The following is a 57671-nucleotide window of genomic DNA, read 5'->3' on the forward strand; positions in this document are numbered from 1 at the left end:
ACCACTCGACTGACACCAGATTCCTTCACTAAATTGGCACAAGGAGGTGTCTTACCATAATGTGAACAAGGCTCTAACGTTACATATAACGTAGCACCCAGTGCATGCTCTCCAGCCATTCGAAAAGCATGCACTTCAGCATGTGGTTCCCCTGCTTTTCTGTGTAAACCTGTACCTACAATCACACCGTTCTTCACGATTACAGCCCCAACAAGTGGATTAGGGTTCGTATTTCCTTTAGCACTAGCTGCTAAATCCAAAGCCAGTTGCATATACTTTTCATCTACATTCATCATCGCAACCTCCACCTATTGCTTTTCACGTATATGTCCAGATTTTTCAACTTTCGTTTCTAAATAAAAACGATTCGTCTCTGTCAAACCGCCCCATAAAGGAACATGCCCTTCCGCAGCCATGCCACGAGCCTGTAATGCAGCCAATTTCTTCGGATTATTTGTAATAAGTGTTACTGGTTTGGTACGCAGTGTAGCTAATACCGCAAGTGCTTCGTCATAAGAACGTGTATCATCTGGGAAGCCAAGTGCATGGTTTGCTTCAACTGTATCGAGCCCTTCCTCTTGCAATAAATAAGCAAGAGATTTAGAGAATAGTCCAATACCACGACCTTCATGATCAGCTAAATAAAATATAGCACCACAGCCATGCTCAACTATCATTTTCATAGACTCATGCAACTGGTATCCACAATCACAACGCTGGCTGCCAAATATGTCGCCTGTGTGACAAATACTATGCATTCGGATTAAAGCATCTTCTGAATGGGTAAAATCACCATATACAAGCACAGAGGATTGTTGTAAAAATGCTAAATTAGCAGCGGCTAATCCATCAATGATTTCTTCTTTAGTTAAATTCGCATCAATTTTAAGCCAGTTATACCATTGAAACGTTGCAGAAAAATCGCCTTGTTTTACAGGTAATTTCACTGGTCCAACTAGGCAAATATTCTCTGTATTTGTATGCTTTACTAACGTCATTTTATCTTTTACTAAGTCCATCACTTTAGTTGTAATTGTCATATTAATCTCCAACCTTCTATAGAAACAGTTGGCTAAATTCACCAACTGAGCACATGTATTTTCACATCACTTACATAACGTAACTTAGTTTATAATAATAACTAAAAAGTGTCAATCGACAGCTATTACTCTTTAATTATAATTATTAGGGATGATAATTTTATTATTACTTTTTCATCATATACTACTAGCTTATGGAGATGCTATTTTTTCTGTGCAGGCTAGTCTATAATAAGCTGTGGTACTGTAATGACGAAAGGAAGTTTAACATGAACTTAGAAAAAAATGTTCAACTAAAGCAACCAAAATATCAACAAATAGCCATTGATCTCGCCTCCAAGATTGTTGAAAGAAAATACAGCATTGGCGATAAAATATATGCAAGATCCTCTCTTGCTAGTCAATATAATGTTTCTGCTGAGACGGCAAGAAGAGCTATTGCCGTTTTGCAAGACTTAGAAATTGTTGAAGCTTCAAAAGGTAGTGGCGTAATTATAAAATCGTATGAAAAAGCGGCTCAATTCGTCAGACAGTTTCATGATGTACAATCGATTCATGAAATACAAAATGAGCTTTTGACAAGTATTCAAAAGCAACATCATGAATTGATTAATTTACAAGACAAGGCAAAGCAACTAATTAGCCGCACCGAGCATTACCGGTCAGTCAATCCGTTCATCCCCTATCAATTAGAAATGACAGCTGATAGTCCATGCATTCATCAAACTGTACAAGCTTTAAATTTTTGGCAAAATACTTCTAGTACTATCGTTGGTATTCGACGTGGCAATGAATTATTACTATCCCCTGGTCCTTATGTCTCATTTGAAGAAGGGGACATTATTTATTTTGTTGGAAATGATGAAAGTTTCGCTAGAGTTCAAAGCTTTTTATACCCAAATTAAAATCCGTTTAAGCGCTGATATAACAGCGTTTAAGCGGGTTTTTTCTTATTTGTCGATTTGACAAAAGTAACAACCCTTTGCTACAGTAAGGTTGTTACTTGTTTATTTTTGGGTATCATTATCCTCACATAGTAATAATCTACGAAAGGAGTGCTTCTATGGAAAAAATTAAAATAGAACACGTATCGAAAGTGTTTGGCAAACATATTCCCCAAGCACTAGAACTCGTTAAGCAACAAAAAAGTAAGACTGATATCTTAAAAGAAACAGGTGCAACTGTTGGAGTATACGATGCAAGCTTTACTGTCAACGAAGGAGAAATCTTTGTTATTATGGGATTGTCAGGAAGTGGCAAATCCACGCTTATACGGCTTTTAAACCGCCTAATTGAACCAACGAGCGGAAATATATATATCGATGGAGAAAATATTTCTACCATGGGAAAAGAAAGTCTACGGTCTGTACGAAGAAACAAAATGAGCATGGTTTTCCAAAACTTCGGTTTATTCCCCCATCGTACATTACTTCAAAATACCGAATATGGCCTTGAAATTCGAGGTATTTCAAAAGAAGAACGGCAAGCAAAAGCTGAACAGGCTTTAGAAAATGCTGGATTACTCGCTTATAAAGACCAGTATCCAAATCAGTTATCAGGTGGTATGCAGCAGCGTGTTGGTTTAGCACGAGCCCTTGCTAATGATCCTGAAATATTACTAATGGATGAAGCATTTTCAGCACTTGATCCATTGATTCGCAAGGAAATGCAAGATGAGCTACTCGATCTACAACAAACATTGAAAAAAACAATTTTATTTATCACACATGATTTAAATGAAGCATTACGCATTGGGGATCGCATTGCCATTATGAAGGATGGCTCTATCATTCAGATTGGTACGGGTGAAGAAATATTAACCAACCCAGCAAATGATTATGTCAAAACATTCGTGGAAGATGTGGATCGATCTAAAGTATTGACAGCTGAAAATGTCATGGTACGACCAGTTTATGTCAATACAGACCTAGATGGCCCTAAAGTGGCACTAAAGCGTATGCGTCAAGAGGCTGTAAGTTTATTAATGGCTGTTGATAAAAATAGACATTTAAAAGGCTATATCACTGCAGACGATGCACTAGCTGCAGCGAAGAAACAAGAGCAAACCGTCCATTCTATTGTGCAATCAGAAGTATTAACTGTTCCACCAGATATGCTACTACAGGATATTTTAGGGATGATTTATAATTCTCCTACTCCTATTGCCGTTGTGAAAGATGGTCGCTTGCTTGGTGTACTAATTAGGGGCGTTGTCATCCAAGCACTGTCAACTAGCGATGAGGAGGCCGAATCACATGAATAACTTTTTAGATAATATTCCAACATTACCACTAGCTCCGTGGGTAGAATCAGCTATGGACTGGTTGACGAGTAATTTTTCAGCGTTCTTTAACTCTATTCAGCAATTCGGAAAACTACTCATGAATCAGGTCACTGATTTATTAATTAGTATCCCAGCCATTATTCTTATACTTCTTGTCGTGATATTTGCCTTCTTCGTTTCAGGCAAAAAGTTAGGGCTTGCTGCATTCTCATTAATTGGCTTGTTGTTTATCTATAACCAAGGATTATGGACTCATCTTATGGAAACAACCACGCTTGTGATCTTTTCCAGTATTATATCCATCATCATCGGTATTCCACTAGGTATCTTAATGTCAAAATCAACGGTAGCTGAAAACATTATTAAACCAATACTAGATTTCATGCAAACAATGCCTGGCTTTGTCTATTTAATTCCAGCCGTTGCCTTTTTTGGTATTGGTATTGTACCTGGTGTCTTTGCATCCGTTATCTTTGCTTTACCCCCAACTGTACGTATGACAAACCTCGGTATTCGTCAAGTACCAAAAGAATTAGTGGAAGCTGCAGACTCCTATGGTAGTACAGCTAGCCAAAAATTATTTAAAGTAGAAATCCCCCTTGCTAAATCAACCATTATGGCTGGGATTAACCAAACCGTTATGCTGTCACTTTCTATGGTAGTTATTGCCTCTATGATTGGGGCTCCTGGTCTAGGACGTGAAGTATTAACAGCCCTTCAACGTACTCAAGTTGGGAATGGCTTCGTTGCAGGATTAGGCTTAGTTATTTTCGCGATCATTATTGACCGTTTAACACAAAGCCTCAATAAAAAGAAAGCATTATAGAAATGTCATCTTTCTTGCTACCATCCATCCTCCAGTGGATGTCGGCAGTTTGGATACAAAATGATGAAGAGAAAGGGAGATTCGATGAAACTGAAAACACTATCAAAGTTAGGAATGGCTCTAGGTCTAGGCTTCATGCTTGCTGCATGTAGTGGAGGCGACTCAGGCTCAAGTTCTGGAAAAAACAGTGATTCTAAGGAGGTAAACCTAGCCTATGTTGAGTGGGATACGGAAATTGCCTCAACGAATGTTGTTGGGCAGGTACTCGAAGATTTAGGTTATGATGTAACATTAACTCCTCTGGATAATGCGATCATGTGGGAGGCTGTCTCGAAAGGAGAGGCTGATGGAATGGTTGCTGCTTGGCTACCACATACACATGCTTCACAATATGAAAAATATAAAGCTGATTTAGATGAGCTAGGTGAAAACCTTGCTGGTGCAAAAATTGGTTTAGTTGTACCAAGCTATATGGATGTCAATTCTATTGAAGATTTATCTAATGAAGCAGATCATACAATCACTGGTATTGAGCCAGGTGCGGGCATTACTGCTGCTACAGAAAAAGCATTAGAAGAATATGATAATTTAGCAGATTGGAACTTTATTACTTCTTCTTCTGGTGCGATGACAACTGCATTATCAAAAGCACTGAAAGATAAGGAAGAGATAATTGTCACAGGCTGGTCACCACACTGGAAATTTGCGAAATATGATCTTAAATACTTAGAAGATCCAAAGGGTGTATATGGTGGAGAAGAAACGATTAATACATTCGTACGTAAAGGCTTAAAAGAAGATTTACCAGATGTATATTCAGTACTCGATAACTTCCACTGGACAGCAGAAGATTTAGAAAGTGTTATGTTAGAAGTAATGGATGGTAAAGATCCAAAAGATGCTGCGAAAGAATGGGTTGATGCTAATCCAGATAAAGTGGCTGAATGGACAAAAGACGTAAAAAAATAATATAAAAACAGGCACTCCTGCATAAGAGGAGTGCCTGATTAATTATGATAGCAATTTCAACATGATTGCTGCTCCTAATACAAGGACAATACAAACGATGCGTCGCCAGTCCTTAGATTCATTAAAAAACAGCATACCTAGCAGCGCTCCTCCAGCTGCACCAATCCCTGTCCAGATCGCATAGGCAGTACCCATTGGTAATGTTTCCATCGCATAGGCAAGGCCTGCAAAACTTAAGGTGAATGCACCAATCAACAGTCCTAAATTTTTCATACTCTTTGTCTTATTATATTTACTAATCATATATACGCCCAACATTTCACATAACCCTGCAACAACTAATGCCATCCATGCCATTATTCACTCACCTCTTGTTCCTTAGGCTCTCCTGTTACTAGCTTTAAGCCTACAACTCCTGCAAGTAACACAACAATACATATGATTTTTGCTAATTTCCACGGCTCTCCAAATAGCAAGCTATCCGCACATACAGTACCAGCTGTTCCTAATCCAACAAAGATTGCATAAACGGTCCCAACTGGTAGATGCTCACCTGCTTTAATGAGCAAATAAAAACTAATAAAAATGGCAATTGCTGTACCAATCCATTCTAGTACACTTGTTGCATGCTTTAACCCAATGACCCAGCCAACTTCAAAGCAAGCCGCTATAATGACGCTGATCCATTGTTTATTCATCATAAATCCCTCCATTTTATAAGACACGGCCGAATAATTGGATGATCCAACTACTTTTTCAGCATTCGCCAAATGACTTGATTTTAGCCAAACAAAAAAAGCCTGAAGAAACTGTCTTTAAACAGTATCTCCCAGGCTTTTATCCTTCCGTGTCACAAAATCAATTTGTGGTTTTCTCTCGGACCAGACTAGCAAGCGCTACGGAACCCTAGAAAACTTTTATTCGATTATTACTCTTAGTATAGCAAACTATTCAATGATTTTCCACTGGTACATAGCCAACCTTTTCTACCATTGCCTGCCCTTCCTCAGAAAGTATCCAATCAATCAGTTTCTGTACATTTTGATTTTCCGTTCCTGCTGTGATGGCATAAAATTCAGACACTAAAGGATATGTACCATTTTGAATATTTTCTTTTGTTGGTGCTACTCCGTCAATGGATAGTAATTTGATCTTTTTGTTACCAACCATCTCTGTAGAATAATATCTAAACGTAAAGCCCAAGGCATTTTTATAATTTCGATATTGCGACACTTCACGAATGATTCCGCCCATTCCTGATGCAACATCTTCAGTGGGTGCCTCCATGATTGGCGTATTGCCCATCAGCTTTTCTAGTGTCGTTTGGCTTCCACTATCTGCTGGGCGTTGGAAAGCACGAATGGCCTCATCCTCCCCACCCACTTCACGCCAATTAGTTATTTCTCCAGCATATATTTTTTTGACCTGCTCAAGTGTTAAATTATCGATTTTATTTTTACGATGCACAAAAAAGACAAATGCCTCTCGACCAATTGGCGTCATATCAAATGTAAGTCCTTCCTTTTCTGCCTGCCATTCTTGTGAGGTGGACGGGGCTGCCACAAAGATCAAATCAACATCTCCAGCTATTAAATTTTGATAGGCCTCTGGTGTACGACTTACTTGAACTCTACTATTATATGGAGGATATTCCCCTTTGGGATACGTAGCCTCCACAAAAGCCGCATATAAAGGGTACATGGCTGTTGCACCATCTAGTCGGGGTAATGACTCTGTCAATTGTAAGGTAGCTTTATTTTTCACTATTTCATTGCCAGGGACAAATGGCTGATAGACTGTTACATCAATTTCCGCATCAACAGTGGGAATACTCATTTTATAATAATGTTGAATCGGTTTAATGGCTGCAATCAACAGGGCGATTCCCATGACACCAAATAGCAAGCCCCTTCGTTTTTTTGTGTTGGTCCATTTAAACATACTACAAACAATCCAGACAAATAAACAAACGGGTATAGTAAAGACCAAATTAATTAAATGCAGCCCACCACTTAATGTGATCATGAATGCAACCATTAATGTCACAACGGATAAACCAATTAGTATCGATACTATTTGTATAAACTTAAGCATACAAAGACCTCCCTAGTGTAATTTTACACTCCTTACACCAATGGTACCCGAAAGATAAAGCATTCACAACTATATATTCTGAAAATTATGGTAAAATTAATTTTGTCTGGATTTAATGAATGCTTTTTGTATGAAGGTGGTATATCAACTATAGAAAAGGGATCTTTTCGAAAATCTCAAAAAATCTCGACAACCTATGCTAGGGCATAATTGATACAAGTAGGAGGGTGTACATATGGCAATTGAAAAAGTACGTCGCCATTTAGCACAATGGCATGTAGAACACAAAATACAAGAATTAGAAGAAAGCTCCGCAACAGTTGAGTTAGCAGCACAGGCGCTTGGCTGTGAGCCAGAGCGCATAGCAAAATCTTTATCTTTTCTTGTAAATGATGGAGCGATCTTAATTGTGGCTGCTGGTGACGCAAAAATCGATAATGCAAAATATAAAGCCGTATTTGGTACGAAGGCAAAGATGTTATCCAAAGATGATGTGGAGACGATGATCGGCCATGATGTCGGAGGTGTATGCCCTTTTGGTGTGAATGAGGGCGTAGCCATTTATTTAGATGAATCTTTAAAACGTTTTACTACAGTATTTCCAGCGTGCGGTAGTAGTAATTCAGCCATTGAGGTAACCATTTCAGAACTTGAAACATATGCTCCCTATAAAGAATGGATTGATGTCTGTAAAGGCTGGAATGAATAAGGACCAATCGATTGGCGATACTTTTAAAAGTCTCGCCAATTCATGTTATTGAAAAAAGATAATATCGCTAGGAGAAATAATACCTTTTGGCAAGGTAAGGGTTGATTTCCGTTCCGCCAGCGTCCTTTCCAGGGGGCGTCCAATGAGCCGCTTCTCTCACTTACGTTCGCTCCAGGGTCTCATCAGTGACGCTAAATCCCCTAGGAGTGACGCTGGCTCCTCTCCAATCAACCATTCTGCAAAGTGTCTTTACTTTTTTTATAGTAGCATAGTAATAAAATCGCCCATTATCTGTATTCATAGAGGGGATAAGCTCTTATTTTCAATGTGGAGAAGTGATGAGTGACAAGAAGTGAACACCTTCACTTTATTTGAAAACCTTTGCTAAAAAGATAACACTTCTGTAGGTTGGAGTGGAAGGCTACTTGACTCCCGTGGGATAGCGAGTCAGGCGAAACCTACGGAGCGAAGGAAGGGGTTCGGCGCTCGCCCACAGGAAAGTAAGTAGCCTGCAACGGCAATCCATTTTCACCTTCTAAAAAAATTTTATGGGTGGTTTTGTTTTTCAGCACTATAGATTTGTTACTCCTTGTAACCAACGGCTAACCAATGTGAATCCCATTCTGTAATTTGATTGCCTACCCGACAGCTTAAACCACATGCACAATTATCAGCAACAAATGAGCCAATTAGCCACTTCTTAGCACGATATCCTTCTTTTAACTGCACTGTTATACTAGGCATCTCCACATACTGTTGGTAAATAAACAAATTATCATCATAGTGTTTGGATGTGGAAGCATTTACTCTCCGCCCACTTCCTGCGTAAATTTCTACTGTATTTCCCTCACGAGAATAAACAGGCTTCTTGACATAGGGTACATCATCGCGAATAAATGGTTCTGCTGTAAGGTATGTAGGAAGCATATATTGCAAAATAGCTGCTCGTTCCTCGGAAGTAAAGAGCAATGGATCATTTCTCCGCTCCCATATTAACCATAATAAGATTTTCGATTGTAATACATAGGCAGCAGGTGGATTAATAATTGCTAGCTGTCGTTTTTTGACAAGCTCTAAAAGATGCAAGCCAATGCGATCACCATCTGCTGCCACATCATCTATTAAAAACTCTACAGGGTGTGCGGGTCTAAATAAAATATCAATTTTCTCCATTGTAGGTGTATAAAGACCTTGTGCTACCTCAGACGTGTCATTAGAAAAGATAATAAGCTCTTGTATGGGCACATACTCAATGTCAAAAGGAATACAGGACTTGATAAACTGTACCTGGCAATACTCTTCGTAATCCTCTTCCGCTGTTTTTCCTGTGATGACAATCTTCGGCTTTTCGACATTATGTAAATATTGGATGGCAGCAAAAAGAGCGCCCGACAATGCTTTTTGTAAGGCTGTTACATCATTGGGATTTTTATAGCCAAAATGCTGACATAGTGCGTCATTCATCTTGAAGGTTTCTTGTACAAGAAAAGGGGTTTCTCCATTTAACTCTAAACATTTAATGTAGCCCTCCTCTGTACAAATAAAATCAAATCGTGCCAGAATTGATTGCTGCTGTAAATAATCTAATTGAATATATGGGATCATTTCCGGTCGAATACCTAAGGCTAAGAGCTGATCGACCGATAAATGTTTAAATTGTTTCCCGACTTTTAAAAAGATGCGCCAAAGCATTTGTGTTGCATAATGAAGTTGATCAATTTGTTGCTTTGGCAATTCTAAAACATCATATAATGCGTACTCTAAATCCTCAAAGTCAGGAAAGAAGTCAGTGAATTTTGAGTAAAATGCTTGTCGTTGCTGTGTGTGATTCATCATGTTCTTCACTCCCTATCCTAACCTTACGAGGAGGACGAGCCGCCACGAGATGCCCCACCAGAACCAAAGCCCGATTTTCCTGTGCTTGAGGAAGAGCTATTGGAGTAGGAATTGGAACTCTTAGATGAACTATCCGTCGAATAGGAGCGTTGTCCACTCGAATAAGAATTTGATCCACTTGAAGTTGAGCTACCTGAAGTTGAACTAGCCTTATTTTGCGTACTGTTTGTTATACCATTTGTTTGTTTACTTTCATCCTTAACGCTTGAAGACGATCGTGGCACTGCTGAGCCGCCACCATTGCTTTGCTCATCTCGATCTGTACCATTTTTTAAATTGCGACTTTTATATATCGCACTTCCTATCATGGCTCCAGCCGTTGCATACATCAAACCATTAAAGAAATGCTGGGCATAGTAAGGTGAATTTTCATCGATACATTCAAAGGAACCATCATCACCTTCTTGCCATTCATCACAGGCATCAGCCATTTCACTATTGTAAACACTTTCTATTTCATCACTTGTATTTGCTTGATTTTGATCTTCAGTGATCTGATTAGAAGTAGTTAAAGGGTATTCTTCTGCTGTTTGAGTTTCACTATTTCCACATGCTGCAAGCTGTACAGCCATCAAAGATGCCGTTGTCACAGCCATATATTTTTTTATTTGCTTAGCCATATTATAAACGCTCCTTTATTTCTGGTACCTAGTTTACGATTATCTCCTATTTTAGGTTTCATTTTTTACAAAAACATACAATTTATTTTAGCAGAAAAAATCCCAAACAGTAGGATTGTTTGGGATTTACAGTATTTTATGATTGTTTGGACACGACTTTTTTTCCATAAGTCATATATCGCCATAATTTTTCAAATGGTCCTATTGTAAAGAACTTAAACCAAATCACGCTAAAAATTATTTGAATGATAAACGTAATACTCGCTATCACTACAATATCTGATGGTGAAACTACTTCTAGCCCCATTAATGAAATGATGGCTGTTCCAATAAAGCTTTGCGCTAAATAATTTGTAAAGGCCATTTGCCCCACACGTCCAATTGGCTGAAGTAGCTTCGCTATTGTTTTATGTTCTAATAGAATAAACAAACAACTTAGATAAAAATAGGTTGTTGGAACAACCCCTAAGCCAATGATAGATTGAAGCTGTTGGTCATCTGCTTGTGAGGCAAACCAAATCCATAATGAGAATCCAATAAAGAACGGGAAAGTACTATAAAGCAACCATTTTATTTTTTGACTATGCGCTCCAATGTGCCCAATCCAATCAGCTTTTGCTACTAAAAATCCACTTAAAAACATAATAAAGATGGCTACGGCATCATTGCCTAAAAAGCCAAATATAGCTGACGAAACTGCATTAGACGGCACATACATTTGTCCTAATAATGCCAGAATATGCAGTGTGATAATCGTAAACAACCATTTAGAAATGGTTGAAACCTTCGCAGAGTAAAATGGTAACAATAAAAAACCAATCACTGCGTAAATGGCTAGGATAGAGCCCCAAAAAATAAAAATATGAATAATACCTATAACCAATAGAGCCAATAAGCGTCTTGCAAAGCGCATTCTCGGTCTATCTCCCCGCGCTTCTGCACGTGTAGCAAAAATATAAAAACCAACCCCAAATAGGAATGAAAAGATAGAGAAAAATTTCTTTTCTATAAAAATATTAATAAGTGAATCAATAACCCCATTGATTCCACTCATATCAGGCATTGGTGCACCCTCCATCAAGAGCTGATAGGCACCTACATTAATAAATAAAATACCAAATAACGCTAATCCTCGTATAATATCTAAGGCAATGATTCGTTCTTTTTGTGTAACGGATGGATTCATGTTGAAAAACTCCTTATCTTTTATGCTATAGCTAGCATAACTCCCCATCCTTACAAGTAATTATTTTTAAGCTTACAGGAACCTTACAAATCAAAAAGAATAGTCTTATAGTTTTTTATCCTCTTCTACGATGAAATATTACATATTTTATAGTAAAAACATCGAAAAGAGAGGTTTAGGAGATGAATAGAAATCGCAAGCTCGGTTTTTGTTATCCCGGCTACCGATACTGTGGTCCTGGCTGCTCAGGACCAGGTACGCCTACAAATGCAGTGGATGCTTGCTGTAAACTGCATGATGAATGCTATGAACGCCACGGTAGCACAAAATACTGTGATGAATTGTTTCAACAATGCCTCCGTCCCCATATGAACGCTCCAAATAAAATGGCTAGAGACGCTAGACTATTCTATCGAGTTTTTGAATTACGAAATCGTTTCTTTTAAAAGCAGATAAAGCTCACGATGTTTTTAATAACCGCGTGGGCTACTTTTTGTATAGATAGCATATTTTTGTGGTGTCGTAAAACCAAGCTTTGTGCCTAGGTGAATGGATCCTGTATTCGAAATGTCACAATCCCAACAAGGCTTTAGCTGGTTGACAAGACAATGATCTATAAATGTTTCTGCAATGCTACTTGCTAATCCTTGTCCTCTAAAATTCGAATCTGTCATAATATCAATTTCTGCATACTCATTTGATTTAAATATAGAGACCGCTTCACTAATGATTTGTTCTTTATGTACGAAACAAAAGCCAAAGCCATTTTTGAGGAAATTAGAGGTAGAATCCCAATATTCCTCATAATATGTCTGATCAAATTCCAGTGAATTTTTAATCAAGGGTTCAGTAATAAATTTGACTTCGTAGTCACGTTCCCCATGCTTCTCTCTATGATTATAAATATTTTCATCAAATGTAAATGTATAGCGTTCTAGCTTTCTCAGTTGATTATTTAACAAATGTTCGATTTTAGTATTCCACTGTTCAGAATAAGAAAATAAGGTAAACCGTTTCTGTTGTTCTATAGCCTGTTGAAAACAATAGGCAAGATGATAATCAATCGAAGTCTTATTTTCATTGCCATATACATAGTATATCCCTGATTTCGTGTGAAATAATAATGTTTGAAAAGCAGCTGTATCAGAATAGACAGCTCCTTCTATCATTCGATCTAGTATACTATACACAAATGTCGGGGCTCTTGAAATAAATTGTTTAATGATAGGATATTGCTCTTCCGAGACTTTTATCATGCTATTTCCTCCAGTATTTTGCAGTATGTATCATTTCTATTATAATAAACTTATATCCATATGAAGGGACTGAATTATGCGCAGATAACAATATTTTTCATCCAACATCATCATAATTTTGGAGGTAAAAGTATTGATTGAAAATATCGACACGGAAAGATTGCGGTTACAAAAAATGGAGAAAGCTGATGCTAAAAGTTTATTAACCATTTGGTCTGATCCTGATGTAACCAAGTATATGAACATTACACAGTTTACACAAGAAGAGCAAGCCTTGGAAATGATTGAACTTCTAGAACAATTAGCTAAGCAACACAAGGCAATCCGCTTCTCTATTTTTGAAAAGGCATCCAATCATATCATTGGGTCATGTGGCTTTAATATGCTTGATTATGACAATGCTCTAACAGAGATTGGCTATGATTTGGGCAAGGAATATTGGGGAAAAGGCTATGCAACAGAAGCTATAACTGCTTTAATTGATTATGCCTTTAAGCACTTAAAAATGGAAACCATTGTGGCAGAAGTTGACGCTGCCAATATCAATTCATTCAAGGTTTTAAAAAAATTGAATTTCATTTACCAAGGGAAGCACAATACTGAAGATACTCTACAACTTTACACTTTAACAAAATCGTAAGAAGAAAAGGCTAAGCATGGTAGAATTCAACCAATACTTAGCCTTTTTGATTAATGATACATGCCGTGATTAATTTTCCCTGTCAGCTTTTCCATTTTTACTTCAAATAGTTCAATTTTCGGCATAATCGGATAGCCTTCTCTTTCAAATGTCCATTCAGGATTGCCATACTTCTCCAGTAACGCATCAAAGAACCATTCTTTTTTCGTTTCCTCTTCAATTCTTTCGATATGTCCAAACAAAACAACACTTTGATAAACTAGTGCGGATTGACAGGCATATTTTTTGCCTGGATGTAAATCACCCATATCGCAAACTTCTATACAAATTTTAGGATTTTGTTTGATATTTGACCAAAAGTGACTTTCTCGAAGATTACCAATATGCAAGTATAGTTTGTCCTCCCCTTCATATACATAGACAAACGGAATAACATAAGGAAAACCTTCCTCATCAACTGTTGCAACATGCGCAACTTTTCCCAACTTTAAGTATTGCTGTGCATCCTCTTGTGAAATTTCAACACGTTTGTTTTGAATCGTACCTCTCATCATTTCTTAACCCCCTCATGAAATTATGTAACGATTAATAAACACCGCTAAACCGTTTATTTTAAACATGTATATATTTTACATCTTTAACAAAACTAAAAAAAGGGTAAATTTTTTTAATAGAATAATAAAAGCCAAGGATGCACTAGTATAGCATCCTTGGCTTTTTTGTTATTTAATTGGAATCCAAATTTCTGAATACGCATCAGGGCTATAAGCATCCTCTTCAGGATAAACCTCCAACTCTGCTGTTCCTGCTGGTTCATATGGGTTGGATGGGAACCACTCTGAATAAATTTGTTTCCACGTATTTTGCATTGCATCAGGCATAGGTCCATGTACTTCAAAGATAACCCATTTGGATGCAGGTACTTCCATTGTTAAGAGATCTTCCCCTACTTCTCCTACATGATCAGTAGCAATCCAATAATCAATGAAGCCCTTTTGTCCCTGTTCAGTATTTGGTACACAAACACCTAATACACCATTGACCGTGCCATTATTTAATTGGTATAGCTGGTGATCAAAGCCACTTTGGTTTACCTCTTGCCAAAATAGAGGTATTTCCGTTGTATTCTCCCCATTTTGACAGTTGTATGTTCTTTTTACACCCACAATTTGAAACTTGTCTTTTTCAATAATTTTATATTTCATTGGTTCTGCTCCCTTCAAGCTTACCTGTATGACCAGGCGATTATATGATTGTAATGGTCCTTGCTTCTTTCTTGCTTCACTAGGCGTAACATGGTGCTGTTTTCGAAACGCTTTAGTAAAGGCTTCAGGAGTTTCATAGCCGTATTTGTAGGCGAGATCGATTATTTTTTGTTCAGTACCCAGCAATTCTTGTGCAGCTAATGTTAATCTTCTTCGCCGCAGATAATCTGCAATAGACATATCTGTCAAAATGGCAAATGTTCGCTGAAAGTGAAAGACAGAAGAATTAACCTCCTGCGCAATCTGTTCAATCGTAATATCCTCTAATAAATGCTCCTCCATATAATTAATGGCCTTTTGTATCGACTCAATCCAACTCATTGCTTTCACTCCTTGATTCCATCTTAAAATAGATACTGCTATATAACCTGTCTTTTTATGCTAACTTTGGACAGGTTTTAAGGGAAGTATTTTTTATGATCTACTCCCCTTGCTTAATTTCGTCCTTTATCTACACTTTTTTCTCTATCTCCTCAAAATTTCATTGTACTCGAAATCAAAATATATTGAAAAATAACAATAATGTATTTATAATAACGGACAAGACCTTTATTGTCCTTAAATAAAAATAAAGCGTCCTAAAAAGGAGGAAGAATTGAATGAGTGAGTTACATACGCAATTGAGTGTTGGCAAACGAAATTTTATCTTTTCATTATTATTTCTAGCATGGTTAGTCGATTCATTAACATTGTTCGGTATGAATGTGGCCATTATCCCCATTAGCAAAGAATTACATTTAACACAGACACAAAGCGGGTTGGTCATCAGTAGCTTTTGGCTAAGCAGTGCACTGATGACATTGCTAGCAGGATGGGCCTCTGATAAGTTTGGTTCACGGAAAATAATTGTTATTGCTGTTTTCATGATTTCCCTCTTCTCCCTACTGACTGGGATGATTGGCTCTTTTATGGCAATCTTAGCTATTCGTTTTATTCTTGGTCTTGGTGATGGTGGTTTACCGACAGGCAGTGGCGTTGCCATTACGGAGATTTTCAAAAAAGATGTTCGTGCACGGGCTAAATCGATGCTTCTAGCTGCTCAATTAATTGGTGGTGTTCTTGCTTTGTATTTGGCTGGTTTAATTGCTGATACTTGGGGCTGGCGCACAATGTTTTACATTATTGGTGGTGTTGGTCTAATTGTCACTCTTTTATTGTTTAAGTTTTACAATCCCCCAAAGCTTATTAAACAACAGGTGGCAGAAACTTCAAATGGTCGTCCAATGAAAGAACTCTATAAAAGTTCATTTTTATGGATGCTTGTCGTGATGTACTTTTGCTCAAGTACAGTCCATTGGGGTTTCTCGTCATGGCTTCCCTCCTATTTGGAACAAACGCGGAATTTAAATTTACGAGAAGTCGGATCACTCGCTATGATTCCACAGGCTTGTGGATTAATCGCAGCTATTATCACAGGATTTTTAATTGATAAAGGACTTGCTGGAAAAGAAAAAATAATTGTATTGATTGGTGCCATTGTTTCAGGCCTATGCCTTTATATGATGTTTAATGCATCGAGTATTCAGTTAGCGATTTCCTTTCAGAGTATCTTCTCTATAGGGGATTCAGCCATTTCAATGGCAATTTTGGCCATTCCACTTAAGTATGTTTCTCAAAAAATTATAGGCTCTTTTTTAGGCATGATGTATTTCGCTAGTGGTATGGCTGGCTTTATTGCCCCAACAGCTATGGGTGCTCTTATTGATGGTTTTGGAGGCTCATTCCAAGCAGCCTTCTTCTTCCTAATCGGTGCCTTAGTCATCGTGGTAATCTGTGCGGTATTCTATAGAATTCCATCAAAGAATAGTAGTTTAATTGATCATGCATAAAAAGAAAGGTAAGGGTGAGTTTATTTGACCAAACATAGTAGACTATCACAAATTATTGAAGAAAAACGAGAAAAATTAATTGAAGTGAGTAATCAAATCTGGCAATATGCTGAAACAGGATTTGAAGAATTTAAATCTGCTGAACTATTAAGCAAAGCACTAGAGGATGAAGGTTTTGAAGTGGAGAAAGGTGTTGCCCAAATTGAAACCGCCTTCATAGGAACGTCTGGTCATGGCAATCCTGTTATCGCATTTCTAGGAGAATTTGATGCGCTTACTGGTTTAAGTCAACATGGCGGTATAGCGCAGCCAAATCCACAAGAAGCAGGAGGTAACGGTCATGGGTGTGGACATAATTTATTAGGTACAGGTTCACTTGGTGCTGCTATTGCATTACGTGATTACATGCAAGAGAACAATATCGAAGGAACGGTCCGTTATTACGGTTGTCCTGGGGAAGAAATCGGTGGCGGTAAGACCTTTATGGCAAGAGAGGGTGTTTTTGATGATGTTGATATTGCTTTGACTTGGCATCCAGGAACAACGAATAATATTATGTCGGTTGCCACACTCGCTTGTTACGAAGTGTACTTTAAATTCAAAGGTAAAAGCGCCCATGCAGCTGCTAGCCCTCACTTAGGGAGAAGTGCTCTTGATGCTGTGGAGTTGATGAATATAGGAGTAAATTATTTACGAGAGCATATCATTCCTGAAGCAAGAGTCCATTATGCCATTACAAATACAGGTGGTTTTTCTCCAAATGTTGTACAAGCAGAGGCAGAAGTTTTGTATTTTGTAAGAGCTCCAAGAGTTTCTCAAACGGAGGATATCTACCAACGTATTTGTGAAATTGCAAGAGGTGCTGCTCTGATGACTGGTACTGAGGTAGAAATAGATCTAGCTTCAGCTCTTTCTAATGTGCTTCCAAATACAACATTAGAACAGGTTATGTATGAAAATTTCATTAAATTAGGTACACCTTCTTATTCAGATGAGGAAATACAATTTGCTAGTGCTATTCGTAAAACACTATCGGAAGAGGAAAAAAAGGTGGATGTACAAAGAAATCGTCAATTAGCTGGAAAAGATATTGCGGATATTATTGATCCATTTAAGCCTGATGAATTTATGGCTGGATCTACTGATGTAGGTGATGTTAGCTGGCTTGTCCCAACTGCACAATGCATGACCGCATGTGAACCACTTGGAACCCCTCTTCATACATGGCAAATCGTAGCAACAGGGACAACTTCCTTAGCACATAAAGGCATGCTTCATGCAGGGAAAGTTATGGCTTCTACAGCACTGGATGTCCTTCTACAACCAGAATTAATTGAACAAGCGAAGGCAGAATTAATTGAACGTCGAGCTGGTGAGGTATACACTTCCCCTCTGCCATCAGATGTAAAGCAATACAAAATTCGCTCATAGCATAACAAGAGAGTCCATATATCTATGGACTCTCCTTAGAATGGAGAAATTTTATAAACCTTACGTGGACGTCCGCGTGTATGGGGTTTCTCCTCTGCAACGACTTCAGCAAATCCTTTTTCCTCAAGGGTTGTTAATATTCTGCGCGCACTTCGAGCTGGTATCTGCATATATTTTGCTAGCTCATTAGCATTCAGCTCATCACTTGCTAATTTTTTCAATGAGGACTTTAACTTATTTAATGTCATCACACTTAAGGTGGTTTTCTGACTTAAAGCCTCTAATTCTTCTGAGGTATAGGAGTATGTAAGTTGTTCAGGCTTTCCAAGCGGTCCTGCAATTTTTTTATCATCAAAACAAACCATCCATGAACCCTTACCGCATTCCTTTGCATGCAATAAGGCATTTCCAGCGTTTATTTCTGCGTCATATACCGTTTGACCAATCCCAATTCCACAAGTCATGGCCTCTTGATCTAGCGGTGTGAAATCTTCTATATCAGGCATTTGGTTAAAATTCTTCGTTATATCCTCCATTAAGCCTCTCGTAGTGAAAATCACATAACGCCCAAATCTTGTAGATTTAATGGAACCATGGATGCTTTTTGTGTACGTCAGCAAATGCTCCATTATCTTAAGTTCCATTCTAAACAGCTCATCTGTTGAGAAGTTATTTTTTGCGATTCCTAAAAATGGATCAATTTCGATTATTTGTACAGCAATTTGAGTCGCCTTATAGCGTAGCATTTCATATGTTCGTAGCATATTCGTAATAACAGCCTCTACAGCCATCGAGGATGGGAACAATCGATAGGTTGGAACACCTAGCAGTTGTAGTTCATGATGAATGGGATGACCAGTAATGGCAGCCTTTGTTTGGCCACTTTCCCAAAGCTTAAAATGATAGTGCACAAGCTCTTTTAATGAAATTGTCTCCGATTCCACAAATTTAGGCTTTACTTCAATTCCTGCCTCCACCAAGGCCTGCTCCCATGCATCACTATTACCAGCATCGTAGCTAATTTCATTCACGTCGATTTTGTGTTCGTACAATACCTTTAACACGGTTTTATATAAGGATGATCCTTTATACATAACATAAAAAACCGGTGTCTTTAGTTGGTTCCAACTTTGCACAATATTATAGGTGATGGGCCCTGTACACAGCCACATATCCATTTCTTCCATCAATAAAGGTGTCACTTTTTCATCTAAATCCTCTTGTGCTAGACATTCTATCGAGGTAAATATAAACTCTGGCCAATTTTTCAAGACAGCTTCGACAAATTCAATCGAGTCTGAAGGGCCAAGAAGACCTAACCGTATTTTCAACCAAACCCCTCCTTTGTTCGATGAACATGATAATTTTATTATAGCAAAAGTATATAAAATACATATAAATTTCCGACAACTATCGATTTTCATTTACCCACTGTAAATATAAGAGAGGAGATATTTTTTGTAAAATACCAAGGTGCTTTGGATAAAAAAATAGGTCTTTCCATCAAGTGGTAAAATGGCAGTAGAAAACTTTGAGGCACTATGGATGTTCATTACTTTGAAACTGTACTGGTTAGGGAGAAAAATGATGATCCATGATCCAGATGAATTAATTTATGACAATCCAAAGAAGAATAAACCCGATTACCATTAACCTTTCACAACAATCGAGTTTATCTTTTATTAAAAAAAGTCACGTCTCATCGACATGACCCCTTTGTTAAATAGTGTAATTGTTTTGCTGATAAATAATTAAAGCAGAATGGATGACTGTCTGCTCTCCAATAAAGAGCGTATTGTATTTGATATCAAGTATGAAAAAGCCTTTTAAATCTACTAAAGCACGGTTAATATCAAGTTCAAATTGAACAATATCATTGTTTTGAATTGTCACAACTTGAGTTATCTGTGTCATCGTTCACACTCCTTTAATCTTATGATAGAGCAAAAAGAAGTACATGTCACATAAAAAAAGTTGGAGCTAAAAAAGCCCCAACACCTTTAGTACATCGTTAAATATTCCTCACGCTCCCAGTTATGGACACGCGTGCGATATTTATTCCATTCAATTTCTTTGGCAGCTGTAAATTTATCATAAATATGGTCACCCAATGCATCACGAACAATGGTATCCATCTCTAATTCAATTAGCGCAAATTCTAATGAGGATGGTAAACTATCAATCCCGTTCAACTCCCGATCTGCTGCTGTCATTTTATAAATATTACGGTCTACCGCAGCTGGTGGTGTTAAATCTTTTCGTATACCATCCAGCCCAGATGCTAGAATTACAGCCATTGCTAAATAAGGGTTTGCTGCTGGATCAACAGAACGCAATTCAATTCGTGTAGATAATCCACGTGCTGCTGGAATGCGAATTAATGGTGAACGGTTTTGAGCAGACCATGCTACATAGCAAGGGGCTTCATAGCCAGGTACTAATCGTTTATAGGAATTGACAAGTGGATTCGTGATAGCCGTAAAGCCATGCACATGCTTCATAATTCCTGCCATAAAGCTACGTGCGGTTGCGCTTAATTGCAAGTCTGCATGTTCATCATAGAAGGCATTTTTATCACCTTCAAATAAGGAGAGATTAAAATGCATTCCTGAGCCATTGACCCCAAATAGTGGCTTTGGCATAAATGTTGCGTGGAGACCATGCTGTGCAGCAATGGTTTTTACCACCAGTTTAAATGTTTGGATATTGTCACATGCCTCAATAGCACTCGCATACTTAAAGTCGATTTCATGCTGGCCTGGTGCTACTTCATGATGAGACGCTTCGATTTCAAAGCCCATCCCCTCTAGCTCTAAAACAATATCACGACGACAGTTCTCTCCCAAATCAGTTGGCGCTAAATCAAAATAGCCTCCACTATCATTTAATTCCAGTGTCGGATGCCCTTTTTCATCCAACTTGAATAGGAAAAATTCAGGCTCTGGCCCTAAATTAAACGACGTAAAGCCCAGCTCCTCCATTTCCTTCAATACACGTTTTAAATTGGAGCGTGGATCTCCTTCAAACGGTGTACCATCTGGTCTTGCAATATCACATATAAAGCGAGCTACTTTCCCCTTTTCAGCAGTCCAAGGAAAAATCACAAAGGTATTGATATCTGGCTTTAAATACATATCTGATTCTTCAATACGCACAAAACCTTCGATTGAAGAGCCGTCAAACATAACTTTATTATCTAGCGCTTTTTCTAATTGACTGACAGGAACTTCCACATTTTTGATTGTCCCTAAAATATCTGTAAATTGTAGGCGAATAAATTTCACATTTTCTTCCTTTACTCGGCGTATAATATCTTCTTTGGTATAATGTTTCATTCTTCACCACTCCAATGTAATTTTAATTAACACGTTTTTTATAACTGCTCTAAAAATACATTAAATTTGAAGAATAAGCAATATGTATGTAAGGTTTTATGACATGCTTTTTATCGAATATATTAATCCTTATTTTAGATTAATTTTTCTTACCACATTTCCATCTCAAATAGCGATCTTTCATCTTTAAAAAAGGGCAAAATTACTACTTTCTACAAAAGGCCTTTAGTCTTACAAAAATTCTTCGTCACTCTAAAAATGAACAGTCTAGTATCATGACTAGAGACGAAGTATTCACTACTTCCCCATGCATTAATTGTAGATATATCAAGAACATCGTTAAAAAGATAACCCGTGAACACTATCCAAGAACCAAGATGTCAAAAATCCTATTGATTAAGTTTTACTTTATATCACAAAAGCCTTGTATAATGCGATATTTATTGGTAAATTTATAGCAAATTAGAATTTTAATTTATTCATATTATCAGTAAATACGGAGTATATAATTATGGTTAGAAATCATTATTTTGGCTTCCAGGAAATATTTAGTTATAGATACATAAGGCGGTGAATTAAGTAGGCATGTCAGTATTAATTATTGGCAGCGTAAGTAATGATGTGCTACGTCTGCAAAAGTATTTTCATCGTATCAGCATCCCCAATATTTATTGCTTTTCAACAACGGAAGCAGCAATGAACTATTTAGTAGATTCAGCTTTGAAAGATGAGCTGGAATTAATCGTACTTGACACGAAAATGACACTCAGCAATTGCGAGGAAATTTGTCAGCACATTCATGTACTTAAAAATTGGATAGATGTCCCTATCCTTCTATCTACTACCTACGAAAAAAACATAACAATCGATAGGGTTTTTGAAGCAGGCATTTTCGACTTTATTTTAAAGCCGTTTGATTTTACTCATTTTAAGACTCGAATTCAAGTAGCCTTAAAATATCAGAGGGAAGCCAAGCTTCGAAAGCAGCAAGAAAGTATGATTCAAAAAGATTTATTTGTTGCAAAAAAATTCCAAAAGAATGCACTATCTCCTCCATTAAATCTTGAGCAAATACAGGTTGATGGTCTTTACGTAACATCCAATACACTAGGAGGTGACATGTACTGCTGGTTTAAGATTAATGACCATTTAACCGCCATTCTTCTGTATGATGCAATGGGGCATGGCATAGCTGCATCACTCGTTACTATGTCCATCAGATCATTATTAAAAGGAATGATTACTAAGTTAATTGATCCAGTAGCCGTAATCCAAGAACTTAACCGCCAAATTTACGAGCTATTTTCTGATGAGGATATGGACCGTTTTTTAATGACAGCAATCTACATACTTCTAGATACAAAAAACGGAACTTTGCACTATGTGAATGCGGCTCACCCTTCTGGTTTTTTATTTGGAAAATTTGGAGAAACAGTCTTCCTCCCAGCGAATACGCCTATCCTCGGACTATTCCCTACTATTCAAATAAATAAAAAAACAATACCTTTATCAGGCTGGCATCGTATTATTCTTTATACGGATGGATTATTAACATTGAACGAGCAAAATTCAATTGATATGGACTTTTTCTACGCCTATGCTTCACAGGATAACAGCTATGCACTACAAAAGTTTTCTCAAAAGTACAATTTATTTGATAATGATTACAGCGATGACATCACAGTCGTTTCAATAACAATTACATTAAAGGGTAGGTGATTGAAGATGGAATTCACACTCAATGTAAATCCTGATACACAAGCTATAGCCTTTATTGATCAAGTAATGGAGAATTATACAGAGTTATATAATCTACCTTATAAACGAGAGTTAAGATTTGTTGTTCATGAACTAGTCATCAATGCCGTAGAGGCTATGGGAAAAATTAATACACCCGCTCAAAAGAAGATTCAAATACAAGTAACTCAATCAAACGAAGAGATAAAAATAACAGTCACTGACGAAGCAAAAGGCATTGACGAAAAGGACTGGGGCAAAGTTCTTCAATTCGATTTAGACAAATTTGATTATGCTGATCGTGGACGCGGTTTATTTTTTGTCAAAAATATGGTCGACCATATTTGGTTCGAAAATATTTCTGAAACAAAATTTTTAGTTGGTATTTCCAAAAAGATTCATCTATAAAGTAAACGTAAAATTGGGGGCGTTTTAATGAAGTTATCTATACGAAAGAAAATGAATCTGCTTATATTTGGTTGTATTATTTTACTTACTTCCCTTTTAGCAGGAGTCAATTTTTTTGTTGCCAAGAACAATCTATTAGAAAGTGCTGATACAAAGCTTTTATCAGATATACAGTTGAGCTATGAATATTTAGACGCTAAATATCCTGGTGAATGGTCCATTAAAAACAACCAACTCTATAAGGGCGATATCAATATGGTAGAAAACTTTGAGGTAGCTGATAAAGTTGGAGAACTCACAAACGGGAATGCTGTATCCATCTTTCAAAACGATACGCGTATAAGTACCAATATAGTGGATAATGGTGAACGCGCTTTAAATACAAAGGTTTCTGACGAGGTTGCTACTGTTGTACTAGGAGAAAAAAAGCGCTTTATCGGTTCTGCCAATGTCTTAGGAAGTTTGCATCAAGCAGCCTATGATCCGATTGTAAATAGTCAAGGCGAGGTTATCGGTGTATGGGCAACCGCTGTCCCTACCGCTCCTTATATAAGCATTGCCACAAAATCAGCACTGGAGAATGTAGCGATTTCCTTAGTGATCGCCATTGTAATGATTGGAGGAATTAGTTGGTTCTTACAAAAGCAAATTGTTAATCCTATTAACATTCTAAGTACCAATGCCAAGGAACTAGCAGAACTAAATTTAAATGTTAAACTGTTAAACCCTAAAGGCAAAGATGAAATCGCTGAATTAGCACGCGCATTTAGTAGTATGAAAAATCATTTAACAGAGACGATAAAAATTGTGGCTGGTAGTGCACATCAAATTGCAAAGTCATCACACACTTTGGCAGAATCATCACATCAAACAAGTGAAGCATCTAATCAGATCGCACTAACAATGAATGAAATCGCCGTTGGTACTACCACTCAATCTGATCAGGCTGAACGAATAGTTTCAATGATGCAAAAAACGCTTGAGGAAGTATCAAAGAGCTTACAAAAAGCTGAAATCACTTTAAATAGCGCTATCGAATCCACTCATATCGCACGTAAAGGAGAAGAAGCCATCAATGAAGCGATTATGCATCTAAGTGATGTTACGAAAACAGTGTCTTATGCAACAGATTCTATCCAAAAATTAGGCAAGCGCTCTGAAGAAATTGGTGGTATTATTACCGTTATCACTGGCATCGCAGAACAAACGAATCTGTTAGCACTAAATGCGGCCATCGAGGCAGCACGAGCAGGTGATCAAGGGAAAGGTTTTGCTGTCGTTGCATCAGAGGTTCGTCAATTAGCTGAACAGTCAAGTTTAGCAGCTGGACAAATTACTAATCTTATTAATGATATCCAAGCGGAAACATCTGTGACCGTACGAACAATGGAAAGTAATTTACTAGCTGTCGAGGAGCAAGTAACGATCATCAATAAAGGCGGAAGTGCCTTAAAAGAAATCGTGGAGAAAGTTGTCGAAACTGAAGAAGGTGTCGAACAAATGAAAGTGGCATTTACACATGTTAACGACAACTCCCTAGATGTGCAACAAGCCATTCAAGATATTTCTCGCATCATCGAGGACGCTGCAGCAGCTACAGAAGAGATTGCCGCAACCTCAGAAGAGCAATATGCGACTGTTGCCGAAATTACACAAAGCTCAGATGAGTTATCATCAATTGCTGATAAATTACAAAATGAAGTGAATAAATTTAAGTTTGAATAAATCCCCAAACAAGAAAAGAAAAATGGAGGCGCTATAGGATGAATCAGAAGAAAATTGCAATGAATATTGACACAAAGGCTGATTATATTGTGATTGCGTTTACAGGCGATTTAGAATACGGGATGATTGAAGAAATAAAGTCAGAGCTGCAAACACTTAGCTTAGACACAAAACACGGATACATTATCGATATGCATAGGGTAACAAATATTGATAGTACTGGATTCGGGATGATCGTTAATTTTGCTAAGAAGGTGTCTGTAAAAGATAAGAAAATCGCCATTATTGTCGTCGATGATTTCATTCGCAACTTATTCGCTATTTCACAGGTTGATAAAGTATTCCCTATTGCCGAAAGTGAAGAACAAGCAAGGAAGATTATTAAAGAAGATTGGCTAGGTGAGCTATCACTTAACGATTATTAATCTCTATAATCATAATAAAAGGTGTATTCCTATTAGACGGAATACACCTTTTTATGTTGTTAAAAAAAGAAGATATCAACGGTAGAAATAGTAACTTTGCAAGGCGAGAGGTTGATTTTCGTTCCGCCAGCGTCCTTTCCAGGGGGGCGTCCGATGAGCCGCTAAATCCCATAGGAGTGACGCTATCAACCATTCTACAAAGTGTCTTTACCTCATAGTAGCATAGCGATCAAATCTACCCATTATTTGTATTCTTAGAGGGGATAGGCTCTTATTTTCAATGTGGAGAAGTGATGAGTGACAACACCTCTTCATAAAGGGTAATGAACTCCTTTACTTTATTTGAAAACCTTTGCTAAAAAGATTGAGATTTTTTGGGTTGGTGCGGAAGGCTTCTTGACTCCCGTGGATTAACGAGACAGGTGAGCCCCTACACGGAGGAAGCTGCTGGCACTCGCCCACAGGAAAGCAAGTAGCCTTGCAATAGAAATCCACTTCTACCTTTCTATTGACTGTTATGTTTTTAACACTAAGAGAAGGTATTTTTCCTATGGCGGAATATACCTTTTCTTTAATACTGCAGTAGCATATTAACAAACACAACTAGAATGATAATCGGTACAACAACTAGCATTAACATACGATATGTCGAATAATACCCTTGTCCCATTTGACTTCCCGTTAGCAATTCTCTCTTCACAAATTCTTTATCCACTACATAGGCAATAAAAATAGCAATGAATAAATTCCCTAGCGGAAGCATGATATTCGACACTAAAAAATCGGTTGCATCAAAGATACTTTTCTCAAAAATCATTATATCCGATAAAACACTCGAAGAAAGCGCTGCTGGAATGGCTGCAATAAACACGACTATACCAAGTAAAAGTGTCCACATTGGACGCGATTTCTGACTATGCTCCATAAATGCCGCGACGATAATCTCATATAAACTAAATGATGACGTTAATGTAGCAAATAAAAATAGCAATAAAAACATGGCTAAAAACACTTCACCAAATGGCATTTGACTAAATGCTGTTGGTAGCACCATAAATAGCAAACCTGGACCCGCTGCTGGCTCTAAATCAAAGGCGAACACAACAGGGAAAATCGCTAAACCTGCTAAAAATGAAACAAGCACGGTTAACAGCACTACAGAACCCGCTGAATTCGGAAGACTGACATCTTTTTTTAGATAAGAGCTATATGTAACTAGACAAGAAAAACCTACTGCTAACCCAAAGAACGATTGCCCTAAGGCTTCTAATAATGCCTTACCCGTAATATTCGAGAAATCAGGCCATAAGAAGAATTTTACCCCTTCCATTGCCCCATCTAATGTAACTGCACGCACAACAAGGACAATAAACATTATGAAAAGTAACGGCATCATCCATTTATTGGCCTTTTCAATCCCATTTTGTACACCTAATGAAATCACAAGTACGTTGGCTAATGTAAACAACACTAGACCAACTAGCGTAATCCAAGGCGTGCCTATAATTTTTCCAAATAATTCAGCAGGATCTACTGCTGGATCAATTACCGCGCCAGCTACACCTAGCCCGCTATAAATAAAGATCCAACCTCCAACAACGCTATAAAAAGTTAATAATAAAAAACAGCCTAGCACGCCCATTCGACCAATCCAGGCCCATCCTGGCTTAGTTGGAGCAATTTTTTTATACGCTGTTACAGCCTCGGATTGTGTACCACGTCCTAAAACATACTCGGACAATAACATCGGTAGTCCTATTAACAAGGTAAATAACACAAAGATAAGGAAAAATGCTCCTCCACCACTTTGTCCTGTTACATAGGGAAGTTTCCAAATTGCCCCTAGTCCGATCGCCGCACCAGCTGATGCTAAAATAAAACCTAATTTACTAGACCATTGTCCTTTTTTTCCACTCATCTCTTCAAACTCCTCAAACATTCTAAACTCTTCTCTATTTTACATGAAAATATAGCTTTCGACTAGGTTATAATTATAAAGTACTAGTTAGCTTTTTTACCCCATTACTTTTTTCTATATTTATCCGTTAGTTTTGCCTTTCTTTTCTTCACACCTTTCCCTATCCATCATTCCTTCCAACAAAAAACCTCAGGTATGTTCACCCGAGGTTAGTAAAAATTATTTTGTTATATAGATAGAACGCTGGCGGTCGATCCACTTGCGCATAGTTGTAAATAAAAACGCCATAATAGCCGTTAATAAAATACCTTTCACAATGTTAAATGGTAAAATCCCAGCGATAATCATTTTATAAAGTGAGTCACCTACAACAGGTTCCATTCCTAAGAAGTATGTGTACATCGGTAAAAATACTGCGTAGTTTAAAATACTCATCCCTACTGCCATTACGACTGTTCCTGTCGCTAAACCTCCAACAAGACCAGCAATTGTTTTAAAGCGATTAAAAATAAGGCTTACAGGCAAAATAAATAAAATACCTGTTGCAAAGTTGGCAATATGACCTACTGGCACACCTGTTGGCGTTCCAGAGAAAATCCAATCCAATACATTTTTAAATAATTCTACTAAAATACCAGCTACAGGCCCCATTGTGATGGCTGCTATTAATGCAGGCATATCACTAAAGTCGACTTCCAAGAATGCTGGGAATGGTGGAATTGGGAAATTAAAAAGCATTAATAAAAACGAAATACTGCTCAGCATGCCAATCGTAATAAACGATTGAAGTTTAACATTTTTCTTCATAGAAAACTCTCTCCTCTTTGCTGATTCAATCTCGCAAGAAGAAAGGTGACGATCTTTCAATTGTTAGCACGAAAAAACCCTTATGCATAAAGAGCACAAGGGAGAAAGGCATGACGAATAGGCGTCAATTTAAACTATTTTTGAGCACTGTTTAAAAAGCCATACAAAAAAAGCGCTCGGTCATAGTTTATTTCATAACAATGAATGACGATCGTACCTCCATCTTCTCCCATCCAGACTTTAACTGTCGGCCTCGGAATCACACCAAGTCAGCCATGCAAATAAATTTGCACAGGTCGCGGGCTGAAGAGCGAAGCATAAACCATTCGAGTTAATGGAAACATTAACGGTTCACCACTCTATTACCGCCGGTCGGGATTTTCACCCTGCCCCGAAGATGAATCATATTATTTTATACTACAACCTTACTATAATTAATTATTAAGAAAAAGTAAATAGTTCTGCTTAAAAAATTCCGATTAGATTTGTAAGTATTGTAAAAATGGAGCATTCCATGTTACAGGAATGCTCCATTTTTGATTTTGACTAAGGCATATATTGTTTATTTGGCCCCACAGGCTTTGGCAAATACGTTTTTAAATCGAATCCTTCCCAGCTTTCTTGGACCACATTATCCAAGCGTAATTGTTGGTCAAAGCTAGCAGCAGTTAACATCATAGCTTCAATTAATTGGGTAGCGCGAATTGGCTCCATCGATGCTAAATCTAAGGGAATATCGAATGTTACGACTACACCTTCTGCTTCCTCTTTCACGGTATATGTTACGTTTTCAGGAACGACTGTTACATAAACATCATCATTTTTGTTTTTCATTAGTGTAAGTGCCTCTGTAACATTAGCAAATGTTTGACGGAAATCTGGTGACAGATATTCTGCCCCACTACCATCTTGGTATAAATAATAATTAAAATGCTTGGCGTTTGTTAATGACATGGCTTGACTTGGCTCACCCTCCTGAGAAAACTCATAAGGTGTGCCATCTTCATTTTGAATCTCAACTTCCGTATATTCAGAATCCGAGAAGGTATCCTCTAAAGTCCCTTTGTATTCATTAACGGTAGCTGATGCAACATCATAGTCATTGTCCTTTGGTAATACGTGGACAAGCTTGTCTTCCTTCTCCTTCAGTTCACCTTTAAAAGGATGATAATCCGTAAACCCTTTGGCTTCTTCATCTATTTGAGGAGCATATTTTTCATACATCTGTAGGGTAGAAGGCTTTTCTGTTCCAAAATCAGTTGCTACACGCTCATTTGGTATCACATATGTCATTGGAACACTTTCTGCATCGCGTCCTGCCAAACCAATACGGAAAACGACAGCATCTTTCACATCTTCCTCATAGACAGACGACCGTAAAGATAGCATACGCTCATGCTCCGATACAATACTGGATTGAAGTGCCTCATCCTGGGTAGCTGCCTCTTTAGCAGAACGATCTTCCTGTAACGTAGAGTAATTAGCCGTTTCTGGCGTACTAGCTAGATCTTTTTGGCTAGCGTCATTATTCATGAACATGAAGCCAACGAGTACCGTTATCGCGAAAACTGCTGCTACACTCGTAAAAATCGGCATTTTTCGGAACTTAAATCGTGATGGTCGTTCATCTTGTATTAAAGATTTACTTGCTTGTTGTGCTTCTTCATTCTCTATAGGTTGTTGTATCGCTTCTTGTAGGTGACTATTATCCTGCAAGCGAGCATCTGCCATTAACCGATTTAATATTTCTTCTTTTGAACGGCGGTCAGAAAGCTTAGGGGCATTGTTCAAGACATGTTCAAGCTGTTCATCATCAAATGGCTTATGCGTCATTGCCGTTTCGCCTCCTGTTCTCTAATCGGCTGTAGCTGTTGCCTTAAAAATTTAATGGCTCGATGCTGGGTCGTTTTTACCTTAGCTTCTGTCCAATCTAGTATTTGTGCTGTTTCTGCAATCGATAAATCTTGAAAATAGCGCATAATAATGACCATTTTTTGGTCGCCTGTACAGTTTTCAAGTGCTGATTCTACCTGCATAAATTCATCACTGGCCTGTAGCATATCTTCCGGTGATGGCGTGGTTGAATGGAGCTGTTCCGTTTCCCAGTCAAAGAAATCATGTGAATGCTTTTGACGTACAGCTTGCTTTCTAAAATGATCAATTGCTACATTTTTAGCAATAGCAAATAGCCAAGTTTTCTCACTACTATTGCCTGCAAATTGATCGTATGAGCGCAACACTCGTACATAAACTTCATGTGCTAAATCTTCGGCAAGTGTACGGTTTTTTACTAAATATATTAAAAACTGAAACACGTCTTGGTGATATGCATCGTATAGTCGATGGAACACGGAGTCATTCAAAGCACTCCACCCCCGTTCTATAATATTTGTCGTCTTACATTCATAGAAGTTACAGCCAATTAATAGCAATACTTGTTATTAATCGAACGGTAAATAAAACGTGAAGGTCGTACCCTCTTTCAACACACTGTCTACCATAATATTACCTGAGTGTGCCTTCACAATATTTCTAGCAATGGCTAAGCCGAGACCAGTTCCACCCTTGGAACGAGTACGTGCCTTATCTGCTTTATAAAAACGTTCAAAGACATAGGGTAAGTCCTCTTGAGGAATGCCATGTCCTGTATCTTGAACAGATATTTTAGCAAATGTCGGCTCCTGCTCTACTTTTACAGTCACAGACCCTTCATCTGTATGTCTCAGGGCATTGTCAACTAAATTTGTAAGCACTTGTTCAATGCGATCCTCATCTATATTAATCATGGCCTCGTCATTAAATTCACTCTCAAACAGCAGACGAACGTGCTTTTCTTTTGCTACCTGTGCAAATTTTTGTGTAATACGTTCAAAAGTAGAATTAATTGGTAATTCATCTTTATAAAGCGTCATATGCCCTGATTCCATACGTGCCAAATCTAATAAATCTGTCACAAGGCGACCCATTCGCTTCGATTCATCATAAATAATTTTGGTAATCTCATTTCGCTCTTCCTGATCCTGAATAAAATCGTCATCCATTAATGCTTCTGAGTAACCTTGAAGCATGGCAATCGGTGTCCGAAGCTCATGAGAGACATTCGCAATAAAATCCGATCTTAGTTTTTCTAAGCGATGCTGTTCAGTCATATCACGAATAACAGCGACAGCACCACGTATCATTTCCCCACTATAAAGAGGACTAATGGTAAATGTATAATAGCTGCCATCCATTTCAATTTCCTCTTCTAGTTTATCCTCAAACATCAGCACATGATCAAGCATATGATACAGCTCTGGCGGAATAGGTTTTGCACTTTGTGAGCCTTTGTTGACAAACCACTTTTGCATTAGACGTTCAGCTGGTGGATTACTTAATAATATTGTACGATCCCGATTAAACGTAATCACTGCATCTGTCATAGATGTCAAAATATTAGAAAGCTGTTCGTTTTCTTGATTGATAACCTCTAAATTATGCTTTAATTGACGGCCCATTTGGTTGAAGGCAACGGCAAGCTGACCAATTTCGTCATTTTGGGTAGTAGGCATTTTCGCTTCAAAATTCCCTTTTGCAATTTCAAAAGCTAATTCACGCATTTTTCTTAATGGCGAAGTTATACGTGAAGAAAGGAAGAATGCGAAGAATGTCGTCAACACAAATGCTATGAAGGCTGCTAAAAAGACAATTTTCGTAGTTTCCTTAGACGTTTTATGTAGCGCATCTGGGCTTTGGTAGATGAAGACAGCTCCATGTACTGCATTTTCAACATTTAGGGGAAAACCAAGTACGACATAAGATTCCATCTTTTCTTGATCAGTTGAAGAAGGCATCATCATTTCTTTAATAATCGGCTCATCTGATTGAAACACTTCATGAAAAGATTTATTGGCTAATATAGTATCTTGTATTTCTTTTTTGTTGACACCCTCTTGCATCGCAAAGGACACTTCAACATGACTGATAGCGATCAATGCATTGGTCCCTGTAGGTAAAATATCTTTTAATAATTCAGAGGTAGATTCGGCTGTTTCATTGTCATCCACTATACTAGCTACCGTTGCTGCTGTTTGTCGCAATGAAATTTCTGCTTGCTGCATATGGTAATTTTGAAGAAATTCAAGCATTAATACCGTGAAAACAAATAATACAAATGAAACGAGAAGCAATATGGTTACCCATAGCTTCCCGACAACACTATTCCATATTCTATTCATTGACAACCTCAAATTTGTATCCAACGCCCCAAACCGTCACAATCATTTTAGCAGCGTTTTCAGAAACTCGGTTGAGCTTTTCACGTAAACGTTTTACATGTGTGTCTACTGTGCGTAAATCACCAAAGAAGTCATAATGCCATACCTCTTTTAGTAGTTGTTCACGGTCAAATACTTTGTCTGGCGATTTCGCTAAAAAGTACAGCAATTCATACTCTTTCGGTGTTAAATTAACCTCAATGCCTTCTGCAGTCACACGATGTGCATCATGGTCAATCATTAAGTGTTGGAACACCACTAAATCTTTTGAAGAAGATGCATTAGTCGTTGGTGAGAAAGCCTGTGAACGACGTAAAATAGCCTTCACACGTAACACAACCTCACGAGGACTAAATGGTTTTACGATATAGTCATCTGCACCAAGCTCAAAGCCTTGTACACGGTTCGCTTCTTCGCCTTTGGCAGTTAATAAAATAATTGGTGTTGCTGCGCGCTCTCGAATTTCTGCACACACTTCTAGCCCATCTTTTTCAGGCATCATAATATCAAGTAAAATACAGTGATACTCTTTTTCTAAAGATTTCTCGATCGCTTGTTCTCCATTTTCGGCCTCGTCAACAAGGTATCCTTCTCGCTCAAGATACATTTTTAATAAGCGGCGAATACGATCCTCGTCATCTACTACTAATACTGAAATATTTTCTGACACTTTCACGATCCCTCTCTTCCATCTTTCTCTAACTTCTATTGTACATGGTGTGACACATATTGAAAAGAAAAGAAAGCCTCTTCGCTACAGCGAAAAGGCTTGTTGCTTCACAGGTTACGCGTAGGAGTGTAAACCTGCAAGAATTAAGTTAACAGCAATTAGGTTGAATAAAATAATCCCAAAACCAATTAGTGCTAACCAAGCAGATTTTCGACCTTCCCAGCCTTTTGATAGACGTAAATGCAGGAATGCTGCATAGAATAACCATGTAATAAGAGCCCATACTTCTTTTGGATCCCAACCCCAGAAACGACTCCAAGCAATTTGTGCCCAAATCATCGCAAAGATTAAAGCACCAAGGGAGAATACAGGGAAACCAATCAGCACTGAACGATAACCAATTTCATCAAGTAATTGTAAATTGACACGTTTAACAAGTGGTTGGAAAATGGCACTAATTCGACGACGAGCTATTAAACGAATTAATAAATACAACACAGATCCTACCAATAATGACCAAACAACGGTTGTTAATTTTTTAGCATTAATTAACGCTGGCATTTCTACTAATGGCGACATGCCATGTTCTTCTATCACTTCATATTCATTCATACCGAATACTGGAGGTAAATTGTAAATAATTTTACGAGTAGTTCCTTCTTTATCCACATAATTATAGCTAGACTCATAATCCATAGCACTAAATGTAGATGTTACCGCGACAAATCCAACAACTACTACAAGACAGTACATGACAGCTTCTAACCAAAAACGTTGTTTAGAGGGCTTTGTTAAATCTACTACTTTTAATAAGTAAATAAGTCCTGCCACAGCACTAATGGCTAAAATAGATTGCCCTAATGCTGCTGTAATAACGTGAATTGTTAACCAATGACTTTGTAATGAAGGCACTAATGGACTTACTTCTTTCGGGAACATTGCTGCATAAGCAATAATCAAAAGCGCAACAGGCAGTGCCACTAATCCAAGTGCAGTCAAACGATAAATAAAATAAATTAGGATAAACGCGCCGACAATGAACATACCAAAGGCAGTTGTAAATTCGAACATATTACTTACTGGCGCATGTCCTGTATAAATCCAACGCGTAATAAAATAGCCAAGCTGTGATAGGAAACCAATAATAGTAACCACAATGGCAAGCTTGCCCCATTTGCCAGTATTTTTACCCGTAGCATTACCTTGCTTAATTGAACCACCAAATAATAATGTCGCAACTAGATAAGCAATAAACGCTACAAATAGTAAGTTTCCACTTAAGTCAATCAAACTCATAAGGTGTTGTCACCTTCCTTTTCTTTAATGCCACCATTAGTGGGCTCTTCGTCAGCCTCATCTTTCTCTAACTGATCTTTATACGGAGGCAATGCAGCAAATGTTGTAACAGCATCTAAATCCTTTTTCATGCTGAACATATTTTTGTTGACATGGGCAGCCATTAACACACGGCCGTCTGGTTCCACTTGAAGCCATAAACGACGATGATTCCAGTAAGAGCCAATGGCAACACCGATCATAAAGATGACCCCACCAACAAACAGAATAGGGATGGTACTATCTTTTCGCACCGTAATACCTGACATATCACGCATCTCTGCACTAGCAAATTTCATTCTGTATTTATTTTCACCCAGTGGTTCTAAAGGAGGCTGCATAATTTCAACAAAGCTTACTTCTCCTTCAGGAGTTTCTGGTGTAGTCATTTTAAATAAAAATGCAGGATTATTTGGAATAGACGTTTTAGTCTGAGGTTCTCCATTTTCAAATCCATCAAAATCAGGTGTATAGACAAGAATTTGAACGGATGAACCATTCCCTAAATCATATTCTTTTTTAGGATTTGTTAAATCAATCTCTACCTTACCTAAAGATTTCTCTGTCGTCTTATTAATTAATTCAAAGTTCATCTGTTTTAATTCATTTAGACGATAATCCATCTGGTAAAGAGCAAAGCCATCTTCTTTTAAAGGATGGTTTACACGAATTGAATAGTCTTTTACTTTTTCTAGATTTTCCGTATCCCCAGGCAATGCGTCTTCAGGTTGCTTGTAAAGTGTAATATCGGTCTGGAAGTTTTTAGCCACTACATTCACACCCTGTTTAACTTGCTCACCTTGAGGTGTATTATCATGTGTTTCTAAAATAAAGTCACGGTTTTCAATGAAATAGCCTTCCATTCCAGTGATAGCTCGTGTTTCACCTTCACGCACCCATATCGATTCATCAACATAGAAGCCTGGAACTAGACGTAGCATGACCCCACCTAAAAAAATGATGAGACCTACATGGTTTATGTACGGACCGTAACGAGAAAAGCGTCCTTTTTCAGCTAAGAGAGCGCTACCATCTCGACGAACAGAATACTTCATCTCAGTCATTTTTTGAGCCACTTTATCAAGCGTTTCCTCCGCACTCGCTGACACTTGTCCTTCTGCAACAATGCGCTGACGCTTCATAAAGCTTTCATGTCTTTTAACACGTTGATTCTTTAATGATTTATAAAGTGGAATGCCTCGGTCAAGACTTGCCACTATAATTGAAACTGCTAGCATACCAACTAAAATCTGGAACCACCATGAGCTATATAAATCCGAAAGCCCCAACGTATAATAAATTTTACCGAATGTACCATATACGTCTGCGTAATAAGCCCCCTTCTCCATATCAGAAGCTTTTACGTAAAACTCTTGCGGTAGTAATGTTCCGACTGAAGCAGCAATTAATGTGATAATAATTAAGGATATACCAACTTTAACACTTGAGAAGAAATTCCATATTTTATCCACAAATGATTTGTTATATGTTTTGGAGCGAATGGCCATACCATCATAGCGCATATCAACAACTTTATTTTGTTTTTCTTCTTCGGTTAAAGGACGACCACATTTCTCACAAAGCTTCGTGCCGTATGGATTACTATGACCACAAGCACAAATGATTTTTTCCATCGTCATTTACTCCTTATTTGGCTTCACTAATTCCATGTACGAAGCAATATCTTTCTCCGTCATTTCACCTGTAATAATTTTGGCCACTTTGCCTTCTGGATCAATTAACACTGTTGCAGGTAATTGTCCTACATTATAAGCAGTCATAACACTTTTTGTTTTGTCGATAACTACTGGAAATGACAACCCATATCGATCGACAAAATTCTGTACTTCAAAATCTGTTTGAGCAATATTGACAGCTAATGTTTGTACACCGTGATCTTTAAATTCTTGATACTGATTGTCCATTGCGGGCATTTCCTTCTCACAAGGCTTACACCAAGTTCCCCAGAAATTTAAAAATACCCCTTGCCCTTTATAATCCGACAATTTATGTTTTTCACCGTTTAAATCTACTAACGTGAAGTCAGGTGCCTCAGAGCCTACTGCTACTAACTCTACTTTTTCCTTTGTTGCTGTTCCATATACTGTGTACCCGATTGCCAACGCTAACACAGCTAAAATGACAGTTCGCAGTACAAGACGTTTTTTCTTTTTCTCCAAGTTAATAAACCCCCTATCAATTACGGCTTGCGTTGCTTTTACATATTGAAGAAACAAATAGAACTTTTTCACTCTCTATACGTCTATAAATATGTAAAAGCTTCTTTCACATTGACGTCAACAATACCGGATTAAATGTGTTACAGCTTTTTTGAACAAACTGCTACTAGGTGTACTATTCTCACCTATTATAGCAAAATGATACAAAAACACTTAGCTATTAATTATGAATGATTTATGAACGATTTCACCACAAAGAAAGTGTAAACATCCAAATACCTCTATTGGTATCCACACTTTCTTCTGGCAACATTGCATTAATCAAGCTTTCCTGTTTCTGCTAACACACGTAGTTGCTTTACTTCATGCTTTGATAATTCACGATATTCTCCTGGAGCAAGACCAAATAAATCTAAAAAAGCAAAGCGTTCGCGTTTTAATTTAACAACGGGTGTTCCAATCGCTTCAAACATACGACGAACTTGGCGATTGCGCCCTTCATGAATCGTGATTTCACAAATAGCTTTGCCCGCTTTTTCATCGAAAGATGTCATACTTACCTTAGCAGGTGCTGTCTTTCCATCCTCTAATTTGATCCCTCGTTGAAGCTTTTTAAGCCCTTCAATTGTTGGCACACCTTTGACACGAGCGATATATGTTTTGTCAATTTTAAATTTCGGATGTGTCAACATATAGGAAAATTCTCCATCATTTGTCAATAGCAATAATCCAGATGTATCATAATCAAGACGACCAACTGGGAAAATACGTTGCGGAATATGATGAAATAAATCTGTGACAGTTTTGCGTCCTTTATCATCTGTAACTGCAGAAATTGTTCCACGTGGTTTGTAAAGTAAGAAATATACCTTATCTTCTTTTTCTAGTTTTACACCTTCTACTTCAATTGTATCGGAATTAGATACCTTTGTTCCTAACTCACGAACCACTACACCATTTACTTTAACTTTACCTTCTAAAATCAATTGCTCTGCCTTGCGCCTTGACGCAACGCCTGCATAGGCAATGACCTTTTGTAATCTTTCCATTTTTTCACCTCTAGTTTTCTTTCACATTGACACGTTCGTCATCATTCGATTTCGATCCAATGAATAGGGTTATTTTTCCCGCTAATCTGTGAAAATTATGTCATACTTTTAGACATTATTAAAGAAAAACAAATTTCACATTTTTTAATTGAGTATTCCGACTAATTTCTCATTCGTTAATTTCTTAACATTTGAACCGAGATTTTGTTTTGTTTACTAGCAGTATACTCATTTGATAATCATGCGAATCGATTGTAAAATGTTTATTTTGACACAAAAAAAGCTACCATTCGGCAGCTTTTATTTGTATACATTTTCAATTGTTAGGCCACGTTGCTTTAACTCATTGGCTATATAGTTTTTAGCCAGTACCATGTTGCCTGCCAAAGGTTCCTCAATTGTGGAACCATCTTGAAATGTAAAAACCAGATGATCAGGCTTTGTCACACCACTTTTTTCTAGATTAACCTGCTCAACTTTCACTATTTCTTCCCACTCGACAAAATTTACTTTTAAACTAAAAAATGGATTCATATGAATACCTCTTGAATCTATCCATTTATAAGTATTAAAGCTTAATGCGATGAAACCTAAGGCAATTAATAAGGAAGTAGATACTAGACCACGTTTTATATTCTTTCCTTTTTTCGTTTTAGGTATGATCAAATAATTGATTAGTAGTACGAGGGCCATGACAAATAAAGAGACCATAAAGATAATATAAGCATTAAAATAAGGTGCAAAATAATAAAATTCATTAGGTCGATATAGTATCTCTTGAATTGGATATAGAAGAATGACAGGCACAATTAAACTTGATAAGAATAAGATAATGATTAGCCCAAATTGAATTTGCCTACCATTACTTTCCATTGAAGCTTTCCTCAATTTCCTCACCCCTTTTTCGAAAATTAAGAATTTTACATTCATTATCATTTTACCAAATTTAACATCAATTGATCAAATAATGTAAAAAATCAGCAAATCGTTTTTAACGATCCGCTGATTCAACTTTTACTGGCGTTGCATAAATCCGTTCTTCTCCTATAAAGATAGACAAGACTGCTTCTTGGCGTTTCCTTGAAACATGTAATACTTGCCTCACCTGTTCTTTTTCCTCTTTATTTAACTGTAGTCGAACGGGCTCTTGTAAACGAATAGCCAACTTTTTATTGACATTGTATTTACCCTTTTTCACTACTGTTTCAAGACTATAATCTTGCCATACTTTATTGGATAAGCCTCGATGTACATTCCAATCATCTGATTCATTTAATGTGACGACAACGCAGATTTGCCCGTCCTTTTGAAAGGCCGTTGCAAGTGTTCGTCCAGCAACCTTAGTAAAGCCCGTTTTTCCAGCGAAAGCAGTACCAGTGGCTGACTTTAAGGAACTAACAGGCTGTTCTGTCTCATCATCTATATCTGCTGCCATTCCTGAACCTTCTCTTAATAGACGGTGTTTATTTTCCCATAACATTCCGTTTACTGTATTTGCCCGATAAAGTACCGTTGAAGCAATTTTCTCAAATGTTTTATTTTGCAACGCAAGTCTTAACATCTCAGCAGTATCTCTTGCAGACGATAAATGCTCATCATGATGAAGTCCAGAAGGATTCATAAAGACGGTATTGGTAAGACCTGCAATAACAGCTCTTTCATTCATTAATTTGACAAAACCCTCTACAGACCCTCCTACATGTTCGGCTAAAGCTGTTGCAGCATCATTGCCGGAACGTAGCATTAAGCCATACAATAACGTTTCAACTGTCACCGTTTCACCAGCCTGTAGGTAAATAGAGCTCCCCTCAGCCATAGCAGCCTTAGGGGATATAACGACTTCATCCTGCAAGTCACTATTTTCAATTGCCACAAGTGCTGTCCAAATTTTTGTGAGGCTAGCAATAGGTAATCGTTCATCGCTATTGGATCCAATTAAAAGTCGACCTGTATCGCCATCCAAGACAGCATAGCCGCTTCCTCCTCTTGCAAAGCTAGCCTGAGGAAGCATTACCATTAACACAATGATCATAAACAGTGTTAAACGAAATAACCGAAGCAACGAGCCACTCCTTATTCAATGTGATAGGAAATTATAGATTTAAATTTATGTTGAAGGCTACGCATTATACCTAACCATTATTTTGCTCCGCTAAAAGTCTCTTGGAACTTCGTCATAAATAAATCTGTTTCTTGTTCTGTATCAGCAAGGTCCTCTTCAGGTAGAGGAGGCATTTCTTCTATACTATTTAAGCCAAAATAATGTAAAAATTCTTTTGTTGTTCCATATAAGATGGCACGTCCAGTCCCTTCTGACCGTCCTACCTCTTTAATTAATCCTCGTGAAACTAATGTTTGGATTGGTCGTTCACACTTCACACCGCGCAAATCTTCTATTGCTACACGTGTAATGGGCTGTTTGTATGCCACGATCGCTAACACTTCAAGGGAGGCTTGAGATAAGGATTGTGCGGTTGGATTTTCTACTAATCTTTGAATCGTATCGGCAAACTCAGATTTTGTAATGAGCTGATAAACGCCTGCAATTTCTTTCACCGTGATTCCTCTTGTTAAATCTTCTTCGTAGGTTTCTCTCAATGTATTCATTGTTTGCAGTATCAGCTCTTCCTGCTCTCCTAAGAGTTGTGAAAGTTGTTTAATCGTTAAGCCATCATCTCCCACAACAAATAATAAGGCTTCAATTCTACTCTGTAACATCAATGTTTTCGTCATCTTCCCATTCCTCCTTCTGTAAGGTAACCATTAATTCTTCAAAGTTACCATCTTGCTCTACGATGACGACCTGACGTTTCATCAGTTCAAGTAGGGATACAAACGTCAGAATAAGTGTTGGCTTATCTTCATAGGGAAAAAGCTCGAAAAATGATGCACGTCCACCTGTTAATCGTAAAGAATCCACAACAGAGCGCATTTGATCTTTTACTGATCGCTCCTGCCTTGCTACAGTTGTTTTTAATGGTTTCTTTAATTTTTTGCGACGCATCAATTTTTGAAATGCTCCAAGCATATCATAGATATTCACATTCAAATCAAATAAAGCCATCTGTTCTTCTGAGGCTAATCCTGTTAAATCAGCAGGTGGCCTCGTAAATACCTGTGCTCGGTCTGTTTCAAGCTCCTGCAAATTACTAGCTGCTTCCTTGTATTTTTTATATTCGATTAAGCGTTGCACGAGTTCTTCACGAGGGTCAGGGCCGTCCACTTCTAATTCTGCGTCCTCCATCTCTCCTTCGTGAATTGGCAATAACATGCGGCTTTTAATTGCCAGTAACGTTGCTGCCATTACTAAATATTCACTTGCTTCATTTAACTCTAGTACTTGCATTGCATGTATATGGTCGATATATTGTTGTGTAATTTCAGCCATTGGGATATCATAGATATCAATTTCCAATCTGTGAATTAAATGCAATAATAAATCAAGAGGCCCTGAAAAGGCTTCTAATTTTACTTCATAAGACATTATTTTACCACCCTGAGATTCTATGTTCTTTTAGTATAGTGGAAAGGAGTCCAAAATGCATCCACAGCATCATACTTTATTTATAGATTACTGTGCCTATTTTAATGGCAATCAAGATTTTTTTGAATGCCATGAAGTGCTAGAGGAATATTGGAAGGAAATTGCACCTGGTGATAAAATGCATCCGCTTGTCGGCTATGTGCAGCTGGCAACAGGTTTCTATCATTGGCGACGTGGTAACAATACTGGTGCTAAACGAATTTTAGAAAAAGCACTTCATAACTTTCAAGAAAATGAAGGGCATGTTTTTTTCCAAGAAATTGATTATCTTGAACTCCTAACACAAATAACAAAAGCTATCACTTCGATTAAAACGGGCAAGTCCTTTCAAACTTTCCAGCTCCCTCTTTCACCTCACTTGCTGGATTTAGCCCTAGCACGTATAAAGCTTTTGCCATCAAATAGCTCAAATTATCTTCTTCATAAACATATGCTTCGAGATCGCTCACATATTCTTGCAGAGCGACAAGAAAGCAAACAAAGAAAAAGCAGACGTTGTTAATCGTCTGCTTTTTCATCGATACAATGAATACATTTTTGAACAAAACTACGTGTTTCATCTGTAGCACGCACACTTTCATATTGGCCAAGTTCCGCCACTTCTTGAAGCATCTCCGTTGCTACTCCCTCTCCCCTATAGGAAGGGATCACCGACACGTGCTGGATTGTGGCTATATTATGCTCGTCAACAACAAGCCCTACAATGCCAACATATTCATCATTCTTTTTCCATAAGTATAAAACCCAATTATCGTCATTTTCATAGGAGTGGATGGTTTCTGTAAGCTTTTTTACGTCTTTTTCGTTAGGCATAAATGAAAGTAGCCCCATTGCTATTTTCTCTAAAGCTTTTTTATATCGAATTAACATATTTGTCTATTCCCTCTTTTTCTAGCTGTACATAATCTTTGACTATCCTACACGATTTGTACTTTTACCGCAAGCCAATTTCTGTCTTACGAACCAGGTCCGAGAATACCTTTCGACGCCAACACCCAATAGACTACGCCCCATAATAAAATAAATGTTGTAATGGACGCTAGTAATACCCACTTATTTTTCCTCAAATTTACTCACCCTTTTTTAAAGTTAGCGGGAGATCGTTTTGCACAATATCTTCATAACTTTCGCGGCGAATAGCTAGTTGATGCTGTCCATCCTCTACAAATACAACTGCAGGTCTTGGCACACGATTATAGTTACTAGCCATCGAATAACCATACGCACCTGTACAGAAGATGGCTAACACATCACCTGAAGCAGCATCTTGTAGTTTAGCATCAATAATTAATTTATCGCCAGATTCACATAATTTACCAGCAACTGTATAGAGCTCATCTTTCGGCTCATTCGCCTTACTTACGATGACTGCCTCATACTTAGCGTCGTATAATGCGGGACGGATATTATCGCTCATACCTCCATCGACAGCAATATATTTTCGCACATCTGGCACAGTTTTTTGTGAACCGATTGTATAAAGAGATGTTCCTGCATCACCTACAAGTGATCGACCTGGTTCAATCCAAATTTCCGGCATCTTCAGTCCAAGAACAGTTGCTTTATTTTTGACAACTGTAATCATATCCTCTACATATACTTGTGGTTCAAGCGGTGCATCTTCTTCAGTATAACGAATACCAAAGCCCCCACCTAAGTTTAACACAGTACATGTAAATCCGTGAGTCTTGTTCCAATCAGAAATTTTGTCAATCAATTTTTCTCCAGCCAATCCAAAACCGGCAGTGTCAAAAATTTGTGAGCCAATATGGCAATGTAAACCAAGTAGCTCTAGGAATTCATGGTTAAATGTTTGTTGGAATGCTTCATCTGCTTGACCATTGTTTAAGTCAAAGCCGAATTTTGAATCTGCTTGACCTGTCGTGATGAAATCATGCGTATGTGCTTCAACACCTGGTGTAACACGTAATAATATACGCATTTTTTGCTGACGGCGCTCCGAAATATCTTTTAAAAGCTGTATTTCATAGAAATTATCTACAACAATACATCCAATCTTGGAGTCAAAAGCTAGCTCTAATTCAGCAATGCTTTTATTGTTACCATGAAAATGAATGCGCTCTGCAGGGAAACCTGCCTTTAAGGCAGTAAATAATTCTCCACCAGATACAACATCCAATGATAAATTTTCTTCTGCTGCTAATTGATACACCGCTACACATGCAAATGCTTTTGAAGCATAAGCTACTTCTGCTTTTACACCTAGTTTTTTAAACGTATCGATAAAGCTGCGCGCACGCTTACGAATAAGTGCAGTATCATACACGAAAAGTGGTGTACCATACTCTTTTGCTAGCTCTAATGTGTCTACCTGTCCAATTGTTAAATGACCATCTTCAGAAATCGCTTGTGTTCCATATAAATGCATGTGCATCTCTCCCTTTTCACATCGTTCCATCTTGTTATTTTTACGGTTTGAAAGTGGAAGGGTTCTTTACTATATTAGAACCATTCCATCAAAAAATTATTTCCCTCACATATAAAAAAACAAATGTATAGTTCTTGCTTTTTCTTGAATGAAAATAATTTTTGCAAAAATCACAAAATACTATATGTGAACTTTATCACATGAAAAAAACGAGTGCAACGGCTCCTATGATCTTTTTCGCTGTTTGGAAGCGACTACATAAGGTCTTAGTGCATCCGCTGTCATTGGGAAGCGAATAATGACGCGAAGCATTGCTGTTGGAAAGAATGGAACAAGCGGCCATAAATAAGGTGCCTGCATTGGTCGCAATGAACATAAATACGTAAACAATAAAAATAAACCAATAAATAACCCATTGACACCCCAGAGACCCGTCATCAGAAGTAGCAGTAACCTAAAAATTTTAATGGAGATACTAAGCTCATAGGATGGAATAATGAAAATAAGAATGGCTGCCACCGCTGTATAGAGGACCACCTCTGAAGAGAATAATCCAACATCAATCGCAATTTGACCAATGATTACCCCCGCAACCAATCCCATCGCTGTGGACAATGGTGACGGAGTATGAATGGCGGCCATCCTCAAAAATTCTATTCCAATATCTGCAATCAAAATTTGTAGTAATAAAGGTACATGCGATTTCTCCTCCGTACCTAAAAAGGAGAGGGCATCTGGAAGTAGGGATTCATTCGTTGCAAATACATACCACAATGGCAATAAAAGTAAACCCATTACAGAGCCAAAATATCGCATAAAACGTACAAACGTCCCTACTGTGGGTGCCTGACGATATTCCTCTGCATGCTGCAATAAATGAAACACTGTAACAGGTACTAAAATAACGGATGGAGAAGTATCGACTAATATAGCTATATGCCCTTCAAGTAGATGAGCTGCAGCAATATCAGGTCTCTCCGTATAACGTACAAATGGAACTGGGTGGAACTTTTGTTTAAAGAGCCATTCTTCTAATGATTTATCGGCCATCGTCAAGCCATCATGATTTATTTGTCCAAGACGCTGTCGTAAACTTTCGAGCATATCTTCATTGGCAACATCCTTCATAAACGCGATCGCCACGTCGGTTTGACCGATTTTGGATATTTTATGTAGCTCGAAACGTAGATTACTATTACGAATTCGCCTACGTATTAAGGCTGTGTTTTGAGAAATCCCTTCTGTAAAGCCATCCCTTGATCCACGGATAACTTTTTCATTATCTGGCTCTTCTGGAGAGCGTCCTGGATAGTTTCTAAGCTCTGCAACATAGCAATAGCCACTTTTAGTAATAAAGGTGACTTGTCCACTTAAAATGGCTAGCAAATAGGCTTTACGCTCTGTTTCTTCTGAACGTCCATGGAAATTAAAGTAAGACTCAAAATATTCCTTCTCATCCTCTACATCAATTTCAATGTCCTCATCTGGAAGCATGCTAGACAGCAACTGTGTTAAAGCTTCTCCATCTACAAGCCCACTAATATATGCACAAAGGACCGGCAAATCTTTGACAAATAAGTGTTTAATACCAACGTCAAACGATTCGCCGTCACCAAATTGTTCGATAAGAAAATCTTCGGCTTCTTCTAAGCTGTTAAATAATTTATTTGTCATGCTGTCACCATTTTCTTAGATGTCTTTTTTTATTACTTCCTGCTCCACTGTTGCACTTGTTGCCATCCAACTTTTCAGCTGGGCAAGGATTTTTTTCTCTAATCGGGAAACCTGTACCTGCGATATACCTAATCTATTTGCAATTTCAGTTTGCGTGCAATCTGAAAAATAGCGAAGATATATGATAGACTGCTCTCTTGGCTCAAGTCTCGTTAGTACTTCTTTTAATGGGATGTAATCAAATGGTTGCTCCGATTTTTCATCCTTCATTTGATCCATTAGTGTAATGGAATCCCCCTCACTCTCATACAATTGCTCATGAAGAGAGGCAGGGTCTCTCAATGCATCGGATGCTGTAACAATTTCCTCTGTTGTCACACCAAGCACCTGAGCAAGCTCTTGAATGGTTGGTGGATGTTCGTTCTTTTTAATAAATTCATCTGTAGCATGACGGATTTTAAAATTGAGCTCACGAATAGAGCGGCTCACCTTCACCATGCCATCATCCCTTAAAAAGCGCTGAATTTCTCCAATGATCATCGGTACAGCATAGGTTGAAAATTTCACATCATAGGTTAAATCAAATTTATCCACAGATTTCATGAGCCCTATGCAGCCAATCTGGAATAAATCCTCAAGCTCAACACCTCTCGTTGTAAAACGTTGAACAATGGACCACACAAGTCTCGTATTGCCTTCTACCATTCGTTTACGAGCCTCATGATCGCCCTGCTGTGCGCGTGCAATTAAATCACGCATTTCCTCCTGAGACAATAGCTTATCGGACGACTGTTCTAACGGCTTCACGGGTTTAACCTCACATTACCGCTGTGCGAACTGTGTAAAATTTCTTCGTGAATGTTACAGTTGTTCCTTCTTGCCATTTTGATATAACTGTTAGCTGATCTGAAAAGCTATCCATAATCGTGAAGCCCATACCCGAACGCTCCATCATACTTTTTGTTGTAAATAATGGCTCCATCGCTCGACTAACGTCTTCAATTCCTATCCCTTTATCCATGACAGATACTGTCACAATATCATCCTCACGTTTAGCATGAACTGTCACAACACCCTTACCATCTTCTTCATAGCCATGAATAATAGCATTGGAAACTGCTTCTGAGACAACTGTTTTAAATTCTGATAGCTCATCAATAGTTGGATCTAATTGAGCAATAAAGCCTGTAACAGCTACACGCGCTAAAGCTTCATTTTCACTAATTGCCAAAAAAGTTAATGTCATTTCGTTATCCATTTACAATCCCCCTTACGCGATCAATCGCTTGTTCCTCTGTTGCATCCATCATCCACGGTCCTAAACCTGAAAATTGAAATACTTTTCGCATTGTTGGCGATGGATTCAATAATATAGTTCGCCCAGCAACTGCCTCTAACTCACGCATACGACCAAGCACTAATCCAACTCCCGAACTATCCATGAAAGATAGTCCTTCCAAGTTCCAAATGATGGTCGTCACAGTGCCTTGAAAAATTGCTGCAGAAATTTTCGCTCGAATTTGTTCAACGGCATGATGATCGAGCTCCCCAAACAAACGTATAACGACTGTCTCTCTTGTGACCATTTCTAATTGATAATGCATGAACATCGCCTCCTCCTCGTGCAATTCCACATTCAATAGGTTGAATCCTTGTGGCTGACAGAACTAGTGCAAAGTCTTCCGAAATAGTGTCTAATCGACATACTTATAGCTTTTTAGGTTAAGTGCAGTATGGGATAAATCTACAATTTCTAAACGCTATCGAGCTCTAAATTTTGGCGATTCATCGAACACACAAAAAAACGAGAACCCTCATAAGTGAGGGCTCTCGCTAATAATCTTTATGCAATTGTATAAGCTTGCTGAATTTTATTAATTGTCTCTTCGTCAATTGGCTGATTGGAATACAAATAAGCAATCGTATCGCCATTATTAACATGATCACCTTTTTTGGCGATTAGCTGAATTCCTGCATCATAATCAAGCTTTGATTCCTTCGTTAAACGTCCAGCGCCTAGACTAACACTTGCTTCTCCGACTAATAAAGCATTAATCGTCTCCACCGTGCCCTCTGAAACCGCTGTCACTGCTACTTTATGAGCTGTGTCATTTTGAACAATATCAGAGACTACTCCTCCTTGCGCCACAATAAACTCCTCGAATTTTGCAGCTGCAGAGCCATCTGCTAGCACTCGCTTAACAGCAGCTGTTGCTTCCGCTTCATTCACACCTGCCGCAATTTGGTACATCAAGGAAGAGATGACAACACATTCATCAACCAAATCTTCATGCGTTTCTTCCATACGTCCACTTAATAGGGCATAAGCCTCCACTACCTCAAGCTTATTACCAATCATTTTCCCTAAAGGATTATCCATATCACTGATGTGTGCGATGACTTTACGGCCAAGTTTTTCTCCAATAGCCGTCATTGTATCTGCTAAACGCTGTGCTTCTTCCTGCGTCTTCATAAACGCACCTGAGCCACATTTTACATCGAGGACTATACCATCGGCACCACTTGCAATTTTTTTACTCATAATCGACGCTGCGATTAATGGAATAGAATCGACAGTACCTGTCACATCACGCAATGCATATAATTTTTTGTCGGCTGGTACTAGATTACCTGTTTGTCCAGCAACGGCAATTTTATGCTGATTGACATTATCAATGAACTCCTGTGATGAAAGCTCTGTTTTAAAGCCCTGAATGGATTCAAGTTTATCAATTGTCCCCCCAGTAATCCCTAAGCCTTTACCACTAAATTTCGCAACAGGAATTCCTAGAGCAGCAATAATTGGCGTAACCACAAGTGTAACCTTGTCACCAACCCCTCCAGTTGAGTGTTTATCAATTTTAAAGCCTTCAATAGATGTTAAATCAATGACATCGCCTGATTCGATCATTGCCTTTGTTAAATAAAATGTCTCATCATCAGACATGCCTAGTAAACGTATCGCCATTAATAAAGAACTTGCTTGATAATCTGGGATAGAGCCTGTCGTATAGCCTTCAACAAAATACTGAATTTCAGCTTGAGAAAGCTCTAATCCTTGTTTTTTCTTTTCAAACAATTGAACCATATTCATACAAAAAACCCCCTTATTTCAAATCATGTAAGAAACTTTTACCGAATGGCGGTGCTTCTACATGAAAGTTTTCTGCAACTGTTGCTGCAATATCTGCAAAGGTTTCACGAAGTTCAAGTTCCGCACCACCTTTAAAACGTGGTGAATAGACAATTAGTGGTACATATTCGCGTGTATGATCTGTCCCTGGGAAGGTTGGATCATTGCCGTGATCTGCTGTAATAATTAATAGATCGTCTTCTGACATTACCTCTAGAATTTCTGGTAGACGTGCATCAAATTCTTGTAATGCCTGTCCATAGCCTAGAGGATCACGTCGATGGCCGAAATTGGCATCAAAGTCGACTAAATTTAAGAAGCTTAGACCACGGAAGTCACGACGTACAACTTCTGCAAATTGATCCATACCATCCATATTATTTTTTGTACGTACAGCATCTGTCACACCTTCACCATTGAAAATATCTGAGATTTTTCCAATTGCAATCACATCAAACCCCGCGTCCTTCAAAACATTCATTGTTGTACGACCAAATGGCTTTAACGCATAATCATGACGATTGGATGTACGAGTAAAGTTTCCAGGCGTACCCACAAATGGTCGTGCGATGACGCGACCTACTAAATATTCAGGCTGTAATGTTAATTCACGAGCAATTTCGCAAATTTTATATAACTCTTCTAGTGGAATGATTTCTTCATGAGCAGCAATTTGTAAAACAGGATCGGCTGATGTATAGACAATAATCGCACCTGTTTCCATATGCTCCTTCCCGAAATCTTCAATTACTTGTGTACCACTTGCTGGCTGATTGCATAGCACTTTCCGACCTGTACGTTTCTCTAGCTCATCAATTAGCTCTGCTGGAAACCCATCTGGATACACTTTAAATGGTTTATCAATATTTAACCCCATGATTTCCCAATGGCCAGTCATCGTATCTTTACCAACTGATGCTTCTTGCATTTTACCGTAGTATGCTTTAGGGTCAGTAGTTGCATGCATTCCATGCAATGGTTCAATATTTGCTAAACCAAATGACTCCATTACTGGCATTGTAAGCCCATTCATTTTTTCAGCGATATGTCCTAGTGTATGTGCGCCAACATCCCCAAATTTAGCAGCGTCTGGCGCTTCACCAATACCTACGGAATCCATGACAACAACATGGATTTTGTTAAAAGGTTTATTCATAATGGTTGCCTCCTAATCTCATGACTCTATTTTACCAAAAAAATGCGAAAAATAAAGGTCAGACATCCGACTGAAAAATAATTTTTTACTATTATCTTTTAAGCACGTGGATGGAATTGCTTATAGACCTCAGATAATCTTGTTTTGCTAATATGTGTATAAATCTGGGTAGTAGAAATATCTGCATGACCAAGCATCTCCTGCACCGCTCGTAAATCGGCTCCATTTTCAACCAAATGAGTGGCAAAGGAATGACGCAATGTATGTGGTGTTAATTCATGTTGGATGCCTGCCTTTAACGCATGCTCCTTCATTAATTTCCAACAACCCTGCCTTGTTAAACGTTTCCCTCTTTGATTAATAAAAAACGCATCTGTTTTGGGGTACTTTCCCTGTAATTGACTACGAGCACCATTTAAATAGGCATTTATTGCCGAAAGTGCGCTTTTGCCGAGTGGAATGATTCGCTCCTTGCCACCCTTCCCAAATACACGTACAAAGCCCATGGTTAAATGAATATCAGCTAAATCCAGTGCAATAAGTTCACTGATGCGCATACCAGACCCATATAGTAACTCCAGCATGGCAAGATCACGTATACCTTGTGGCTTACTTTTATTTGGAGCTGTTAGTAAAGCTTCAATCTCTTGGATAGATAAAATATTAGGCAACTTTTGCTCAATTATCGGCATCTCCAAATGGACTGTCGGATCAGTTTCTGCGCGCTTTTCTCGTAGTAAAAATTGGTGGAAACTCCGAATCGATGAAATATGACGGGCAACGGTACGACTTGTCTTTCCCTGTGCCCGCAATTGCTCTAAATGGCGTAATATAGTTGTCCGTTCTACCACACTAAAATCAGACATACCTTCTGCTTCCTTTAAAAAATGTACATAGCTTTCTAAATCTCGGCGATAGGATGCTAATGTATTAACAGATAACTGCCTTTCCACCTGAATAAAATGGATATAGTCCTCTACTGCATATTGAAATTCATTCATCACAACGCCCCCTCACTGTCAATTATTCTCTATTTTAGCATGGCCTTAAGAAATGTGCTAAAGGACCCTCCATTCGACATAAACCACCAACCCTAATGGTGTCTATACTTCAATAAAAAAAACAAAAAACTGCCCGATTCAATCTATACCAAAGATTAAAACAGACAGTTTTTCGTTATTTTTCTTCATTCGATTCGTCGTTTTTATCATGACAGCGCCAGCATATGCCGTGGAAAGTTAGTCGGTGATCTTTTATAATAAAGTTCCAACGTTTTTCAACAACGGCTTCCACATCTTCAAGTAAATCTTCTTGAATTTCATCAACAGCACCACATTCGATACAAACAAGATGATGGTGGAAATGGGCAGCTCCCTCTTGGCGTAAATCATAGCGCGATACGCCATCGCCAAAGTTGATTTTGTCGACAATTTTGAGCTCAGTTAATAATTCTAACGTTCTATAAACAGTAGCTAGACCAATCTCAGGTGCTTTTTCTTTTACTAAAAGATAAACATCTTCAGCACTTAGGTGGTCCTCTTCGTGCTCAAGCAAAACAGCAACTGTCGCTTCTCGCTGCGGCGTCAGCTTGTAACTAGCACTATGCAACTGTTTTTTTATACGATCAATTCGGCTCTCCATGTGACGCCCCCCTAAACTCTTTCCATTATACCAAAGGAGTAAATCCTATTACAAGATAGTGAATAGATTTCTAACATGCTTCTACTTTTTTATCTGATCACAATTTTGGTCTATTCAATCCATCATTTTAACACATAAGAAATAACAATAAACTCAGCAACTATTATGATGAAAAATGCGATAAAATTCAACAAAATTGTCCGACCAGATACTTGTTTCCCGATTTTTCGCTTTGACCAAGCGGGTACAAGTAAATTGCATAGGACTAGCAACAATATACAATAGATGAGCTGAAATGGAAACCACCAAATCGTATAAAGCCAAAAAGCTTCAAGTTTTTGTAATAAAAAAACCGAACTAAAGCCAAAAAAAGTGGCACGCATGGCTACAGTCACACGCACTAACACCTTTAAGACGCTATGTGTTGCTAGTAATAATATAAGACCTATGGAAATAGCAACAGGCAGTACTAAACGAAAAATGGATTGCCTGTCCCCATCTGCTAAACGAGGCTCTATAAATAATATAAAGGGTTCCGCTTTCGGTCCACCAATAATATGAAAGAAAATAACGCCACAAACAAAACTTACTGCAATGATGGAAGCGTGATAAAAAATAGACACCGTACGAGACATAAACATGCTCCTTTTCTATCAAGGTTTGTACAGCTTATGCTCGTCCGTCTCTATTATGCTAAAAGATTATTTTCTAAATTTGCAGCTAGCCATAGCACTGCGAATGCTGTTTTAGCATCATATATACGCTGGTCAGCCACCATTACTTGTGCTTCTTCCAACGAAACTTCTAATAGTTCGACAAATTCATCCTCATCTAAATCTGCTTTATTGTCTATTGTATATAATCCCCTCGCCACAAACAAATGAAGAACTTCATCCGCAAAGCCTGGTGATGTTGCAAATGTTTGTAAAAAAGTAAGTTGATGCGCACCATAACCTGTTTCTTCCTCTAATTCTCGACGTGCTGTCATCACTGGCTCCTCACCTGGCTCTAGCTTTCCAGCTGGAATTTCAATAATAGAACGCTCCAGCGCTTTACGATATTGTTCTACTAACACTAGTTTACCCTCGTCCGTAACAGCAATCACCGCTACGGCACCTGGATGCTTAATGATTTCACGTTTTGCAACCTGTCCATTTGGTAAAGTGACATCATCAATTTGTAGTTTTATTATTCTACCGTCATAGATCGGTGTCGTTTTCGTTGTTTTTTCCTCAAACTTTTTCATTGACGATAACCTCGCTTGTTCTTCAGATATGTTCATTGTACCATTACAAGTAGAGAAATCGAAGGAGGTCATTCGTATGAAAAAAAGACAGCTTGGTACAAGTGAATTGTTTATTTCAGAGATTAGTTTAGGGGGCATGTCTCTTTCGACAGATAAAACACAAGCAGCTGCCATTGTCGATATGGCATTAGATGCTGGCATTAACTATATAGATACAGCTGATTTATATGATTATGGTGCAAATGAAGAGATTATTGGCGCAACGTTAGGTAAGCGTCGTCATGATGTCATCCTAGCAACAAAGGTAGGTAATCGGTGGGCAGAAGGGGTAGATGGCTGGCATTGGGACGCATCACCATCCTATATAAAAGAAGCTGTCCATGCTAGCTTACGACGTTTAGGAACAGACTACATTGATGTATATCAATTACACGGTGGCACAATCGAAGATGATTGGGACGAGATAATTGACACATTTGAAGGACTGAAAAAAGAAGGGCTCATTCGTGAATATGGTATATCCTCCATTCGTCCTAATGTATTGCAGCGATTTTTACCTGCAAGCTCCGCTAGAAGCGTCATGATGCAATACAGTGCCCTCGATCGCCGCCCTGAAGAATGGTTTAACTTTATTGCGAAACAGAGTGCTTCTGTTGTAACACGTGGCACAGTGGCAAAGGGCTTATTAACAAATAGCTGGCAACAACGTCTACAACATGTTAATGGTTTTAACACCTATACTGCTGAGGAGTTAACAACAACGTTAACAGACTTAGCTTTACACTATAATAACTTGCATGCTTTGGCTATCGCTTTTAATCTAAAAGAGCCGACAATCGCTTCTACGGTCATTGGCGCAAGCTCTCAACAACAACTAGCACAAACGCTTGCTTCCTACGAAAAAATTAATTCAATAACAGATTTCAAGGTAGCTAATGAGCTAACAAAAAATGAGTACTATCAAGAACATCGATGAAAAAATGGCTAATTTTACTCATTTGTCTAGTTGTACTAGTAATCTCCTCTAGTATGACCTATGAGCAACAGAGTATACTACCAGAATTAGAAGATTTGCTCGCCAATAAACCTTTTGAAAAACAACTATCTATTTTAAAAATTCCCTATTGGGGAACCATCGTTTCAGTGGAAGAGCGAGGTTATTTTCCATTTGTAGAGTTTTTAATTCGTAAATTGACACACTTCATGGGATTTGGATGCATCGCACTTGGCCTTTACTTCGCCTGGGGAAAAAGACGTTTTGCAGCAAGTATTGCTATCGGTGGAACGGCAACAATCGCGGTGCTTGATGAATTTCGTCAAAGCTTTACGCCAGGTCGTACTATGAGTGCTCAAGATGTGCTTGTCGATACAGCTGGAGCCATTGTTTTTGTTAGTCTCGTTGTTGCAGTAAGAAAAATACTCAAAAATAAAAGACAAAAGGCTCAATTATAGCCTTTTGTCTTTTATTTTAAAGGTGGAACCGCCAAAAATAGAGGGACTTCGTTTCTTTAAACAAGACAGCCCCTGCTTTTTCCAAAACTCGATGGGAAGCCATATTTTCTTTTTCCGTGTCAGCGATAACGTATTTTGCATTTGGCTGATGGAGTAACCAGTCTTTAAGAGCTATGATTGATTCTGTCATATAGCCCTGCCCCATATAAGGAGGCAAAGTATAATACCCGATTACAACTTCCCCTTGCTCATTTGGCGTACCTTTTAGCATTATGCCACCAACAGCACAATTTTTTTCTTTTAATACAAGTAACCAATTCGTATGCCATAGATAATTTGGCTCATCTTCTAATACTTTGCAAAGTCTAAAATACAGCGCTTGTTTAAGCTCGCAATCTAAACTCCCTACACCTTTACTTAATGACAACTCCGCCGCCATTTGCTCCTCATGCTCTATTAGTAAATTAAGATACTTAGCGTTTAAAGGAATTAATCTTATTCTTTCTGTTTGTAATTCTACCATGTTGGTCTCCTAACATAATTTAATTGATACTAAACTCCAATTAGGTATATGTTATTGGCAGCGTCTCCCGTTCCATTAATTTCAAAAATCTCTCCTTATATATCGACCACAACCATATAATGTTATGCTGTAAATATAAAACAGTGAACCCACCTATGTGAATTCACTGTTCTCTCTTAATATTTAGTACCTTTATCGCCGTATTCGTTTAAAAGTTCTTCAAACGATTTGTTTTTTTCTCGTTGTTTACGTTCAAAAGCTAATTTTGCCTGACGCTCTTCTTCTGCCGCCTGCTCTTTAGCAGTTAAATCTTGCTTCGCTGCTTTTAATTTTGCTAGCACATCTCCACCTAGCTGATCTGCTAATGTAACGGCCTCTTGCTTAGGTAGGCTAGCTGTTACGCTATTGTCAGTATGTTGTTGCTGTTTTCGTTTCTTTCCCATTTCTATTCACCTTCTTATTGACATCAAGGGCGCTTCACAACTGTTGCTACGCCTTGTCCACCACCGATACATAATGTGGCTAAGCCCGTTTTCACATCACGCTTTTCCATCTCATGTAATAGCGTTACCAAAATCCGAGCACCACTAGCACCGATTGGGTGACCAAGAGCAATGGCACCCCCGTTAACATTTAGTTTATCATGATTAAAGCTTAATTCACGATCTACAGCAATTGATTGTGCTGCAAATGCTTCATTTGCTTCAATTAAATCGATATCGTTTAAAGTAACCTCAGCCTTTGTCAGCGCTTTTTGTACTGCTTTTACAGGACCTGTACCCATAATTGCAGGATCTACACCAGCACTAGCATTCGCTGTAATGATCGCCATTGGTTGAATGCCTAGCTCTTGTGCTTTTTCCTTTGACATCACCACTACCGCTGCCGCACCATCATTAATTCCAGACGCGTTCGCTGCTGTGACAGAGCCATCCTTTTTAAATGCTGGTCGTAGCTTACCTAATGATTCTGCTGTCACACCTGCTCGTGGAAATTCATCTTTATTGAAAAGCAGTGGCTCTCCCTTGCGCTGTGGAATCTCAACAGCAACGATTTCATTTTCAAACTTGCCCGCTGCAATTGCTGCCTCTGCGCGTTGCTGAGAACGAGCTGCAAAAGCATCCTGCTCTTCTCGAGAAATTTGATACATATCACATAAATTTTCAGCTGTAATGCCCATATGATAATCGTTAAAAGCACACCATAGGCCATCCTGAATCATTGTATCTACTACCTTTTGGTCGCCCATTCGGAAGCCTTCTCGTGCATTTTTTAAGACATATGGAGCCTGGCTCATATTTTCAAATCCACCTGCAACAACAATCTCTGCATCTCCCGCTAAAATCGCCTGTGTTGCTAAATGAACAGCCTTTAAACCTGATCCACATACTTTATTAATTGTTAAAGCTGATACCTCTTGAGGTAACCCCGCTTTAATTGCCGCTTGACGCGCTGGATTTTGTCCAAGTCCAGCCGATAAAACATTCCCCATAATGACCTCATCGACCTGTTCTCCTGCTACGCCAGCACGCACTAATGCCTCTTTAATGACAATGCTACCTAACGTTGTCGCTGGTACGTCTTTTAATGTCCCCTGAAATGAGCCGATTGCTGTACGCACTGCACTCACGATTACTACCTCGTTTGTCATAATCATTCTCCCCTTTTCCCCGTTCAAGAATCAACACTGCATGCATATGCTACTAGCAGATATGTATATTTTAACAAATATTATGACGATTTTCGATAATAGAAATAATCGCAGTTTTGCCAAAGATATTGTAAAATGTTGACGTGTTTTAAACAATCTTAGTTGGGAACATTACAAATAAGAAACAGCATGTGGAGGTGTTTTATGATGAAAAAGAAGATGCTTTTATTCTCTGGTATTACAACAACGCTAGCCGCCGCTGCAACAGGTCTGTTCGGCTTCGCGCTTTCCAATAAATTAATGTATATCCAACAAAAAGACCCTGAATTTATACGGGAACGAGAAACGACCGCAAAGCGCTTTGATGAGGCTTGGTACAATAAAAACTTGAAATGTGAACTAAATATTGATTCTCCAAATGGCTATACAATTCGAGGCATTATGTTTCAACCATTGCAAACAAATAACACGATCATCATTTGCCACGGTGTTACCGAAAATAAAATAAATTCCGTGAAATATGCTCGCCTTTTTGAAAGACTTGGCTATAATTCCGTTATATTTGACCACCGCCGCCATGGTGAATCTGGTGGCAAGACAACAAGCTATGGCTACTATGAGAAAAACGATCTTGATGCCGTGGTGAAAACAGTAAAAGCCATGATTGGAGAGGATGCTATTCTTGGCATTCACGGTGAATCGATGGGTGCAGCAACCATGCTCCTCTATGCAGGAACAGTCGAGGATGGCGCTGATTTTTATATCTCAGATTGTGCGTTCTCCGACTTTTCTATGTTGCTCAAACAAATTGCAAAAACTGAATTTAAATATGGCTCCATTATTCCTATTCGATTTGCTGACTTTTTTGTTCGTCTCAGAGATGGTTACTCATTTAAAAGTGTAACACCTGCCGAAGCCGTCACACATATTGAAAAACCTGTGCTCTTTATCCATAGTATTCCTGATACGTTTATTCCAGCTTCCATGTCACTCGATCTCTACAATAAAAAAACCGGTCCAAAAAAATTAAAACTTTTTGATACAGGGGCACATGCACAATCCTTTAATGAAAATATGGATGAATATGAGGATTTAATTCATGATTTTCTAGACAATTTTATTTATCAAAAAATCAATCGGGATTCTTCTTCTTCGAATGTCATTCCATTCCATTTTTAGGGCAATGAAAAACCTTGCGTCATTTTACTCGCAAGGTTTTTATTTTATTTAATCTTCAAAAATAATATGCCATTCATCACGTTTCGCTAAAAACTCTTTCGCTAATGCTTGGGCCCCTTCTAAACTATGGCTAGCAGCCCAGCCACATTGCACTTCATTGCAGGCAGGCACTGCGGTTGCCTTTGTCACATCT

The 57671-nt window shown here is 38.2% G+C and carries 62 protein-coding genes and 2 riboswitches (2 of these 64 cut by a window edge); of the genes, 18 read left to right on the forward strand and 44 right to left on the reverse strand.

Annotated elements, in window-relative coordinates; all coding sequences use genetic code 11:
- Together ribD and VK91_RS04685 are read right to left on the reverse strand one after the other, a co-directional pair.
- Positions 1-296, reverse strand: partial view of a bifunctional diaminohydroxyphosphoribosylaminopyrimidine deaminase/5-amino-6-(5-phosphoribosylamino)uracil reductase RibD gene (gene ribD, locus VK91_RS04680; RefSeq protein ID WP_082148121.1) — the beginning only. 817 nt of this gene lie to the left of the window's left edge; only the first 296 of its 1113 coding nucleotides appear in the window; the start codon lies at positions 294-296; the stop codon falls past the left edge of the window.
- A gap of 12 nt (positions 297-308) precedes the next feature.
- Entirely contained in the window at positions 309-1040 is a 732-nt protein-coding gene (locus VK91_RS04685; protein WP_048391249.1) for a GTP cyclohydrolase II, read from the reverse strand.
- Positions 1041-1309: 269 nt separating this feature from the next.
- Between VK91_RS04685 and VK91_RS04690 the strand changes: the two genes are divergently transcribed.
- From VK91_RS04690 to VK91_RS04705, 4 genes are all read left to right on the forward strand, one after another.
- Complete coding sequence (locus VK91_RS04690) at positions 1310-1945, forward strand: TrkA C-terminal domain-containing protein (RefSeq protein ID WP_048391250.1); 636 nt, start codon at positions 1310-1312, stop codon at positions 1943-1945.
- A gap of 158 nt (positions 1946-2103) precedes the next feature.
- A complete protein-coding gene (locus tag VK91_RS04695) occupies positions 2104-3303 on the forward strand; it encodes a glycine betaine/L-proline ABC transporter ATP-binding protein (RefSeq protein ID WP_048391251.1) in 1200 nt (399 codons plus the stop codon).
- A complete protein-coding gene (locus tag VK91_RS04700; RefSeq protein ID WP_048391252.1) occupies positions 3296-4150 on the forward strand; it encodes a proline/glycine betaine ABC transporter permease in 855 nt (284 codons plus the stop codon). The genes VK91_RS04695 and VK91_RS04700 overlap by 8 nt, the downstream gene beginning before the upstream one ends.
- 84 nt (positions 4151-4234) lie before the next feature.
- Positions 4235-5119, forward strand: coding sequence for a glycine betaine ABC transporter substrate-binding protein (locus tag VK91_RS04705; protein WP_048391254.1), 885 nt, complete (start codon positions 4235-4237; stop codon positions 5117-5119).
- Positions 5120-5161: 42 nt separating this feature from the next.
- Here VK91_RS04705 and VK91_RS04710 read toward each other — a convergent pair whose 3' ends face one another.
- From VK91_RS04710 to VK91_RS04720, 3 genes are all read right to left on the reverse strand, one after another.
- Positions 5162-5476: a multidrug efflux SMR transporter gene (locus tag VK91_RS04710; RefSeq protein WP_048391256.1), complete on the reverse strand. Its 315-nt coding sequence runs from the start codon at positions 5474-5476 to the stop codon at positions 5162-5164.
- Positions 5476-5817, reverse strand: a complete 342-nt coding sequence (locus tag VK91_RS04715; protein ID WP_004232293.1) for a multidrug efflux SMR transporter — start codon at positions 5815-5817, stop codon at positions 5476-5478. The genes VK91_RS04710 and VK91_RS04715 overlap by 1 nt, the downstream gene beginning before the upstream one ends.
- 126 nt (positions 5818-5943) lie before the next feature.
- Positions 5944-6040, reverse strand: a riboswitch (guanidine-I (ykkC/yxkD leader).
- Positions 6041-6070: 30 nt separating this feature from the next.
- Positions 6071-7213 (reverse strand): PstS family phosphate ABC transporter substrate-binding protein, encoded by a 1143-nt coding sequence (locus VK91_RS04720; protein WP_048391258.1) that lies wholly within the window; start codon positions 7211-7213, stop codon positions 6071-6073.
- A gap of 235 nt (positions 7214-7448) precedes the next feature.
- Between VK91_RS04720 and VK91_RS04725 the strand changes: the two genes are divergently transcribed.
- Positions 7449-7922 carry a YbaK/EbsC family protein gene (locus VK91_RS04725; RefSeq protein WP_004232289.1) on the forward strand — a complete coding sequence of 158 codons (474 nt, stop codon included), beginning with the start codon at positions 7449-7451 and terminating at the stop codon, positions 7920-7922.
- 582 nt (positions 7923-8504) lie between these two features.
- Here the strand turns inward: VK91_RS04725 and VK91_RS04730 are convergent.
- From VK91_RS04730 to VK91_RS04740, 3 genes are all read right to left on the reverse strand, one after another.
- Entirely contained in the window at positions 8505-9758 is a 1254-nt protein-coding gene (locus VK91_RS04730; protein WP_048391260.1) for a glutathionylspermidine synthase family protein, read from the reverse strand.
- 23 nt (positions 9759-9781) lie between these two features.
- The gene (locus VK91_RS04735; protein ID WP_048391262.1) at positions 9782-10438 is read right to left on the reverse strand and encodes a hypothetical protein; all 657 of its coding nucleotides are present in this window, start codon (positions 10436-10438) and stop codon (positions 9782-9784) included.
- A 136-nt stretch (positions 10439-10574) separates the two neighbouring features.
- Positions 10575-11624, reverse strand: a complete 1050-nt coding sequence (locus tag VK91_RS04740; RefSeq protein WP_048391264.1) for a DUF418 domain-containing protein — start codon at positions 11622-11624, stop codon at positions 10575-10577.
- A gap of 182 nt (positions 11625-11806) precedes the next feature.
- Between VK91_RS04740 and VK91_RS22370 the strand changes: the two genes are divergently transcribed.
- Entirely contained in the window at positions 11807-12070 is a 264-nt protein-coding gene (locus VK91_RS22370) for a Parvovirus coat protein VP1-like protein (protein ID WP_081011051.1), read from the forward strand.
- Positions 12071-12094: 24 nt separating this feature from the next.
- On the opposite strand, the gene VK91_RS04745 is transcribed toward VK91_RS22370, so the two are convergent.
- Complete coding sequence (locus VK91_RS04745) at positions 12095-12880, reverse strand: GNAT family N-acetyltransferase (RefSeq protein WP_048391266.1); 786 nt, start codon at positions 12878-12880, stop codon at positions 12095-12097.
- A gap of 133 nt (positions 12881-13013) precedes the next feature.
- On the opposite strand from VK91_RS04745, the gene VK91_RS04750 reads away from it, so the two are divergent.
- The gene (locus tag VK91_RS04750; RefSeq protein ID WP_048391268.1) at positions 13014-13520 is read left to right on the forward strand and encodes a GNAT family N-acetyltransferase; all 507 of its coding nucleotides are present in this window, start codon (positions 13014-13016) and stop codon (positions 13518-13520) included.
- Positions 13521-13570: 50 nt separating this feature from the next.
- Here the strand turns inward: VK91_RS04750 and VK91_RS04755 are convergent, their stop codons facing one another.
- Both VK91_RS04755 and VK91_RS04760 read right to left on the reverse strand, forming a co-directional pair.
- Positions 13571-14074 carry a pyridoxamine 5'-phosphate oxidase family protein gene (locus VK91_RS04755; protein WP_231595580.1) on the reverse strand — a complete coding sequence of 168 codons (504 nt, stop codon included), beginning with the start codon at positions 14072-14074 and terminating at the stop codon, positions 13571-13573.
- Between the two features lie 168 nt (positions 14075-14242).
- Positions 14243-15106 carry an AraC family transcriptional regulator gene (locus VK91_RS04760; RefSeq protein ID WP_048391271.1) on the reverse strand — a complete coding sequence of 288 codons (864 nt, stop codon included), beginning with the start codon at positions 15104-15106 and terminating at the stop codon, positions 14243-14245.
- Positions 15107-15384: 278 nt separating this feature from the next.
- Here VK91_RS04760 and VK91_RS04765 point away from each other — a divergent pair, with 278 nt between their 5' ends.
- Positions 15385-16614: an MFS transporter gene (locus VK91_RS04765; protein WP_048391272.1), complete on the forward strand. Its 1230-nt coding sequence runs from the start codon at positions 15385-15387 to the stop codon at positions 16612-16614.
- A gap of 24 nt (positions 16615-16638) precedes the next feature.
- Positions 16639-18045, forward strand: a complete 1407-nt coding sequence (locus tag VK91_RS04770) for a M20 family metallopeptidase (protein WP_048391273.1) — start codon at positions 16639-16641, stop codon at positions 18043-18045.
- A 35-nt stretch (positions 18046-18080) separates the two neighbouring features.
- Here VK91_RS04770 and VK91_RS04775 read toward each other — a convergent pair whose 3' ends face one another.
- Positions 18081-19376: a transcriptional regulator gene (locus tag VK91_RS04775; RefSeq protein WP_048391274.1), complete on the reverse strand. Its 1296-nt coding sequence runs from the start codon at positions 19374-19376 to the stop codon at positions 18081-18083.
- A 184-nt stretch (positions 19377-19560) separates the two neighbouring features.
- Here VK91_RS04775 and VK91_RS22660 point away from each other — a divergent pair, with 184 nt between their 5' ends.
- The gene (locus VK91_RS22660; RefSeq protein ID WP_156181894.1) at positions 19561-19698 is read left to right on the forward strand and encodes a hypothetical protein; all 138 of its coding nucleotides are present in this window, start codon (positions 19561-19563) and stop codon (positions 19696-19698) included.
- A gap of 66 nt (positions 19699-19764) precedes the next feature.
- On the opposite strand, the gene VK91_RS04780 is transcribed toward VK91_RS22660, so the two are convergent.
- A complete protein-coding gene (locus VK91_RS04780; protein WP_048391275.1) occupies positions 19765-19959 on the reverse strand; it encodes a hypothetical protein in 195 nt (64 codons plus the stop codon).
- Between the two features lie 86 nt (positions 19960-20045).
- A complete protein-coding gene (glnA, locus tag VK91_RS04785; RefSeq protein WP_048391277.1) occupies positions 20046-21380 on the reverse strand; it encodes a type I glutamate--ammonia ligase in 1335 nt (444 codons plus the stop codon).
- A gap of 585 nt (positions 21381-21965) precedes the next feature.
- Here glnA and VK91_RS04790 point away from each other — a divergent pair.
- The 4 genes from VK91_RS04790 to VK91_RS04805 are packed head-to-tail and all read left to right on the forward strand — an operon-like array spanning position 21966 to position 25675.
- A complete protein-coding gene (locus tag VK91_RS04790) occupies positions 21966-23099 on the forward strand; it encodes a response regulator (protein WP_048391278.1) in 1134 nt (377 codons plus the stop codon).
- Between the two features lie 6 nt (positions 23100-23105).
- Positions 23106-23525 carry an ATP-binding protein gene (locus tag VK91_RS04795; protein WP_048391279.1) on the forward strand — a complete coding sequence of 140 codons (420 nt, stop codon included), beginning with the start codon at positions 23106-23108 and terminating at the stop codon, positions 23523-23525.
- Between the two features lie 27 nt (positions 23526-23552).
- The gene (locus VK91_RS04800) at positions 23553-25250 is read left to right on the forward strand and encodes a methyl-accepting chemotaxis protein (protein WP_048391281.1); all 1698 of its coding nucleotides are present in this window, start codon (positions 23553-23555) and stop codon (positions 25248-25250) included.
- Positions 25251-25288: 38 nt separating this feature from the next.
- Positions 25289-25675, forward strand: coding sequence for an STAS domain-containing protein (locus VK91_RS04805; protein WP_048391283.1), 387 nt, complete (start codon positions 25289-25291; stop codon positions 25673-25675).
- 571 nt (positions 25676-26246) lie between these two features.
- Here VK91_RS04805 and VK91_RS04810 read toward each other — a convergent pair.
- The 14 genes from VK91_RS04810 to VK91_RS04875 all read right to left on the reverse strand — a co-directional run bounded on the left by VK91_RS04810 (position 26247) and on the right by VK91_RS04875 (position 41374).
- Positions 26247-27593 (reverse strand): sodium-dependent transporter, encoded by a 1347-nt coding sequence (locus tag VK91_RS04810; RefSeq protein ID WP_036080548.1) that lies wholly within the window; start codon positions 27591-27593, stop codon positions 26247-26249.
- 219 nt (positions 27594-27812) lie between these two features.
- A complete protein-coding gene (locus VK91_RS04815) occupies positions 27813-28400 on the reverse strand; it encodes an ECF transporter S component (RefSeq protein WP_036080135.1) in 588 nt (195 codons plus the stop codon).
- A gap of 217 nt (positions 28401-28617) precedes the next feature.
- Positions 28618-28803: riboswitch (FMN riboswitch) on the reverse strand.
- A 143-nt stretch (positions 28804-28946) separates the two neighbouring features.
- On the reverse strand, positions 28947-30233 hold the full coding sequence (locus VK91_RS04820; RefSeq protein WP_048391284.1) for a hypothetical protein: 1287 nt from the start codon (positions 30231-30233) through the stop codon (positions 28947-28949).
- Positions 30230-30763 (reverse strand): RNA polymerase sigma factor SigX, encoded by a 534-nt coding sequence (gene sigX, locus VK91_RS04825; protein ID WP_009370717.1) that lies wholly within the window; start codon positions 30761-30763, stop codon positions 30230-30232. Before sigX ends, VK91_RS04820 begins: the two co-directional genes overlap by 4 nt.
- A 78-nt stretch (positions 30764-30841) precedes the next feature.
- The gene (locus VK91_RS04830) at positions 30842-32617 is read right to left on the reverse strand and encodes an ATP-binding protein (RefSeq protein WP_048391287.1); all 1776 of its coding nucleotides are present in this window, start codon (positions 32615-32617) and stop codon (positions 30842-30844) included.
- Positions 32610-33326 (reverse strand): response regulator transcription factor, encoded by a 717-nt coding sequence (locus tag VK91_RS04835; protein WP_004232215.1) that lies wholly within the window; start codon positions 33324-33326, stop codon positions 32610-32612. The genes VK91_RS04830 and VK91_RS04835 overlap by 8 nt, the downstream gene beginning before the upstream one ends.
- A 114-nt stretch (positions 33327-33440) precedes the next feature.
- A complete protein-coding gene (gene ccsB, locus VK91_RS04840) occupies positions 33441-34622 on the reverse strand; it encodes a c-type cytochrome biogenesis protein CcsB (RefSeq protein ID WP_048391290.1) in 1182 nt (393 codons plus the stop codon).
- Positions 34619-36295, reverse strand: coding sequence for a cytochrome c biogenesis protein ResB (locus VK91_RS04845; RefSeq protein ID WP_048391292.1), 1677 nt, complete (start codon positions 36293-36295; stop codon positions 34619-34621). Before VK91_RS04845 ends, ccsB begins: the two co-directional genes overlap by 4 nt.
- Before the next feature lie 6 nt (positions 36296-36301).
- Positions 36302-36841 (reverse strand): thiol-disulfide oxidoreductase ResA, encoded by a 540-nt coding sequence (gene resA / locus VK91_RS04850; protein WP_004232210.1) that lies wholly within the window; start codon positions 36839-36841, stop codon positions 36302-36304.
- A gap of 317 nt (positions 36842-37158) precedes the next feature.
- Positions 37159-37890 (reverse strand): pseudouridine synthase, encoded by a 732-nt coding sequence (locus VK91_RS04855; RefSeq protein WP_004232209.1) that lies wholly within the window; start codon positions 37888-37890, stop codon positions 37159-37161.
- A gap of 300 nt (positions 37891-38190) precedes the next feature.
- On the reverse strand, positions 38191-38778 hold the full coding sequence (locus tag VK91_RS04860; RefSeq protein ID WP_231595581.1) for an alkaline shock response membrane anchor protein AmaP: 588 nt from the start codon (positions 38776-38778) through the stop codon (positions 38191-38193).
- 103 nt (positions 38779-38881) lie between these two features.
- Positions 38882-39952 carry a D-alanyl-D-alanine carboxypeptidase family protein gene (locus VK91_RS04865; protein ID WP_053075681.1) on the reverse strand — a complete coding sequence of 357 codons (1071 nt, stop codon included), beginning with the start codon at positions 39950-39952 and terminating at the stop codon, positions 38882-38884.
- A 77-nt stretch (positions 39953-40029) separates the two neighbouring features.
- Positions 40030-40623, reverse strand: a complete 594-nt coding sequence (scpB, locus tag VK91_RS04870; protein ID WP_048391293.1) for an SMC-Scp complex subunit ScpB — start codon at positions 40621-40623, stop codon at positions 40030-40032.
- Positions 40595-41374: a segregation/condensation protein A gene (locus VK91_RS04875; RefSeq protein WP_016992993.1), complete on the reverse strand. Its 780-nt coding sequence runs from the start codon at positions 41372-41374 to the stop codon at positions 40595-40597. Before VK91_RS04875 ends, scpB begins: the two co-directional genes overlap by 29 nt.
- Positions 41375-41429: 55 nt before the next feature.
- On the opposite strand from VK91_RS04875, the gene VK91_RS04880 reads away from it, so the two are divergent.
- Positions 41430-41936 carry a DUF309 domain-containing protein gene (locus VK91_RS04880; RefSeq protein ID WP_048391294.1) on the forward strand — a complete coding sequence of 169 codons (507 nt, stop codon included), beginning with the start codon at positions 41430-41432 and terminating at the stop codon, positions 41934-41936.
- Here the strand turns inward: VK91_RS04880 and VK91_RS04885 are convergent.
- From VK91_RS04885 to VK91_RS04940, 12 genes are all read right to left on the reverse strand, one after another.
- Complete coding sequence (locus VK91_RS04885; RefSeq protein ID WP_004232192.1) at positions 41933-42304, reverse strand: GNAT family N-acetyltransferase; 372 nt, start codon at positions 42302-42304, stop codon at positions 41933-41935. The genes VK91_RS04880 and VK91_RS04885 overlap by 4 nt on opposite strands.
- Before the next feature lie 199 nt (positions 42305-42503).
- Positions 42504-43823: a diaminopimelate decarboxylase gene (lysA, locus tag VK91_RS04890; protein ID WP_048391295.1), complete on the reverse strand. Its 1320-nt coding sequence runs from the start codon at positions 43821-43823 to the stop codon at positions 42504-42506.
- Positions 43824-44048: 225 nt separating this feature from the next.
- A complete protein-coding gene (locus VK91_RS04895) occupies positions 44049-45497 on the reverse strand; it encodes a spore germination protein (RefSeq protein WP_004232186.1) in 1449 nt (482 codons plus the stop codon).
- A 15-nt stretch (positions 45498-45512) separates the two neighbouring features.
- Positions 45513-46304, reverse strand: a complete 792-nt coding sequence (gene sigF, locus VK91_RS04900) for an RNA polymerase sporulation sigma factor SigF (protein ID WP_009370709.1) — start codon at positions 46302-46304, stop codon at positions 45513-45515.
- Positions 46305-46314: 10 nt separating this feature from the next.
- Positions 46315-46755 carry an anti-sigma F factor gene (spoIIAB, locus tag VK91_RS04905; protein ID WP_048391296.1) on the reverse strand — a complete coding sequence of 147 codons (441 nt, stop codon included), beginning with the start codon at positions 46753-46755 and terminating at the stop codon, positions 46315-46317.
- On the reverse strand, positions 46748-47101 hold the full coding sequence (gene spoIIAA / locus VK91_RS04910; protein WP_004232181.1) for an anti-sigma F factor antagonist: 354 nt from the start codon (positions 47099-47101) through the stop codon (positions 46748-46750). The genes spoIIAB and spoIIAA overlap by 8 nt, the downstream gene beginning before the upstream one ends.
- 239 nt (positions 47102-47340) lie before the next feature.
- Entirely contained in the window at positions 47341-48591 is a 1251-nt protein-coding gene (locus VK91_RS04915; protein ID WP_048391297.1) for a thymidine phosphorylase, read from the reverse strand.
- A 13-nt stretch (positions 48592-48604) separates the two neighbouring features.
- Positions 48605-49786 carry a phosphopentomutase gene (gene deoB / locus VK91_RS04920; RefSeq protein ID WP_048391302.1) on the reverse strand — a complete coding sequence of 394 codons (1182 nt, stop codon included), beginning with the start codon at positions 49784-49786 and terminating at the stop codon, positions 48605-48607.
- Between the two features lie 98 nt (positions 49787-49884).
- Positions 49885-50787 carry a site-specific tyrosine recombinase XerD gene (gene xerD / locus VK91_RS04925; protein WP_048391303.1) on the reverse strand — a complete coding sequence of 301 codons (903 nt, stop codon included), beginning with the start codon at positions 50785-50787 and terminating at the stop codon, positions 49885-49887.
- Between the two features lie 175 nt (positions 50788-50962).
- On the reverse strand, positions 50963-51427 hold the full coding sequence (locus tag VK91_RS04930; protein ID WP_004232171.1) for a Fur family transcriptional regulator: 465 nt from the start codon (positions 51425-51427) through the stop codon (positions 50963-50965).
- 122 nt (positions 51428-51549) lie between these two features.
- Positions 51550-52062: a hypothetical protein gene (locus tag VK91_RS04935; protein WP_004232169.1), complete on the reverse strand. Its 513-nt coding sequence runs from the start codon at positions 52060-52062 to the stop codon at positions 51550-51552.
- A 53-nt stretch (positions 52063-52115) separates the two neighbouring features.
- The gene (locus tag VK91_RS04940; protein WP_048391304.1) at positions 52116-52673 is read right to left on the reverse strand and encodes an NUDIX domain-containing protein; all 558 of its coding nucleotides are present in this window, start codon (positions 52671-52673) and stop codon (positions 52116-52118) included.
- A gap of 76 nt (positions 52674-52749) precedes the next feature.
- Here VK91_RS04940 and VK91_RS04945 point away from each other — a divergent pair, with 76 nt between their 5' ends.
- Positions 52750-53649, forward strand: coding sequence for an aldo/keto reductase (locus VK91_RS04945; protein ID WP_048391306.1), 900 nt, complete (start codon positions 52750-52752; stop codon positions 53647-53649).
- Positions 53646-54125 (forward strand): VanZ family protein, encoded by a 480-nt coding sequence (locus VK91_RS04950; protein ID WP_048391309.1) that lies wholly within the window; start codon positions 53646-53648, stop codon positions 54123-54125. The genes VK91_RS04945 and VK91_RS04950 overlap by 4 nt, the downstream gene beginning before the upstream one ends.
- A 16-nt stretch (positions 54126-54141) precedes the next feature.
- On the opposite strand, the gene VK91_RS04955 is transcribed toward VK91_RS04950, so the two are convergent.
- The 3 genes from VK91_RS04955 to VK91_RS04965 all read right to left on the reverse strand — a co-directional run bounded on the left by VK91_RS04955 (position 54142) and on the right by VK91_RS04965 (position 56299).
- On the reverse strand, positions 54142-54648 hold the full coding sequence (locus tag VK91_RS04955; protein WP_048391312.1) for a GNAT family N-acetyltransferase: 507 nt from the start codon (positions 54646-54648) through the stop codon (positions 54142-54144).
- Between the two features lie 176 nt (positions 54649-54824).
- Entirely contained in the window at positions 54825-55091 is a 267-nt protein-coding gene (locus tag VK91_RS04960) for a YqkE family protein (protein WP_036080173.1), read from the reverse strand.
- A 23-nt stretch (positions 55092-55114) separates the two neighbouring features.
- A complete protein-coding gene (locus VK91_RS04965) occupies positions 55115-56299 on the reverse strand; it encodes an acetyl-CoA C-acetyltransferase (RefSeq protein WP_082148122.1) in 1185 nt (394 codons plus the stop codon).
- Between the two features lie 207 nt (positions 56300-56506).
- Between VK91_RS04965 and VK91_RS04970 the strand changes: the two genes are divergently transcribed.
- Entirely contained in the window at positions 56507-57478 is a 972-nt protein-coding gene (locus VK91_RS04970; protein ID WP_036080551.1) for an alpha/beta hydrolase, read from the forward strand.
- Positions 57479-57526: 48 nt separating this feature from the next.
- Here VK91_RS04970 and VK91_RS04975 read toward each other — a convergent pair whose 3' ends face one another.
- A protein-coding gene (locus tag VK91_RS04975; protein WP_048391314.1) for an S-ribosylhomocysteine lyase crosses the window boundary here: on the reverse strand, positions 57527-57671 show its 3' end. Its footprint extends 359 nt past the window's final position; only the last 145 of its 504 coding nucleotides appear in the window; the start codon falls outside the window, past its right edge; the stop codon is at positions 57527-57529.

This window comes from Lysinibacillus sp. LK3 (genome assembly GCF_001043675.1).
Taxonomy (GTDB): Bacteria; Bacillota; Bacilli; order Bacillales_A; family Planococcaceae; genus Lysinibacillus; species Lysinibacillus capsici.

Bases quoted from the DNA above. Each gene is read 5' to 3' on its own strand.
- VK91_RS04830 (WP_048391287.1), bottom strand. From the start codon at position 32,617: ATGAATAGAATATGGAATAGTGTTGTCGGGAAGCTATGGGTAACCATA.
- VK91_RS04935 (WP_004232169.1), bottom strand. From the start codon at position 52,062: ATGTCTCGTACGGTGTCTATTTTTTATCACGCTTCCATCATTGCAGTA.
- VK91_RS04730 (WP_048391260.1), bottom strand. From the start codon at position 9,758: ATGATGAATCACACACAGCAACGACAAGCATTTTACTCAAAATTCACT.
- VK91_RS04690 (WP_048391250.1), top strand. From the start codon at position 1,310: ATGAACTTAGAAAAAAATGTTCAACTAAAGCAACCAAAATATCAACAA.
- VK91_RS04700 (WP_048391252.1), top strand. From the start codon at position 3,296: ATGAATAACTTTTTAGATAATATTCCAACATTACCACTAGCTCCGTGG.
- lysA (WP_048391295.1), bottom strand. From the start codon at position 43,823: ATGCATTTATATGGAACACAAGCGATTTCTGAAGATGGTCATTTAACA.
- glnA (WP_048391277.1), bottom strand. From the start codon at position 21,380: ATGAAACATTATACCAAAGAAGATATTATACGCCGAGTAAAGGAAGAA.
- VK91_RS04970 (WP_036080551.1), top strand. From the start codon at position 56,507: ATGAAAAAGAAGATGCTTTTATTCTCTGGTATTACAACAACGCTAGCC.
- VK91_RS04745 (WP_048391266.1), bottom strand. From the start codon at position 12,880: ATGATAAAAGTCTCGGAAGAGCAATATCCTATCATTAAACAATTTATT.
- VK91_RS04800 (WP_048391281.1), top strand. From the start codon at position 23,553: ATGAAGTTATCTATACGAAAGAAAATGAATCTGCTTATATTTGGTTGT.
- VK91_RS04720 (WP_048391258.1), bottom strand. From the start codon at position 7,213: ATGCTTAAGTTTATACAAATAGTATCGATACTAATTGGTTTATCCGTT.
- VK91_RS04940 (WP_048391304.1), bottom strand. From the start codon at position 52,673: ATGAAAAAGTTTGAGGAAAAAACAACGAAAACGACACCGATCTATGAC.
- VK91_RS04955 (WP_048391312.1), bottom strand. From the start codon at position 54,648: ATGGTAGAATTACAAACAGAAAGAATAAGATTAATTCCTTTAAACGCT.
- VK91_RS04810 (WP_036080548.1), bottom strand. From the start codon at position 27,593: ATGAGTGGAAAAAAAGGACAATGGTCTAGTAAATTAGGTTTTATTTTA.
- spoIIAB (WP_048391296.1), bottom strand. From the start codon at position 46,755: ATGGATAACGAAATGACATTAACTTTTTTGGCAATTAGTGAAAATGAA.
- VK91_RS04875 (WP_016992993.1), bottom strand. From the start codon at position 41,374: ATGTCTTATGAAGTAAAATTAGAAGCCTTTTCAGGGCCTCTTGATTTA.
- VK91_RS04815 (WP_036080135.1), bottom strand. From the start codon at position 28,400: ATGAAGAAAAATGTTAAACTTCAATCGTTTATTACGATTGGCATGCTG.
- VK91_RS04915 (WP_048391297.1), bottom strand. From the start codon at position 48,591: ATGAATATGGTTCAATTGTTTGAAAAGAAAAAACAAGGATTAGAGCTT.
- scpB (WP_048391293.1), bottom strand. From the start codon at position 40,623: ATGACGAAAACATTGATGTTACAGAGTAGAATTGAAGCCTTATTATTT.
- VK91_RS04960 (WP_036080173.1), bottom strand. From the start codon at position 55,091: ATGGGAAAGAAACGAAAACAGCAACAACATACTGACAATAGCGTAACA.
- VK91_RS04740 (WP_048391264.1), bottom strand. From the start codon at position 11,624: ATGAATCCATCCGTTACACAAAAAGAACGAATCATTGCCTTAGATATT.
- VK91_RS04695 (WP_048391251.1), top strand. From the start codon at position 2,104: ATGGAAAAAATTAAAATAGAACACGTATCGAAAGTGTTTGGCAAACAT.
- ccsB (WP_048391290.1), bottom strand. From the start codon at position 34,622: ATGAGTTTGATTGACTTAAGTGGAAACTTACTATTTGTAGCGTTTATT.
- VK91_RS04705 (WP_048391254.1), top strand. From the start codon at position 4,235: ATGAAACTGAAAACACTATCAAAGTTAGGAATGGCTCTAGGTCTAGGC.
- VK91_RS04845 (WP_048391292.1), bottom strand. From the start codon at position 36,295: ATGGAAAAAATCATTTGTGCTTGTGGTCATAGTAATCCATACGGCACG.
- deoB (WP_048391302.1), bottom strand. From the start codon at position 49,786: ATGAATAAACCTTTTAACAAAATCCATGTTGTTGTCATGGATTCCGTA.
- xerD (WP_048391303.1), bottom strand. From the start codon at position 50,787: ATGAATGAATTTCAATATGCAGTAGAGGACTATATCCATTTTATTCAG.
- VK91_RS04945 (WP_048391306.1), top strand. From the start codon at position 52,750: ATGAAAAAAAGACAGCTTGGTACAAGTGAATTGTTTATTTCAGAGATT.
- VK91_RS04895 (WP_004232186.1), bottom strand. From the start codon at position 45,497: ATGACAAATAAATTATTTAACAGCTTAGAAGAAGCCGAAGATTTTCTT.
- VK91_RS04965 (WP_082148122.1), bottom strand. From the start codon at position 56,299: ATGACAAACGAGGTAGTAATCGTGAGTGCAGTGCGTACAGCAATCGGC.
- VK91_RS22370 (WP_081011051.1), top strand. From the start codon at position 11,807: ATGAATAGAAATCGCAAGCTCGGTTTTTGTTATCCCGGCTACCGATAC.
- VK91_RS04885 (WP_004232192.1), bottom strand. From the start codon at position 42,304: ATGTTAATTCGATATAAAAAAGCTTTAGAGAAAATAGCAATGGGGCTA.
- VK91_RS04765 (WP_048391272.1), top strand. From the start codon at position 15,385: ATGAGTGAGTTACATACGCAATTGAGTGTTGGCAAACGAAATTTTATC.
- spoIIAA (WP_004232181.1), bottom strand. From the start codon at position 47,101: ATGCATTATCAATTAGAAATGGTCACAAGAGAGACAGTCGTTATACGT.
- VK91_RS04790 (WP_048391278.1), top strand. From the start codon at position 21,966: ATGTCAGTATTAATTATTGGCAGCGTAAGTAATGATGTGCTACGTCTG.
- VK91_RS04805 (WP_048391283.1), top strand. From the start codon at position 25,289: ATGAATCAGAAGAAAATTGCAATGAATATTGACACAAAGGCTGATTAT.
- VK91_RS04855 (WP_004232209.1), bottom strand. From the start codon at position 37,890: ATGGAAAGATTACAAAAGGTCATTGCCTATGCAGGCGTTGCGTCAAGG.
- VK91_RS04755 (WP_231595580.1), bottom strand. From the start codon at position 14,074: ATGATGAGAGGTACGATTCAAAACAAACGTGTTGAAATTTCACAAGAG.
- VK91_RS04735 (WP_048391262.1), bottom strand. From the start codon at position 10,438: ATGGCTAAGCAAATAAAAAAATATATGGCTGTGACAACGGCATCTTTG.
- VK91_RS04685 (WP_048391249.1), bottom strand. From the start codon at position 1,040: ATGACAATTACAACTAAAGTGATGGACTTAGTAAAAGATAAAATGACG.
- VK91_RS04715 (WP_004232293.1), bottom strand. From the start codon at position 5,817: ATGAATAAACAATGGATCAGCGTCATTATAGCGGCTTGCTTTGAAGTT.
- VK91_RS04725 (WP_004232289.1), top strand. From the start codon at position 7,449: ATGGCAATTGAAAAAGTACGTCGCCATTTAGCACAATGGCATGTAGAA.
- VK91_RS04710 (WP_048391256.1), bottom strand. From the start codon at position 5,476: ATGGCATGGATGGCATTAGTTGTTGCAGGGTTATGTGAAATGTTGGGC.
- VK91_RS22660 (WP_156181894.1), top strand. From the start codon at position 19,561: ATGGCAGTAGAAAACTTTGAGGCACTATGGATGTTCATTACTTTGAAA.
- VK91_RS04760 (WP_048391271.1), bottom strand. From the start codon at position 15,106: ATGAGTTGGATTGAGTCGATACAAAAGGCCATTAATTATATGGAGGAG.
- VK91_RS04780 (WP_048391275.1), bottom strand. From the start codon at position 19,959: ATGACACAGATAACTCAAGTTGTGACAATTCAAAACAATGATATTGTT.
- VK91_RS04930 (WP_004232171.1), bottom strand. From the start codon at position 51,427: ATGGAGAGCCGAATTGATCGTATAAAAAAACAGTTGCATAGTGCTAGT.
- VK91_RS04950 (WP_048391309.1), top strand. From the start codon at position 53,646: ATGAAAAAATGGCTAATTTTACTCATTTGTCTAGTTGTACTAGTAATC.
- VK91_RS04880 (WP_048391294.1), top strand. From the start codon at position 41,430: ATGCATCCACAGCATCATACTTTATTTATAGATTACTGTGCCTATTTT.
- VK91_RS04795 (WP_048391279.1), top strand. From the start codon at position 23,106: ATGGAATTCACACTCAATGTAAATCCTGATACACAAGCTATAGCCTTT.
- VK91_RS04820 (WP_048391284.1), bottom strand. From the start codon at position 30,233: ATGACGCATAAGCCATTTGATGATGAACAGCTTGAACATGTCTTGAAC.